Annotated in this window: 56 protein-coding genes and 1 rRNA gene (1 of these 57 running past the window's edge); 22 read left to right on the top strand and 35 right to left on the bottom strand. The window is 59.9% G+C overall.

Annotated elements, in window-relative coordinates; translation table 11 throughout:
• The 4 genes in view from VNV36_RS18785 to VNV36_RS18770 are tightly spaced (at most 37 nt apart) and all read left to right on the top strand, a layout consistent with a single transcriptional unit that may run on beyond the window.
• Nucleotides 1-362, top strand: partial view of a Fur family transcriptional regulator gene (locus VNV36_RS18785; protein WP_042608298.1) — the 3' portion only. Its footprint begins 121 nt before the window's first position; 362 of the gene's 483 nt are visible here — the last part of the coding sequence; its start codon lies beyond the left edge, outside the window; its stop codon occupies nt 360-362.
• Nucleotides 362-1,147 carry a zinc ABC transporter ATP-binding protein ZnuC gene (gene znuC, locus VNV36_RS18780; protein ID WP_325719325.1) on the top strand — a complete coding sequence of 262 codons (786 nt, stop codon included), beginning with the start codon at nt 362-364 and terminating at the stop codon, nt 1,145-1,147. The genes VNV36_RS18785 and znuC overlap by 1 nt, the downstream gene beginning before the upstream one ends.
• Complete coding sequence (znuB, locus tag VNV36_RS18775; RefSeq protein ID WP_325719323.1) at nt 1,140-1,928, top strand: zinc ABC transporter permease subunit ZnuB; 789 nt, start codon at nt 1,140-1,142, stop codon at nt 1,926-1,928. The genes znuC and znuB overlap by 8 nt, the downstream gene beginning before the upstream one ends.
• A gap of 37 nt (nt 1,929-1,965) precedes the next feature.
• Nucleotides 1,966-2,679 carry a PA5502 family lipoprotein gene (locus VNV36_RS18770; RefSeq protein WP_325719321.1) on the top strand — a complete coding sequence of 238 codons (714 nt, stop codon included), beginning with the start codon at nt 1,966-1,968 and terminating at the stop codon, nt 2,677-2,679.
• 80 nt (nt 2,680-2,759) lie between these two features.
• On the opposite strand, the gene katE is transcribed toward VNV36_RS18770, so the two are convergent.
• Nucleotides 2,760-4,901, bottom strand: coding sequence for a catalase HPII (gene katE / locus VNV36_RS18765; RefSeq protein WP_325719319.1), 2,142 nt, complete (start codon nt 4,899-4,901; stop codon nt 2,760-2,762).
• Between the two features lie 261 nt (nt 4,902-5,162).
• Here katE and VNV36_RS18760 point away from each other — a divergent pair, with 261 nt between their 5' ends.
• From VNV36_RS18760 to VNV36_RS18750, 3 genes are all read left to right on the top strand, one after another.
• Nucleotides 5,163-6,170, top strand: coding sequence for a methionine ABC transporter ATP-binding protein (locus VNV36_RS18760; RefSeq protein WP_325719317.1), 1,008 nt, complete (start codon nt 5,163-5,165; stop codon nt 6,168-6,170).
• The gene (locus VNV36_RS18755) at nt 6,170-6,844 is read left to right on the top strand and encodes a methionine ABC transporter permease (protein ID WP_325719315.1); all 675 of its coding nucleotides are present in this window, start codon (nt 6,170-6,172) and stop codon (nt 6,842-6,844) included. The genes VNV36_RS18760 and VNV36_RS18755 overlap by 1 nt, the downstream gene beginning before the upstream one ends.
• Nucleotides 6,845-6,906: 62 nt before the next feature.
• Entirely contained in the window at nt 6,907-7,677 is a 771-nt protein-coding gene (locus VNV36_RS18750) for a MetQ/NlpA family ABC transporter substrate-binding protein (protein ID WP_325719313.1), read from the top strand.
• Nucleotides 7,678-7,852: 175 nt separating this feature from the next.
• On the opposite strand, the gene VNV36_RS18745 is transcribed toward VNV36_RS18750, so the two are convergent.
• From VNV36_RS18745 to VNV36_RS18725, 5 genes are read right to left on the bottom strand one after another with little or no spacing between them, the layout of a single operon-like run.
• The gene (locus tag VNV36_RS18745) at nt 7,853-8,488 is read right to left on the bottom strand and encodes an SCO family protein (protein ID WP_325719311.1); all 636 of its coding nucleotides are present in this window, start codon (nt 8,486-8,488) and stop codon (nt 7,853-7,855) included.
• The gene (gene cyoE / locus VNV36_RS18740) at nt 8,485-9,384 is read right to left on the bottom strand and encodes a heme o synthase (RefSeq protein ID WP_325719309.1); all 900 of its coding nucleotides are present in this window, start codon (nt 9,382-9,384) and stop codon (nt 8,485-8,487) included. The genes VNV36_RS18745 and cyoE overlap by 4 nt, the downstream gene beginning before the upstream one ends.
• Complete coding sequence (locus VNV36_RS18735) at nt 9,372-10,451, bottom strand: COX15/CtaA family protein (RefSeq protein WP_325719307.1); 1,080 nt, start codon at nt 10,449-10,451, stop codon at nt 9,372-9,374. The genes cyoE and VNV36_RS18735 overlap by 13 nt, the downstream gene beginning before the upstream one ends.
• 10 nt (nt 10,452-10,461) lie before the next feature.
• Complete coding sequence (locus VNV36_RS18730; RefSeq protein ID WP_325719305.1) at nt 10,462-11,055, bottom strand: PA_0111/PP_0108 family redox-active disulfide protein; 594 nt, start codon at nt 11,053-11,055, stop codon at nt 10,462-10,464.
• Entirely contained in the window at nt 11,021-11,761 is a 741-nt protein-coding gene (locus tag VNV36_RS18725; RefSeq protein ID WP_325719303.1) for an SURF1 family protein, read from the bottom strand. Before VNV36_RS18725 ends, VNV36_RS18730 begins: the two co-directional genes overlap by 35 nt.
• Before the next feature lie 70 nt (nt 11,762-11,831).
• Here VNV36_RS18725 and VNV36_RS18720 point away from each other — a divergent pair, with 70 nt between their 5' ends.
• Complete coding sequence (locus VNV36_RS18720) at nt 11,832-12,035, top strand: twin transmembrane helix small protein (RefSeq protein WP_325719301.1); 204 nt, start codon at nt 11,832-11,834, stop codon at nt 12,033-12,035.
• A 76-nt stretch (nt 12,036-12,111) separates the two neighbouring features.
• Here the strand turns inward: VNV36_RS18720 and VNV36_RS18715 are convergent, their stop codons facing one another.
• The 4 genes from VNV36_RS18715 to coxB all read right to left on the bottom strand — a co-directional run bounded on the left by VNV36_RS18715 (nt 12,112) and on the right by coxB (nt 16,528).
• Complete coding sequence (locus tag VNV36_RS18715; RefSeq protein WP_325719299.1) at nt 12,112-12,999, bottom strand: cytochrome c oxidase subunit 3; 888 nt, start codon at nt 12,997-12,999, stop codon at nt 12,112-12,114.
• A gap of 25 nt (nt 13,000-13,024) precedes the next feature.
• Nucleotides 13,025-13,576: a cytochrome c oxidase assembly protein gene (locus VNV36_RS18710; RefSeq protein ID WP_039757111.1), complete on the bottom strand. Its 552-nt coding sequence runs from the start codon at nt 13,574-13,576 to the stop codon at nt 13,025-13,027.
• A gap of 155 nt (nt 13,577-13,731) precedes the next feature.
• The gene (gene ctaD / locus VNV36_RS18705; protein WP_016772327.1) at nt 13,732-15,318 is read right to left on the bottom strand and encodes a cytochrome c oxidase subunit I; all 1,587 of its coding nucleotides are present in this window, start codon (nt 15,316-15,318) and stop codon (nt 13,732-13,734) included.
• A gap of 82 nt (nt 15,319-15,400) precedes the next feature.
• Entirely contained in the window at nt 15,401-16,528 is a 1,128-nt protein-coding gene (gene coxB / locus VNV36_RS18700) for a cytochrome c oxidase subunit II (RefSeq protein WP_325719296.1), read from the bottom strand.
• Between the two features lie 369 nt (nt 16,529-16,897).
• On the opposite strand from coxB, the gene VNV36_RS18695 reads away from it, so the two are divergent.
• Entirely contained in the window at nt 16,898-17,548 is a 651-nt protein-coding gene (locus VNV36_RS18695; RefSeq protein WP_325719294.1) for a hypothetical protein, read from the top strand.
• 136 nt (nt 17,549-17,684) lie between these two features.
• Here VNV36_RS18695 and VNV36_RS18690 read toward each other — a convergent pair whose 3' ends face one another.
• The 3 genes from VNV36_RS18690 to VNV36_RS18680 all read right to left on the bottom strand — a co-directional run bounded on the left by VNV36_RS18690 (nt 17,685) and on the right by VNV36_RS18680 (nt 21,325).
• Entirely contained in the window at nt 17,685-19,211 is a 1,527-nt protein-coding gene (locus VNV36_RS18690; RefSeq protein WP_325719292.1) for a SulP family inorganic anion transporter, read from the bottom strand.
• Nucleotides 19,212-19,301: 90 nt separating this feature from the next.
• Nucleotides 19,302-20,030 (bottom strand): carbonic anhydrase, encoded by a 729-nt coding sequence (locus VNV36_RS18685; RefSeq protein WP_258451014.1) that lies wholly within the window; start codon nt 20,028-20,030, stop codon nt 19,302-19,304.
• A 236-nt stretch (nt 20,031-20,266) separates the two neighbouring features.
• Nucleotides 20,267-21,325 (bottom strand): PA0069 family radical SAM protein, encoded by a 1,059-nt coding sequence (locus tag VNV36_RS18680; RefSeq protein WP_325719288.1) that lies wholly within the window; start codon nt 21,323-21,325, stop codon nt 20,267-20,269.
• A 234-nt stretch (nt 21,326-21,559) separates the two neighbouring features.
• Between VNV36_RS18680 and VNV36_RS18675 the strand changes: the two genes are divergently transcribed.
• Nucleotides 21,560-21,862, top strand: a complete 303-nt coding sequence (locus VNV36_RS18675; protein WP_227973394.1) for a hypothetical protein — start codon at nt 21,560-21,562, stop codon at nt 21,860-21,862.
• 66 nt (nt 21,863-21,928) lie between these two features.
• Here the strand turns inward: VNV36_RS18675 and VNV36_RS18670 are convergent, their stop codons facing one another.
• Genes VNV36_RS18670 through VNV36_RS18660 form a run of 3 tightly spaced genes read right to left on the bottom strand, consistent with a single transcriptional unit; the run spans nt 21,929 to nt 25,776 of the window.
• Nucleotides 21,929-23,230: a c-type cytochrome gene (locus VNV36_RS18670; protein WP_325719284.1), complete on the bottom strand. Its 1,302-nt coding sequence runs from the start codon at nt 23,228-23,230 to the stop codon at nt 21,929-21,931.
• Nucleotides 23,231-23,242: 12 nt separating this feature from the next.
• Complete coding sequence (locus tag VNV36_RS18665) at nt 23,243-25,027, bottom strand: GMC family oxidoreductase (protein WP_325719282.1); 1,785 nt, start codon at nt 25,025-25,027, stop codon at nt 23,243-23,245.
• A gap of 2 nt (nt 25,028-25,029) precedes the next feature.
• Nucleotides 25,030-25,776 carry a gluconate 2-dehydrogenase subunit 3 family protein gene (locus tag VNV36_RS18660; RefSeq protein WP_325719280.1) on the bottom strand — a complete coding sequence of 249 codons (747 nt, stop codon included), beginning with the start codon at nt 25,774-25,776 and terminating at the stop codon, nt 25,030-25,032.
• A 277-nt stretch (nt 25,777-26,053) separates the two neighbouring features.
• On the opposite strand from VNV36_RS18660, the gene VNV36_RS18655 reads away from it, so the two are divergent.
• Nucleotides 26,054-26,698, top strand: a complete 645-nt coding sequence (locus VNV36_RS18655; protein WP_325719278.1) for a phosphatase domain-containing protein — start codon at nt 26,054-26,056, stop codon at nt 26,696-26,698.
• Here VNV36_RS18655 and VNV36_RS18650 read toward each other — a convergent pair.
• The 3 genes from VNV36_RS18650 to prlC form a co-directional block, all read right to left on the bottom strand.
• Nucleotides 26,691-28,742, bottom strand: a complete 2,052-nt coding sequence (locus VNV36_RS18650) for a M3 family metallopeptidase (RefSeq protein WP_325719276.1) — start codon at nt 28,740-28,742, stop codon at nt 26,691-26,693. The genes VNV36_RS18655 and VNV36_RS18650 overlap by 8 nt on opposite strands.
• A 111-nt stretch (nt 28,743-28,853) precedes the next feature.
• Nucleotides 28,854-29,144: a YheV family putative zinc ribbon protein gene (locus VNV36_RS18645; protein ID WP_325719274.1), complete on the bottom strand. Its 291-nt coding sequence runs from the start codon at nt 29,142-29,144 to the stop codon at nt 28,854-28,856.
• On the bottom strand, nt 29,141-31,219 hold the full coding sequence (gene prlC / locus VNV36_RS18640) for an oligopeptidase A (protein WP_325719271.1): 2,079 nt from the start codon (nt 31,217-31,219) through the stop codon (nt 29,141-29,143). The genes VNV36_RS18645 and prlC overlap by 4 nt, the downstream gene beginning before the upstream one ends.
• A gap of 62 nt (nt 31,220-31,281) precedes the next feature.
• Here prlC and VNV36_RS18635 point away from each other — a divergent pair, with 62 nt between their 5' ends.
• Nucleotides 31,282-31,827, top strand: a complete 546-nt coding sequence (locus VNV36_RS18635) for a gamma carbonic anhydrase family protein (protein ID WP_325719269.1) — start codon at nt 31,282-31,284, stop codon at nt 31,825-31,827.
• A 28-nt stretch (nt 31,828-31,855) separates the two neighbouring features.
• On the top strand, nt 31,856-32,506 hold the full coding sequence (locus tag VNV36_RS18630; protein WP_325719267.1) for an HAD family hydrolase: 651 nt from the start codon (nt 31,856-31,858) through the stop codon (nt 32,504-32,506).
• Between the two features lie 99 nt (nt 32,507-32,605).
• Here the strand turns inward: VNV36_RS18630 and VNV36_RS18625 are convergent, their stop codons facing one another.
• Entirely contained in the window at nt 32,606-33,619 is a 1,014-nt protein-coding gene (locus tag VNV36_RS18625; protein WP_325719265.1) for an aminopeptidase, read from the bottom strand.
• A gap of 122 nt (nt 33,620-33,741) precedes the next feature.
• On the opposite strand from VNV36_RS18625, the gene VNV36_RS18620 reads away from it, so the two are divergent.
• Nucleotides 33,742-34,164 (top strand): PA0061/PA0062 family lipoprotein, encoded by a 423-nt coding sequence (locus VNV36_RS18620; RefSeq protein WP_325719263.1) that lies wholly within the window; start codon nt 33,742-33,744, stop codon nt 34,162-34,164.
• A gap of 40 nt (nt 34,165-34,204) precedes the next feature.
• Entirely contained in the window at nt 34,205-34,624 is a 420-nt protein-coding gene (locus VNV36_RS18615) for a PA0061/PA0062 family lipoprotein (protein WP_325719261.1), read from the top strand.
• 4 nt (nt 34,625-34,628) lie between these two features.
• On the opposite strand, the gene VNV36_RS18610 is transcribed toward VNV36_RS18615, so the two are convergent.
• Together VNV36_RS18610 and VNV36_RS18605 are read right to left on the bottom strand one after the other, a co-directional pair.
• Nucleotides 34,629-34,868 (bottom strand): DUF1161 domain-containing protein, encoded by a 240-nt coding sequence (locus VNV36_RS18610; protein ID WP_325719259.1) that lies wholly within the window; start codon nt 34,866-34,868, stop codon nt 34,629-34,631.
• Between the two features lie 240 nt (nt 34,869-35,108).
• Nucleotides 35,109-35,540, bottom strand: coding sequence for an OsmC family protein (locus tag VNV36_RS18605; RefSeq protein ID WP_325719257.1), 432 nt, complete (start codon nt 35,538-35,540; stop codon nt 35,109-35,111).
• 239 nt (nt 35,541-35,779) lie between these two features.
• On the opposite strand from VNV36_RS18605, the gene VNV36_RS18600 reads away from it, so the two are divergent.
• Nucleotides 35,780-36,781 carry an LLM class flavin-dependent oxidoreductase gene (locus tag VNV36_RS18600; RefSeq protein WP_325719255.1) on the top strand — a complete coding sequence of 334 codons (1,002 nt, stop codon included), beginning with the start codon at nt 35,780-35,782 and terminating at the stop codon, nt 36,779-36,781.
• Nucleotides 36,782-36,945: 164 nt separating this feature from the next.
• Here the strand turns inward: VNV36_RS18600 and VNV36_RS18595 are convergent, their stop codons facing one another.
• Together VNV36_RS18595 and VNV36_RS18590 are read right to left on the bottom strand one after the other, a co-directional pair.
• A complete protein-coding gene (locus VNV36_RS18595; protein ID WP_325719253.1) occupies nt 36,946-37,170 on the bottom strand; it encodes a DUF1161 domain-containing protein in 225 nt (74 codons plus the stop codon).
• Between the two features lie 127 nt (nt 37,171-37,297).
• Nucleotides 37,298-37,513, bottom strand: a complete 216-nt coding sequence (locus VNV36_RS18590; protein WP_325719251.1) for a dodecin — start codon at nt 37,511-37,513, stop codon at nt 37,298-37,300.
• Nucleotides 37,514-37,678: 165 nt separating this feature from the next.
• Between VNV36_RS18590 and VNV36_RS18585 the strand changes: the two genes are divergently transcribed.
• The gene (locus VNV36_RS18585) at nt 37,679-38,005 is read left to right on the top strand and encodes an ElaB/YgaM/YqjD family protein (protein WP_325719249.1); all 327 of its coding nucleotides are present in this window, start codon (nt 37,679-37,681) and stop codon (nt 38,003-38,005) included.
• Here the strand turns inward: VNV36_RS18585 and VNV36_RS18580 are convergent.
• Nucleotides 37,978-38,895 carry a LysR family transcriptional regulator gene (locus tag VNV36_RS18580; protein WP_325719247.1) on the bottom strand — a complete coding sequence of 306 codons (918 nt, stop codon included), beginning with the start codon at nt 38,893-38,895 and terminating at the stop codon, nt 37,978-37,980. The genes VNV36_RS18585 and VNV36_RS18580 overlap by 28 nt on opposite strands.
• A 113-nt stretch (nt 38,896-39,008) precedes the next feature.
• Here VNV36_RS18580 and trpB point away from each other — a divergent pair, with 113 nt between their 5' ends.
• Complete coding sequence (gene trpB / locus VNV36_RS18575; protein WP_016772302.1) at nt 39,009-40,241, top strand: tryptophan synthase subunit beta; 1,233 nt, start codon at nt 39,009-39,011, stop codon at nt 40,239-40,241.
• Nucleotides 40,241-41,050 (top strand): tryptophan synthase subunit alpha, encoded by an 810-nt coding sequence (trpA, locus tag VNV36_RS18570; RefSeq protein WP_325719245.1) that lies wholly within the window; start codon nt 40,241-40,243, stop codon nt 41,048-41,050. Before trpB ends, trpA begins: the two co-directional genes overlap by 1 nt.
• Before the next feature lie 59 nt (nt 41,051-41,109).
• Here trpA and VNV36_RS18565 read toward each other — a convergent pair whose 3' ends face one another.
• From VNV36_RS18565 to VNV36_RS18520, 10 genes are all read right to left on the bottom strand, one after another.
• Entirely contained in the window at nt 41,110-43,071 is a 1,962-nt protein-coding gene (locus VNV36_RS18565; RefSeq protein ID WP_325719243.1) for a DUF7844 domain-containing protein, read from the bottom strand.
• Nucleotides 43,068-43,388 (bottom strand): DUF2388 domain-containing protein, encoded by a 321-nt coding sequence (locus VNV36_RS18560; RefSeq protein ID WP_039757071.1) that lies wholly within the window; start codon nt 43,386-43,388, stop codon nt 43,068-43,070. The genes VNV36_RS18565 and VNV36_RS18560 overlap by 4 nt, the downstream gene beginning before the upstream one ends.
• Nucleotides 43,389-43,415: 27 nt before the next feature.
• The gene (locus VNV36_RS18555; protein ID WP_325719239.1) at nt 43,416-43,733 is read right to left on the bottom strand and encodes a DUF2388 domain-containing protein; all 318 of its coding nucleotides are present in this window, start codon (nt 43,731-43,733) and stop codon (nt 43,416-43,418) included.
• 108 nt (nt 43,734-43,841) lie between these two features.
• Nucleotides 43,842-44,159, bottom strand: a complete 318-nt coding sequence (locus VNV36_RS18550) for a DUF2388 domain-containing protein (protein WP_325719237.1) — start codon at nt 44,157-44,159, stop codon at nt 43,842-43,844.
• Between the two features lie 332 nt (nt 44,160-44,491).
• Nucleotides 44,492-44,707 (bottom strand): DUF1127 domain-containing protein, encoded by a 216-nt coding sequence (locus VNV36_RS18545; protein ID WP_325719236.1) that lies wholly within the window; start codon nt 44,705-44,707, stop codon nt 44,492-44,494.
• Between the two features lie 321 nt (nt 44,708-45,028).
• The gene (scpC, locus tag VNV36_RS18540) at nt 45,029-46,522 is read right to left on the bottom strand and encodes a succinyl-CoA:acetate CoA-transferase ScpC (protein WP_325719234.1); all 1,494 of its coding nucleotides are present in this window, start codon (nt 46,520-46,522) and stop codon (nt 45,029-45,031) included.
• Nucleotides 46,523-46,735: 213 nt separating this feature from the next.
• The gene (locus VNV36_RS18535) at nt 46,736-48,169 is read right to left on the bottom strand and encodes an NAD(P)(+) transhydrogenase (Re/Si-specific) subunit beta (RefSeq protein WP_325719232.1); all 1,434 of its coding nucleotides are present in this window, start codon (nt 48,167-48,169) and stop codon (nt 46,736-46,738) included.
• Complete coding sequence (locus VNV36_RS18530) at nt 48,166-48,489, bottom strand: NAD(P) transhydrogenase subunit alpha part 2 (RefSeq protein WP_325719230.1); 324 nt, start codon at nt 48,487-48,489, stop codon at nt 48,166-48,168. Before VNV36_RS18530 ends, VNV36_RS18535 begins: the two co-directional genes overlap by 4 nt.
• A gap of 15 nt (nt 48,490-48,504) precedes the next feature.
• Complete coding sequence (locus tag VNV36_RS18525) at nt 48,505-49,626, bottom strand: Re/Si-specific NAD(P)(+) transhydrogenase subunit alpha (protein ID WP_325719228.1); 1,122 nt, start codon at nt 49,624-49,626, stop codon at nt 48,505-48,507.
• 434 nt (nt 49,627-50,060) lie between these two features.
• Complete coding sequence (locus VNV36_RS18520; protein WP_325719226.1) at nt 50,061-50,960, bottom strand: LysR family transcriptional regulator; 900 nt, start codon at nt 50,958-50,960, stop codon at nt 50,061-50,063.
• A gap of 158 nt (nt 50,961-51,118) precedes the next feature.
• Between VNV36_RS18520 and VNV36_RS18515 the strand changes: the two genes are divergently transcribed.
• The 3 genes from VNV36_RS18515 to VNV36_RS18505 form a co-directional block, all read left to right on the top strand.
• Nucleotides 51,119-52,300, top strand: coding sequence for an acyl-CoA dehydrogenase (locus VNV36_RS18515; protein ID WP_325719224.1), 1,182 nt, complete (start codon nt 51,119-51,121; stop codon nt 52,298-52,300).
• A gap of 14 nt (nt 52,301-52,314) precedes the next feature.
• Entirely contained in the window at nt 52,315-53,535 is a 1,221-nt protein-coding gene (locus VNV36_RS18510; protein ID WP_325719222.1) for a CaiB/BaiF CoA transferase family protein, read from the top strand.
• A 634-nt stretch (nt 53,536-54,169) separates the two neighbouring features.
• Nucleotides 54,170-54,467, top strand: a 16S ribosomal RNA gene (locus tag VNV36_RS18505); the annotation flags it as partial.

Here is a 54,467-nt window from a genome sequence, read left to right as displayed (position 1 = left end):
GGGTGCTGGAACTGGTCTGGCAGAGTCACAAGCCGCTGGGCGCGTACGACATCCTCGCCGTGCTCAGCGAGCAGGATGGTCGTCGCGCCGCGCCGCCAACGGTGTACCGCGCGCTGGATTTCCTGCTGGAAAACGGCCTGGTTCATCGCATCTCTTCGCTCAACGCCTTCGTCGGCTGCGTACATCCCGAGCACGCGCATCAGGGCCAGTTCCTGATCTGCCGCGACTGCCACGCCGCCATCGAGCTTGAACAAAAAGTGATCAGCGACGCGATCATCAGCAGCGCCAAAGACGTCGGCTTTATCGTCGAAGCGCAGACTGTCGAAGTGGTTGGTCTGTGCGCCGGTTGCCAGGGGGCTTGATGAGCAACGCGCTGATCCGTCTGGAACAGGTCGCCGTCACGATTGGCGCGCAAACTGTGCTGGACAACATCGAGCTGAGCGTCGAGCCGGGGCAGATCGTGACCCTCATCGGCCCCAACGGCGCCGGCAAGACCACCCTGGTGCGCGCCGTGCTTGGGCTGTTGAAACCCAACAGCGGCAGTGTCTGGCGCAAGCCGAAGCTGCGCGTCGGCTATATGCCGCAGAAACTGCACGTCGATCCGACCTTGCCGTTATCAGTGCTGCGCTTTCTGCGCCTGGTTCCGGGCGTCGACCGCCCTCGTGCGCTGGCCGCGTTAAAGGAAGTCGGTGCCGAACACGTAATCGACAGCCCGGTGCAACGCGTTTCCGGCGGCGAAATGCAGCGTGTGCTGCTTGCGCGGGCCTTGTTGCGTGAACCGGAACTGCTGGTGCTCGACGAGCCGGTACAAGGCGTCGACGTTGCCGGCCAAGCCGAGCTGTACAGCCTGATCACCCGTCTGCGTGACCGCCACGGTTGCGGCGTGCTGATGGTCTCCCACGATTTGCATCTGGTGATGAGCACCACCGACCAGGTCGTCTGCCTCAACCGTCACGTCTGCTGTTCCGGGCATCCCGAGCAGGTCAGCGGTGACCCGGCATTCGTTGAGCTGTTCGGCCAGAACGCGCCGAGTCTGGCGATCTATCACCACCATCACGACCACGCCCACGACCTGCACGGTTCGGTGGTCAAAGGCCCGCTCGGCGGGCAACCTCACGTTCATGGAGACGGCTGCAAGCATGGCTGATTTTCTGTTGTATGCCCTGCTCGCAGGTCTGGCGCTGGCGCTGGTGGCCGGGCCGCTCGGCTCATTTGTGGTGTGGCGGCGCATGGCCTATTTCGGCGACACCTTGTCCCACGCCGCGCTGCTGGGTGTGGCGCTGGGTTTTCTGCTGGATGTCAGCCCCACCGTGGCGGTGACGGTCGGCTGCCTGTTGCTGGCGGTTCTGCTGGTGACTCTGCAACAGCGCCAGCCACTGGCGTCTGACACGCTGTTGGGAATTCTTGCGCCGAGCACGCTCTCTCTCGGCCTGGTGGTACTAAGCTTCATGCATGAAGTGCGGATCGACCTGATGGCCTATCTGTTTGGCGATCTGCTGGCGATCAGTCCGGGCGATCTGGCGTGGATTCTTGGCGGCACCGCAGCGGTGCTGGTGTTGCTGGTGACGTTGTGGCGGCCGCTGCTGGCGGTCACCGTGCACGAAGAACTGGCCAGGGTCGAGGGTCTGCCGGTGGCCGGTCTGCGCCTGGCGCTGATGTTGTTGATCGCGGTGGTGATCGCGGTGGCGATGAAAATCGTCGGTGTGCTGCTGATCACTTCGTTATTGATCATTCCCGCAGCTGCGGCACAGCGTCACGCCCGTTCGCCGGAGCAGATGGCCCTCGGCGCAAGCCTGCTGGGCATGCTCGCGGTGTGCGGCGGGCTGGCGCTGTCGTGGTTCAAGGACACCCCGGCGGGGCCGTCTATCGTTGTGACGGCGGCCGCACTGTTTCTGCTGAGTTTTGTTCTGCCCCGTCGAGGGGTGTAGACTTGCTCGCTTTTTGCGCAATTAGAGAGTCGCAGGAATGAAGCCGTTCGCCTCCCGTTATCTGCTCCTTGTCGCATTTTCCGTGCTACTGGGCGCCTGCCAAAGCACGCCGCCGGTGGCCGAAGTCCCCGATGCGCGGGCTACGGCCATCGCACAGCTGGAGCAAAGCCTGGCCAGCAGCGAACTGGCCACTGCCGAAGACCAGTTGGCCGCGTTGCAGGCCGCATCTCCCAACGATCAGTCCCTTGAGCAATACCAGCGGCAACTGGCGGAGGCGTACCTGCGTCGCAGCCAGATCGTCCTGCAGAAAGGCGACGTGAACGCTGCCGCCACCGCATTGAGCCGTGCCCGCGCCTTGATGCCCAAGGCGCCAGCGCTGACCGGTGGGGTGAACGGTGCGATCACCGAAGCGCGCAAGGCCGAGCTGGAAAAGGCTGAAGCGGCGCTGTTGGCCGCCGAGGCCCGGCCGAAAGCCAGGGTCATCGACCCGACTGCTGAAAGCACCACGGTTGCGTTGAACATCGGCGATATTCACAAGCTGCAGCGACAGCTCGATGCGATCGCCGCCGATGTGGTGAATTATGAGTGCGCCGTCAGCATCCAGGCGCCGCGCACCGCGGATTATCCGTGGCTGGCGACGTTGCTGAGCAAACGTGTGAAGAAACTTGATGCGGGTTTTGACCTGCAGATTGAAAAGCAGATCTTGCGCACGGTGCCGGCGCAGATGGTTTTGAGTCCACGTAAACCCTGAAAAGATTGCAGCCTCCGCCAGCTCCTACAGGATGTACTCGATCCTATGTAGGAGCTGGCGGAGGCTGGGATCTTTTACTTTTACGCTGGAATCGCCTTGGCCTTAGGCTCCCGCGCCCAGACCCGATGCTCGCCAATCGCGGCAAAGAACGGCTGGGTCAGCGCGCCAACATCCGTGCCCTGCAACAACCCCGCATCCGCGTCCAGCTTAAGCAGATCCTGCAGTTGCTTCGCTTCACCGTGCAGCGCGATTGCTTTCAGGTGCTTATAAGCCTCGAGCAGATAATGCAGCGCCACACCGTCACCGCTCAGCGCCGTGATCGACGCCGCGCCACCCGGCACAAACACCGCATCGAAGGCAATTGATGGCATACCTTCCATCGATGCATCCACTGGCAAGGCCTGGCCATCTGCGGTTTTTACCGGCGCCGAAGTCGGGCCGAGCAGTTTTGCGTGGGCACCTTCCGCTTCCAGGGCTTTCTTCATCGCATCGATAGCCGCAGCGTCAACACCGTTGGCCGCGAGGATCGCCACTTTGCGCGTCTTGATATTGCCCGGCAGCAGATTGGCCTGGCTCAGCGCTGGCGAGCGCTCCAGCGAGGTCTTGCGCACCTCGACCGTGCCTTGGGTCGGCGCTGGCAAACCGAGATTTTCCGCGACGCGTTTGGCCAGCGTCAGGTCGATGTTGGCGAGGATTTCGTTTACTTCACGGGCGCGAATGAATTCACGCTCGACCTTGCCCAGTTCAAAGCTGTAGGCGGCAATGATGTGCTCTTTCTCGTGTTCGCTCATGCTGTTGAAGAACAGCCGGGCCTGGGAGAAGTGGTCGCTGAACGACTCGCTGCGTTGACGAATCTTCGCTGCGTCGATGCGCTCCGGATAACTCTCGAAACCACCGTCCTGTGGCGCCGGCGGAGCTTCTTTCGGCCAGCCGCCGTCGATCGAATTAGGCTCGTAAGAGGCGCGGCCCTTGTCGATCGTGGTGCGGTGTTGCGCATCGCGCTGGCCGTTGTGGAACGGCGCTACCGGGCGATTGATCGGCAGCTCATGAAAGTTCGGCCCACCGAGTCGGCTGATTTGCGTGTCGGTGTAGGAAAACAGCCGGCCTTGCAGCAGCGGGTCGTTGGAGAAGTCGATGCCCGGCACGATATGGCCCGGGCAAAAGGCGACCTGCTCGGTTTCGGCGAAGAAATTGTCCGGGTTGCGGTTCAGGGTCATTTTGCCCAGCGGCGTGATCGGCACGATTTCTTCGGGGATGATCTTGGTCGGGTCCAGGATGTCGAAGTCGAAATCGTGTTCGTTCTCTTCTTCGACGATCTGCACGCCCAGCTCCCATTCCGGATAGTCGCCCATCTCGATCGCTTCCCAGAGGTCGCGACGATGGTAGTCGGTATCCTTACCGGCGAGTTTCTGCGCCTCGTCCCACACCAGCGAGCAAGTGCCGGCAGTCGGGCGCCAGTGGAATTTGACGAAGCGCGATTTGCCCTCGGCGTTGATCAGGCGGAAGGTGTGCACGCCGAAGCCCTGCATGCTGCGCAGGCTTTTCGGGATGGCCCGGTCGGACATTGCCCAGATCACCATGTGCGCCGATTCCGGCACCAGCGAGACGAAGTCCCAAAAGGTATCGTGAGCCGAACCGCCGGTAGGGATTTCGTTGTGCGGCTCGGGTTTCACCGCGTGCACGAAGTCGGGAAACTTGATCGCGTCCTGAATGAAAAATACCGGCATGTTGTTGCCGACCAGGTCGAAGTTGCCCTCGTCGGTGAAGAACTTCACCGCAAAGCCGCGCACGTCACGCACGGTATCACCGGAGCCGCGTGGCCCCTGCACCGTGGAAAAGCGTACGAATACCGGAGTTTTCTTGCCCGGATCCTGTAGGAAACCGGCCTTGGTCAGCGCTGCGTGATTCTCGTAAGTCTGAAAGAAGCCATGCGCGCCGGTGCCACGCGCGTGGACGATGCGCTCTGGAATGCGTTCGTGGTCAAAGTGCGTGATCTTTTCACGCATGATGAAATCTTCCAGCAGCGAAGGCCCGCGCGGCCCGGCTTTGAGGGTGTTCTGGTTGTCCGCGATCTTCACGCCTTGATTGGTGCGCAAGGCCTGACCAGTGGCGTCGGAACGGAACTCTTCCAGGCTGTCCAGCTTGGCGTTGGTGTTGGCGCGATCCTGGGTATCGGTCCCGGCCATCTCGCTTTTGTCAGGTGCAGGCTTGTTGATGCTCATCAGACATAAACTCCTCGTTTGGCCCCGGATGCCTTCCAAGGCCCATGAGTGATTCCCGGGCACGGCACCCAGGGTTTCAAGTCGCTCTAGTAGTGACTGATGAGAGGTTTAGCCGTTCCTTTTTTATGACCTTTGATCGCGTTATTGCCAAATCGAAGGTTAATTGCGAAATAAATGCTAAGAACCTCTATACGGACAGGCTAAAATGCGCGCCCGGCTAACCGCTGATCCTTTTCCAACGCGCCCCACAAGGTTCGCTACGTGATCGAGTTTCAAAACGTCCACAAGACTTACCGCGTCGCCGGTAAGGATATTCCCGCGCTGCACCCGACCAGTCTCGCCATCGAGAACGGCCAGGTGTTCGGCCTGATTGGCCATTCCGGTGCGGGAAAAAGTACCCTGCTGCGTCTGATCAATCGCCTGGAAGATTCCAGTGGCGGCAAGATCATCGTCGACGGCGAAGAAGTCACCGCGCTGGACGCCAACGGCCTGCGCCGTTTCCGCCAGCAGGTCGGGATGATCTTCCAGCACTTCAACCTGCTCGCCTCCAAGACCGTGGCCGACAACGTCGCCTTGCCGCTGACCCTGGCCGGTGAGTTGTCGAGCAGTGAAATCAGCCAACGGGTTGCCGAGTTGCTGGCGCGGGTCGGTCTGTCCGACCACGCGAAGAAATACCCGGCGCAATTGTCCGGCGGACAAAAGCAGCGCGTCGGCATCGCCCGTGCCTTGGCGACCAAACCGAAAATTCTGCTGTGCGACGAGGCCACCAGTGCCCTCGACCCGCAGACCACCGCTTCGGTTCTGCAACTGCTGGCCGAAATCAACCGCGAACTTAAACTGACCATCGTCCTGATCACCCACGAGATGGACGTGATCCGGCGCGTTTGCGATCAGGTTGCGGTGATGGACGCTGGCGTGATCGTCGAGCAGGGCCCGGTGGCCGATGTGTTCCTGCATCCGCGGCACCCGACCACCAAGCGTTTCGTCCAGGAAAGCGAGCAGATCGACGAGAGCGAGCAGCGTGACGATTTCGCGCATGTGCCTGGCCGTATCGTACGTCTGACCTTCCAGGGCGAAGCGACCTACGCGCCGTTGCTGGGCACCGTCGCCCGGGAAACCGGCGTCGACTACAGCATCCTCGCCGGTCGCATCGATCGCATCAAAGACATTCCGTACGGGCAACTGACCCTCGCCGTCACCGGTGGTGACATGGAGGCGGCGTTCGCCCGCTTCACCGCCGCTGACGTTCACATGGAGGTGTTGCGCTAATGGCAGACCTGATGAGTTTCTTCGCCAATATCGACTGGTACGAAATCTGGCTGGCCACCGGCGACACGATGCTGATGCTCGGTGGTTCGCTGCTGTTTACCGTGCTCCTCGGGCTGCCGTTGGGTGTGCTGCTGTTTCTCTGCAGCCCGCGGCAGTTGCTGGAAAACCGCGCGCTCTACGCGATCCTGTCACTGGTGGTGAACATTTTGCGCTCGCTGCCATTCATCATTCTGCTGATCGTGATGATCCCGTTCACCGTGCTGATCACCGGCACCTCGCTGGGCGTGGCCGGGGCGATCCCGCCACTGGTGGTCGGCGCCACGCCGTTCTTCGCGCGTCTGGTGGAAACCGCGCTGCGTGAAGTCGATCGCGGCATCATCGAAGCGACCCAGTCGATGGGCGCGACGACGCGGCAGATCATCCTGAACGCCTTGCTGCCGGAAGCGCGTCCGGGCATCTTCGCCGCGATTACGGTGACGGCGATTACACTGGTGTCCTACACGGCGATGGCCGGTGTGGTCGGCGCCGGCGGGCTGGGTGACCTGGCGATCCGTTTCGGCTACCAGCGTTTCCAGACCGACGTCATGATCGTCACCGTGGTGCTGTTGTTGATTCTGGTGCAGGTGCTGCAAATGGTTGGCGACCGTCTGGTCGTGCATTTCTCGCGCAAATAATCGGTTCTGGTCAAAAGGCGTTGGCCACCCGCTGGCGGGCGCCCTGAAAAGGAGTTAGCTGAATGAAAAAACTGATCGCTGCTTTTGCTGCCGTTGCGGCATTCTCGGCTCACGCCGAAACCCTCACCGTTGCCGCCACCCCGGTGCCGCACGCGGAAATCCTCGAGTTCGTCAAACCGGCCCTGGCCAAGGAAGGCGTGGATCTGAAGGTCAAGGTCTTCACCGACTACATTCAGCCGAACGTACAGGTCGCTGAAAAGCGTCTGGACGCCAACTTCTTCCAGCACCAGCCGTATCTGGATGAGTTCAACAAGGCCAAAGGTACTGATCTGGTCGCCGTGACCGGCGTGCACCTGGAGCCGCTGGGCGCTTACTCGAGCAAGCTCAAGAAAATCGAAGAGCTGCCAAGCGGCGCCAACGTGGTGATCCCGAACGACGCCACTAACGGCGGCCGTGCGCTGTTGCTGCTGGCCAAGGCCGGTGTGATCACTTTGAAGGACCCGACCAATATCCTGTCGACCATCAAGGACATCGCGCAAAACCCCAAGGATCTGAAATTCCGTGAGCTGGAAGCCGCGACCATCCCGCGCGTGCTGACCCAGGTCGACCTGGCGCTGATCAACACCAACTACGCGCTGGAAGCCAAGCTCGACCCGTCCAAGGATGCACTGGTGATCGAGGGTAACGACTCGCCATACGTCAACATCCTCGTGTCCCGCGCGGACAACAAGGACAGCGATGCGATGAAGAAGCTGGCGACCGCGCTGCACAGCCCGGAGGTAAAGCAATTCATTACCGAGAAGTACAAAGGCGCGGTGTTGCCGGCGTTCTGATTCGGGTTGCTGCAATGAAAAAAGGGGCGCATCTGATGCGCCCCTTTTTTTGCCTGGAAGATGATCTGTGTGGGAGCGAGCCTGCTCGCGAATGCGGTGTGTCAGTCAAAACAGATGTTGAATGTGCTGGCCTCTTCGCGAGCAGGCTCGCTCCCACATTTAACTGATGTTGATCCTATTTTCGCTCAAGCATCCCCGGCAACTGCGCAACCAGCTTGGCATTGTTCAACGGTGCCCGGATAAACCCGCGCTGGGTGCCATCCGGGCCGATCACCGCCAGGTTGCCGCTGTGATCCACGGTGTAATTGGGCTTGCTGGTATCGGCCGGGATGAACGGAATGCTCACCGCATTGGCGACTTTCTGCAGTTCTTCAATCGATGTCGGCGTCAGGCCAACGAACTGCGGATCGAAGTAGCCCAGATACTGCTTCAATTGCTTGGGCGTATCGCGGTTCGGGTCAACGCTGACCAGGACGATCTGCAACTTGTCCACAGCCTCTTTCGGTAGCTCGCTCTTGATCTGTCGCAGTTGCGCCAGGGTGGTCGGGCAGATGTCCGGGCAGAAGGTGTAGCCGAAGAACAACAGACTCCATTTGCCTTTCAATTCGTCGATGGCCACCGGTTTGCCGTCCTGATCGGTCATGGTCACGTCCGGCAGGTTGCGGCTCTGCGGCAACAGGATGATGCCGGCATCGATCAGCGCCGTGGGGTCGCCCTGGCCTTTGCCGCTCAGCACTTTATTGACGGTAAGCCCGAGGATCAACGCGATCACGGCGACGAGGATGAAGACGGTTTTCTGGGTTCGGGTCATAGGTTCAACAGTAAGTAGTGGTCTACGAGCAGGGCGATGAACAACAGGAACAAGTAATAAATAGAGTACTTGAAGGTGTTGATCGCCGCGTGCGGCCGACTGCCACGGTACAGCACCACGGCCCATTGCAGAAACCTCGCGCCCAGGGCGAGCGCGCAGATCAGGTAGAGCGCGCCGCTCATGTGAATAACGTACGGCAACAGGCTGACCGCGAGCAGCGCACAGGTGTACAGCAGAATATGCACTTTGGTGTAGTGCTCGCCGTGGGTCACCGGCAGCATCGGAATATCGGCCTTGGCATATTCCTCCTTGCGATGTATCGCCAGTGCCCAGAAGTGCGGCGGGGTCCAGGCGAAGATGATCAGCACCAGCAACAGCGGTTCGGCGCTGACATGACCGGTGGCGGCGGTCCAGCCGAGCAGCGGCGGGGCAGCTCCGGCGAGGCCGCCGATGACGATGTTCTGTGGCGTCGCGCGTTTGAGGAAACCGGTGTAGATCACCGCGTAACCGAGCAGCGAGGCGAGGGTCAGCCATGCCGTCAGTTGATTGGTGAAGGTCAGCAGCAACGCCTGGCCAAGCAACGCCAGCACCAAGGCAAAGGTCAGCGCCGCCGCAGGCGACACCCGGCCTTGCGCCAGCGGCCGTTTGTGGGTGCGCGCCATCAGCGTATCGATGCGCCGGTCGACCACATGATTGACCGCCGCCGCGCCGCCTGCACACAGGGCAATGCCCAGATTGCCGAACACCAGCACTGTCCACGGCACCCCGGCGCGGGTGGCGAGGAACATGCCGACCAGCGAGGTGATCAGCATCAGCACCACGACTTTCGGTTTGGTCAGCTCCAGATAATCGCGCCACAGCGCTTGCGCCGGGCGCTCGCCGATCAGACTCGCCATGGTGTTTCTCCTTTCAATGCGATGGGCGCGACGGCGGGTTTGTGCGCACTGAGGCGCCAGCGCGCCAGCACCGGTTGGGTCACCTGCAGCAGGCTGGTGCGCGCGTGATAATTGACCAGCACCAAGGTCAGCAACAGCGTCGCCCCGCCGGCGTTATGGGCGACGGCCACCGGCAGCGGCAGATGGAACAGCACGTTGCTGATGCCGAGGGTGATCTGCGCGGCGAGGGCGATCAGCAGCAACCCGGCCAGGCGCGTCATGCCCACCGCTTTCAACTGCCAGGCCAGACCCAGCAGCACGACCGTCACCAGCAGAGCGCCGATACGGTGGGTCAGGTGAATCGCCGTGCGCGCATCGCTATCCAGTTGTCCGCCGAGATAATTCGGGCCGATGTGCTGGGTCAGATGAAAACCATTGGCGAAGTCCGCTGGCGGCAGCCATTGGCCGTGGCAGGTGGGGAAGTCGATGCAGGCCACCGCCGCGTAATTGGAGCTGACCCAGCCGCCCAAAGCGATCTGACCGATCACCAGCAGCAGGCCCGCCGTCGCCCAATATTGCAGGCGCCTGGGCACGGTCAGCGCCGGCAGCACCCCGGACAACCTCAGCGTCAACAGAAACAGCAGACTCAACGTGGCAAAGCCGCCGAGCAAATGCCCGGTGACTACTTGCGGCCAGAGCTTGAGCGTTACCGTCCACATGCCGAACGCCGCCTGGGCAATGACCACCGCCAGCAGAAACAGCGGCAGTTTCACCGGCTGGCCCGGATGGCGCCGATTGACCCAGGCGCGCCCGGCCAATACTGAAATCAACAAACCCAGCGTGCCGGCAAAGTAGCGGTGGATCATCTCGCTCCAGCCCTTGTGCGCCTCCACCGGTGCGTCAGGAAAATGCAATTCGGCATGAGCCAGTTGTGCCTCGCTGTTCGGCACGCTGATAAACCCGTAGCAGCCCGGCCAGTCCGGGCAGCCAAGGCCGGCGTGGGTCAGGCGCGTATATGCGCCTAGCAGCACGACAATCAGCGCCAGCAGGGTGGCAAACAGCGCGAGGCGAAATCCAGGTTTGGCCATGACGATGCCCTTATCCGATGTTCGACAGTTTCAGCAGATGGCGCAGGTCGTTGAGCAGATCCTTGCCCTTCACATTCGGCTCGTAGCGCAGCACGAGATTGCCGTGCGGGTCGACGATCCACAGCTGCGGCACGGCTTTGTCGCCGGTGATTCTGCCGAACGCGTCGGCATCCAGCGGATAACGTTGCAACTGCGGGTATTCACGGTCGAGTCTGGCGGCGTAGTCGGCGTCCAACGGTTGCGCGGCGGCGAGGGCGTGGCTGGCGCGTCCGGCTTCGCGGCCGAGGCTGATCTGAATCTGCCGCGCCAGATAAACCAGTTGCTGGCAATCCACCGCGCAGTCTTTCGGCGCCGTGACGAGGATTTGCCAGCGCTGTTCATCGGCCTGTACACCGAGGTCGGCGCGGGTCTGGCCGTTGCCGATCAGTTCGCCGTGATAGCTGCGTCCTTCCGGCACCCAGAACTGCAATTTGTACATGCCGGTGGCGAGCAGCATCGGGCCGACCACACCGAGCACGATCAGCAGCAATTGAATGCGCCCGCGCCGGCGGCTCGCGGCCGGTTTGGCTTCAGACATGCTGGGTGGATTCATGGCGCTTCCCATGGCGTTTCTCCTTTGCGTTGTGCCAGCCCAAATACAGATAGAGACCGAGCAGGGCCGTGGCCATGGCGAACCATTGCACGGCGTAGCCGAGGTGTTTTTCCGGACCCATCGCGACCACTGGCCAATCGGCCTGATAGCTGGCCGGGCCGGGTTCGGCGCGCAATTCGTAGGCGAAGCCGTCGCGCTCCAGGGTTTGCCACAATTTGGCCGGTTCGACGGCGGTGATGATTTGCGGCCAGACATGGCTGACCGGATCGGCGTGCAACTGGAACGTCGCACCGGGGGCGACGTAAACCCAGGCGTCGATGCTCAGCGCATCGGCAGGTGTAGTGAATTGCGGCGGCACGCGTCGGTCGGGCCATGGCAGCCAGCCGCGGTTGACCAACAGCCAGAGGCCGCTGCGTTGATCCTGAAACGGTTGCAGCAACTCGACGCCGACCTTGCCGTCACGCTGGCGGTTGTCGAGCAACAGAGTGTGGGCAGGGTCGAATTGGCCGTGCAGGTGCAGGCGGCGCCAGGCCGGGTCGGCACTGGTGAGTAATTCACTGCTGGCCATCGGTTCGGCCACGCGACGTTCGGCATAACTGGCCAGCAGCGCGGATTTCTCCGCGCCCCGGCCCAGTTGCCAGAAGCCCAGCGCGACCATCAGCGGCAGCAACAGTGCGACCAGCACGGTGGGGATCACGCCCGGACGAAAGCGCTTCATGGCCGCGCCATAAAGTCAGTCGTCGCGATCGCTATACTCAATTGCATCGCCTGTCCCCCGGAGTCTTGCCATGTTCAAAGCAGCCATCGTGCTGATGCTGATTGCCACGGTGATCAGCCTGTTCAGCGGCCTGTTTTTCCTGGTCAAGGACGACAGCAGCTCCAATCGCCTGGTCATCGCCCTGAGTGTTCGGGTGGCACTGGCTGTCGGCACCGTCGGCCTGATGGCCTGGGGTTTCTACAGCGGCCAGCTGGTGTCCCACGTGCCGTGGTAGCTGCAAGCGGCAAGCTACAAGTTAGAGGCCATCCCGCTTTGACTTGAAGCTTGCAGCTCGCCACTTGCAGCTGCGGTCAAAGCACATAAACGAAGAAGAACAAACCGATCCACACCACGTCGACGAAGTGCCAATACCAGCTCGCTGCTTCGAAGCCGAACTGGTGCTCGTTGTCGAAGTGGCCCTTCATGATCCGCATCAGCATCACGAACAGGATGATCGTGCCGATGGTCACGTGGGCACCGTGGAACCCGGTGAGCATGAAGAACGTCGCGCCGTAGATGCCCGAGCCGAGGGTCAAGCCCAGCTCTTTGTAGGCGTGGATGTACTCCTCGGCCTGGAATCCCAGGAACGCAATGCCCAGCAGCACGGTGATCGCCAGCCACAGTTTCAACGCGCCGCGATGGCCTTTTTTCAGGGCGTGGTGGGCGATGGTGATGGTCACGCTGGAGCTGACCAGCAGGATCGTGTTGAGCAGCGGCAGGCCCCACGGGCTGATGACGTCCTTGGGTGGGGGGAACAGTTTAGGATCGGGGTTGTTGAGCAGAGGCCAGACATATTCGAAGTTCGGCCAGAGCATTTCCGACAGGCCCTTGGGGCCTTCACCGGCCAGCCCGGGCGCAGAAACCACGCGGATATAGAACAGCGCGCCGAAGAAGGCGACGAAGAACATCACCTCGGAAAAGATGAACCAGCTCATGCCCCAGCGGAACGAGCGGTCCAGTTGCGGGCTGTACAGCCCGGCGCGACTTTCCTTGATCACCGCCCCGAACCAGCCGAACAGCATGTACGCCAGCAACAGGCCGCCGACGAAAAAGATCAGCGGGCCGTGGGATTCCGGGCGCGCTGCCTTCAGATCGTTGAACCAGGTGGCGAGGCCGTACACGGTGACGAACATCCCGACCGTGGCGACGATCGGCCATTTGCTCTGGGCCGGGACGTAATAGTGCTCATGAGTTGCCATTTATTGTTCTCCTTATCGGGCACGCTCAACCGCCAGTGTTAACAGCTACCGGAGGATGTCGGGCGGTGATATCGAACAGCGTGTAGGACAGCGTCAGATGCTTCACTTCCTTGGGCATGTCGCGGTCAACGATGAAACGCACGGGCATCTCGATCTGTTCGCCGGGCTGCAGCACCTGCTGGGTAAAACAAAAGCATTCGGTCTTGTGGAAAAACGCCGCGGCGTTGCTCGGCGCGATGCTCGGCACGGCCTGCGCACTCATCGGTTTGTCGGTGGGATTGCGCGCAATGAACACCATTTCGTTGACCGCGCCGGGGTTGGCGGTCAGTTCGTCGTGCTTGGGGTAGAAATCCCACGGCATGTCGGCAGTGTTGGTTGAGAGGAACTGCACGCGCACCTGGCGCGAGGTGTCGACGACTTGCTCGCCCTCGTACTGGCCGCCGGTCTTGCCATTGATGCCGAAGGCTTTGCACATCACGTCGTAGATCGGCACCAGCGCGAAACCGAAGACGAACATCGCCACTACCACCAGCAGCAGGCGGGTGACGAGTTTTTTCAGCGAGATCGAGTCAGCCATGATTCATGCCTCCCCCGAAACTGCGAGCAAGCTTTTGTGGCGAGGGAGCTTGCTCCCGCTGGGTTGCGCAGCAGCCCCCGGGATTTTGTGGGCACTGCGCACCCAAGCGGGAGCAAGCTCCCTCGCCACAGGGGGTGTGTTAGCAGAAGAGCGTTTCATTTCACTTCCGGCGGCGTGGTGAAGGTGTGATACGGCGCCGGCGACGGCACGCTCCACTCCAGCCCTTCGGCGCCATCCCACGGTTTGGCCGGAGCCGGTGCGCCGCCGCGGATGGTCTTGATGACGATGAACAGGAAGAAGATCTGCGTCGCGCCGAACATGAAGGCGCCGATCGACGAGACCATGTTGAAGTCGGCGAACTGCAGGTTGTAGTCCGGAATCCGTCGTGGCATGCCCGCCAGCCCGACGAAATGCATCGGGAAAAAGGTCAGGTTCATGCCGACGAACGACAGCCAGAAATGCAGCTTGCCGAGGGTTTCGTCGTACATGTGCCCGGTCCACTTCGGCAGCCAGTAGTAGGCCGAGGCAAAGATGCCGAAGATCGCTCCCGGCACCAGCACGTAGTGGAAGTGCGCGACTACAAAGTAAGTGTCCTGGTACTGGAAGTCCGCCGGGGCGATCGCCAGCATCAGTCCGGAGAAACCGCCTATCGAAAACAGGATGACGAAGGCCACGGCAAACAGCATCGGCGTCTCGAAGGTCATCGAGCCCTGCCACATGGTGCTGGCCCAGTTAAAGACTTTCACCCCGGTCGGCACGGCGATCAGCATGGTGGCGTACATGAAGAACAATTCGCCCACCAGCGGGATGCCGACGACGAACATGTGGTGTGCCCAAACGATGAACGAGAGGAACGCGATGCTCGCCGTGGCGTAGACCATCGAGGTGTAGCCGAACAGCGGCTTGCGCGCGAAGGTCGGGATGATCTGGCTGACCGCGCCGAACGCCGGCAGGATCATGATGTACACCTCGGGATGCCCGAAGAACCAGAACACATGCTGGAACAGCACCGGATCACCACCGCCGGCGGCGCTGAAGAAACTGGTGCCGAAGTGGATGTCCATCAACATCATCGTCACGCACCCGGCGAGTACCGGCATTACCGCGATCAGCAGGAATGCGGTGATCAACCAGGTCCAGACGAACAGCGGCATTTTCATCAGGGTCATGCCGGGGGCGCGCAGGTTGAGGATGGTCGCGACCACGTTGATCGCGCCCATGATCGAACTGATGCCCATCAAGTGAATGGCAAAGATAAAGAACGTCACGCTTTCCGGCGCATAGGTCGTCGACAGCGGCGCGTAAAAGGTCCAGCCGAAGTTCGGCCCGCCACCTGGCGTGAACAGGGTCGACACCAGCAGCAGAAACGCTGCCGGCAGCAGCCAGAAACTGAAGTTGTTCATCCGTGGCAGGGCCATGTCCGGCGCGCCGACCATCAACGGAATCATCCAGTTGGCGAGGCCGACGAAGGCTGGCATCACCGCGCCGAAGACCATCACCAGACCGTGCATGGTGGTCATCTGGTTGAAGAATTCCGGCTGGACGATTTGCAGACCGGGCTGGAACAGTTCGGCGCGAATCACCATGGCGAACGAGCCACCGAGCAGGAACATGCAGAACGCAAACCACAGGTACAGCGTGCCGATGTCCTTGTGGTTGGTGGTCAGCACCCAGCGCATCAGGCCTTTGGCCGGGCCGTGGGCGTGGTCGGCGTGACCGTGGTCATCGATGACAGCGCTCATGGCCGGTCTCCTTCACGAAAGTGGACGGGGCAGGTCGGGGCGCGCTGCCCCGACCTGTTCACGAAGTACGCAATTGACCGGCTCATTTGCTTTCCGCCTGTTTCAGCTCCAGCACTTCTTTTGGCGTGACCATGTCGCCCTTGTTGTTGCCCCAGGCGTTCCGCTCGTAGGTCACGACTGCGGCGATATCGACTTCCGACAGCTGCTTGCCGAACGCCGCCATGGCGGTGCCGGGCTTGCCGTGGAAGACAATGCTCAGGTGATCCTTGATCGGCCCGGTGGCGATTTTCGAGCCCTTGAGGGCCGGGAACATCGGTGGCAGGCCTTGACCCTCGGCCTGGTGACAGGCCACGCAGGTGGTGTGATAGACCTTGTCGCCGCGCTCCTTGAGTTCGTCGAGGGTCCATTCCTTGCTGGTCAGCTCTTTGAGCTGCGCCGCTTCGGCCTTGCGCTCGGCGAGCCAGGTTTCGTACTCGGCCTTCTCCTTGACCTCGACCACGATCGGCATGAAGCCGTGGTCCTTGCCGCATAATTCGGCGCACTGGCCCCGGTAGAGGCCGGGCTTGTCGATGCGCGTCCAGGCTTCGTTGACGAACCCGGGAATCGCGTCGCGCTTGACTGCAAAGGCTGGCACCCACCAGGAGTGGATGACGTCGGCCGAGGTCACCAGAAAGCGCACCTTGGCGCCGGTCGGCAGCACCAGTGGCTTGTCGACTTCGAGCAGGTAATGCTCGCCCTTGGCTTCCTTGTTGTGAATCTGCTCGGCGGGAGTGGCCAGGTTGCTGAAGAACTCGACGTCCTGGCCCAGGTATTTGTAGTGCCACTTCCACTGATAACCGGTGATCTGGATATCGATGTCCGGCTCGGTGGTGTCGTACATCTTGATCAGCGTTGCGGTGGCGGGGACGGCCATGGCCACCAGAATCAGCAGCGGCACGATGGTCCACATGATCTCGACGGTGGTGCTTTCGTGGAATTTTGCCGCGACCTGCCCGGTGGAACGGCGGTGCACCATCATCGACCAGAACATGGCGCCGAAGACGATGACCCCGATGACCACACAGATCCAGAAAATGGTCATGTGCAGGTCGAATACTGCGTGACTGATTTCAGTCGCTCCAGGCGCCATATTCACAGTCCAGGCCGCGTTGGCCTGACTGAAAATCGACCACAACAGGAGGCCCATCCAGACGTGTGGATGTCGCATCATTGCGGGTTCCCCTTATCGTTCTTGTTATCCCCCAGGCTTTCGCCTGCGGCAAGGGAGCGGCTCTATCAGACTACGAACTTGAATCGCCGGGCCTTGCTGCGGGTGCAGTCGGGCGTCATCAGCTAACTCCATTCATTGGCGAGTATAGACAGCGGCTGGAAATTGCAACCCGCGCTCGTAAATCAGCTGAAACAGCCAAGGCTTGCGTTCAAGGGCCCGATTGGAGAAGGATGCAGACGAGTGGTGGCGAATGGATATAACGCAGCTGCATCAAGGATGAAATAATTATGACAAATGCGTCTTAGCGTTTTTCGTAAGCCAGCTAAGTTATGTCTTCCCTATTTCATTGCCTTGTTTCCTGGAGTTTTCATGAACACCGCCGCATTGCGCGAGCAGATCCAAAAAGCCCAACAACACGAAAAAGACACTGGCCTGCTGACCCGTCAGCTGGAAAGCAAGCTGCCTCACCTGCACCCGGCGATCCAGTTGCCGGAAGCCGACGCCCAGGGCGTGCTGGCGCGTTTTGTCGCCGCCTATATCGAAGAAGTACCCGACCTGCTGGATGCAGCCAATGAAGTTGCCAGGGAAGCCGGCATCGAATCACAGATCAAACCGGTGCTGAAAATCGCCGAGCAGTATTTCCTCCAGCCGCCGGCGATCATGGCCGGGCACATTGGCCTGGACGGTCTGCTCGACGAAGCCTATCTGGCACACCGTTTTGTCGAAGAGGTCAACGACCTGTACATCAAGCATTTCGGCCAGCCACTGATCCCTCTGGACATGACAGTCGCCAACCTGATTGCTCACCAATTGATCGGTGAGGGATTTGCCAATCAACTGGACGAAGCGGTGCATCACGCGATCGACGAGATGCTCAATGACGAGAGTTTTGCTCTTGAATCGGTAGAAGCCTACCGCGAAAAGCTCAGCAGCCCGGACACCGGCGCCGCGTGGAAACGCTGGCCGTGCATGAGCCGCCGCTTGGGTGTGGAGCTTGAGCTGGATCAGCCTGCTGCGTAATTTTCATGTGTCATAAATTCACTGTGGGAACGAGCCTGCTCGCGAATGCGGTCGATCATTCAACCTGTCTGTTGGCTGATGTATCGCTTTCGCGAGCAGGCTCGCTCCCACAGGGTTTGTGTTTTCGGGCGACTATCTAACCCGCCGCACCAATCCCGGTATTGGTCCGCACTCTGCCTTCCAGCCTGCGCTTCAACCCGCGCGACTCGATCAACAGCCTGGAACCCTTGGCCGCATTCGCCCGGCCCCATTCTTCCAGCAACTCCAGACACGAATGGTCGATGTAGCTCAGATTATTGAGTGGCACATGCACCGTCGTTCCGTGAGGGATGGTGTTCAGCACTTGCGTCAGCGCCGGCACTTTCAGGAATGTCGCGGCACCGACCAGGCGCAATTCCATTTCGCCGTCCTGCGGCAGGTCGATCAGGCTGATTTTCAGGCGCGAGGCCTTGAACGCCAGTTTCAACAAGGTCAGGCCGAAGCCGACCAGCACGCCTGTCAGCAAGTCAGTGAAGATGATCGCCAGCGCCGTGGCTGCGTAGGTGAACATCGGCATCCGCCCGTAGCGACCCAGACCACGGAAGGCTTTCAGATTGACCAGTTTGAACCCGGTATACACCAGCACACCCGCCAGGCTCGCCACCGGTATGCTTTGCAGCACGCTCGACAGCAACAGCACGAACGCCAGCAGCCACAGGCCATGGAAGATCGTCGAATACCGTGTGGTTGCACCGGCCTGAACGTTGGCCGAACTGCGCACGATCACCCCGGTCATCGGCAGCGCGCCGACCAGACCACAAAGCATATTACCGACACCTTGCGCCGACAGTTCACGGTCGAAATCCGAACGCACTCCGCTGTGCATGCGATCCACCGCCGCAGCGGACAACAGGGTTTCGGCGCTGGCGATGAACGCCACGGCAAACGCTGCGATCAGCAACGTGGGATCAGCGAGGCTGAGCAAATCCGCCGGTTTCAGCCAGTCGATCGCTTCGGCGAGATTCGCCGGCACTTCAACGCGTTTGACCTGCAATGCCAGCATCAGACTCGCCACTGTCGCCAGCCCCACACCCAGCAATGCGCCAGGAATGAAGCGCAGCGAATGCGGACGGAATTTTTCCCACAACCACATCACCGCAATCGTCGACAGCCCGAGCAGACCGGCCTGCCAGCCGAGCGACGGCAAGGCTTGCGCCACCGCGCTTGGGAAGGCCGTCAGGTTATCCAGCCCGGAAGGCTTGGGCGAAGCGTCGAGCATCACATGAATTTGCGAGAGCACGATCAACACGCCGATCCCCGCCAGCATGCCGTAGACCACCGCTGGCGCGGTGACGCGGAACCAGCAACCGAGCTTCAGGCGCCCGGCAACCAGTTGCAGAAAGCCGGCGAGCAGCAGGATCGGTCCGAGCATCTCGATGCCGTGCTGGCGCACCAGTTCGAACACCAGCACCGCCAGCCCCGCCGCCGGGCCGCTGACCTGCAATGGCGAACCCGCCAGCCAGCCGACCACCAGACCGCCGATGATGCCGGTGATCAGGCCCTTGGCCGGCGGCAGCCCTGAGGCAATCGCGATGCCCATGCACAGCGGCAGGGCAACCAGAAACACAACCACGGAAGCGAGCAGCTCCCGTGGCAACACAGCTTTCAATTGAGCCGCACGCATGGCGATTCTCCCGAAGTTTTCTTCAGGCGTGGCGAGGCCGGGCCGCTGAATCAGCGGCCGGCGTCATGCCACACAGATTGTTGGGAAGATTTAGAAGCGCGCTTTGGGCGTCGCCACGGGAATCGGATGACTGCCGTCGAGTGGCAGGAAACGACCCTGATCCGCGTCGTAAGCTTTGATTTCGCTGGTTTCGATGTTGTAGACCCAGCCATGGATGAACAGATGACCGTTCGCCATGCGCGAGGCTACCGAAGGATGGGTACGCAAGTGCTGCAATTGAGCAATGACGTTTTCCTCGGTGAGGATCGGCATGCTTTCTTTTTCGTCGGTGCAGTTGCAGTTGTCGTGCACCATGGTCTTGGCGACTTCGGCGTGGCGCAGCCAGGCTTTGACCGTGGGCATTTTTTCCAGGCTGTCCGGGTTGAGTACCGCACGCATGGCGCCGCAATCGGAGTGGCCGCAAATGATGATGTGCTGTACGCCCAGCGCCAGCACCGCGTACTCGATGGCGGTAGAGACGCCGCCGTTCATCTGACCGTAGGGCGGCACCACGTTGCCGACGTTACGAGTGACGAACAGATCGCCCGGCGAGCTCTGGGTGATCAGCTCGGGAACGATGCGCGAGTCGGCGCAGGTGATGAACATCGCCTTGGGCGCCTGGGCGGTGGCAAGTTTCTTGAACAGTTCTTCCTGCTGCGGAAAAACCTCATGATGAAAGCGTAAAAAGCCATCAACGATCTGTCGCAGTGCTGCATCGGCGGATTCCGCTTCAGGGCTTTGCGCCGAGGCAGCCAACGACTGTTTATCCTTGTCACTCATGATTCATCCTCTTGGGCGGATTCAGGGAGTCTTCCCCGGTATTCCGGTATGAAGCCAGTGGCTGTTTGAACCATCCGGGTCATCCCGACCCGTCAGTCACTCGATGAACAAGGTAGCCGCCGAAACTTAACTGAAACTGAATCAAACGCTCTAGACCGTGTGTTCCAGATCACAAAAAACATGACCGGCTGTTTCGGCGGAAGGATTCCAACCCGTCAACCCAAAGCCAATTGTCGCTAAATCAACGACATCTGGCGACCCGGCGGACAGAAGGCACTGCAATCGAGATTGTAGCCCTCACGTTTATTCAGCCCGACCTTCCTGATGGCCTTGGCGAAACGCTGCGCGAGCAGGTCGGCAAACGGTCCCTCACCGCGCATCCGCACACCGAAGCGGCTGTCGTAGAGCTCGCCGCCACGACTCTGGCGGATCAGGCTCAGCACATGCGCGGCACGCTGCGGATAGTGTGCCTGCAACCACTCCTCGAACAGCGGCGCGACTTCCAGTGGCAGGCGCAACATCATGTAGGCGGCGCTTTGCGCGCCCGCCGCGTGGGCCTCGGTGAGCAGGCTTTCGATCTCGCTGTCGTTGATCATCGGAATCATCGGCGAACACAGCACGCCGACCGGGATGCCGGCGTCGCGCATCACCCGGATCGCGCGCAGGCGTGCCTTGGGCGCAGCGGCGCGCGGTTCGAGGATGCGTTTGAGTTCATCGTCCAGCGTGGTCAGGCTGATCATCACCGACACCAACCGTTGCTGCGCCAGTTCGGTCAGCAGATCGAGATCACGCAAAATCAGCGAACCTTTGGTGACGATGGTCACCGGGTGTCGGTAACGCAGCAGCACTTGCAGCGTCTGGCGGGTGATTTTGTGCTCGCGCTCGATCGGCTGATACGGATCGGTGTTGGAGCCCAGATTGATCGGCGCGCATTGATAACCAGGTTTGCTCAGCTGTTCTTCGAGGACCTGGGCGGCGTTGGTCTTGGCGATCAGCCTGGTTTCGAAATCCAGCCCCGGTGACATGTCCCAGTACGCATGGCTGGGACGCGCGTAGCAGTAGATGCAGCCGTGTTCGCAGCCGCGATAGGGATTGATCGAACGGTCGAAGGGCAGGTCCGGCGAGGTATTGCGGCTGATGATCGATTTGGCTTTTTCGAAAATCACTTCGGTGTTCTGTGTCTCCGGCACTTCCTGATACCAGCCGTCGTCCTCGGCCACCGAGCGACTGGGGGCAAAGCGGTTGTGCGGGTTGGTAGCGGTGCCGCGACCGCGGGGCGGAACTGGGGTGATCATCGAACGAGCCTCGCTTCTGTATATGCATACAGTATCCGAGCGAGCGCGTGCTGATCCAGTACCGTTCGGCGATGCTTGCGCATTATTGATCCGCACGGAATCTCACTAATCAGTTTTTATCAGGGCGGGACAATTCAGGATACAGGTGCCTAATTGCTGAACTGAGGTTCGCTATATAGGATCTGGAACTACCGGCAACAGACTCCGGCCAACTAATTAAAAGGATTTGATTGAATGTCTTATTTGAATCAACGTGGTGTTTTCTTGCAAATGATGCAGCCGAATATCACTGACTCCAACACTATTGTTTCGCTGCAACTGGCGCGCAAGGAACTGGGCTGGGACGCAGAGCAACAGCTATCGACCGAAGCGCTGGTCGATTCGATTTACGTTGTGGCGGTATCGGCCGACAAAGGCAAAACTTTCACCATTCGCACCGATAAGAAAGATGTCGACGGGGATGGCGATATTGATAGCGATGACAAGGCAAAGTTGATCGCCCTGGCCAAAGCTTATGTGGCCATCATTAATCCGTGAGCTGAAGTTATCGTCACAAATCAAATAAAACCCCCTGTGTGAGTACATCATGCAGGGGGTTTGTTTTTAGTTATGTTGGGTGACCTGGCCGAGATCATCACCGGAGGTATTTTGCATATCTTCGCTGCGCAGATGCGCAACGTCCTTGGCGCTGACCGGCGCGCCCTTGTTACCCCAGCTACCACGAATGAAGCTCACCACATCCGCTACTTTCTGATCCGACAAACGCCAGGCAAAACCGGGCATGGTGAAGGTTGAAGGGGCGGCGTGCGTCGCAGGCAAGGTCCCGCCTTTGAGCACGATGTGGATCAGCGAAGTCGGATCGTCCGTCTGCAACACCGGATTGCCCGCCAGCGCCGGGAACACCCGGGTGTAGCCATGGCCGTCGGTACGATGGCAGGCCGCGCAATTGTCGATGTACACCGACGCGCCACGTTGGCTGTCATCGCCGTTCCACAAGGCTTTCGCTACTTTTTCTTCGTACTGGTGCGGCTGATCCGCGGGGTCAGTCGCCGGCAGTGATTTGAGATAGCGGGCAATCGCGGTGAGGTCGGCGTCGCTCATGTACTGCATGCTGTGAGTAACCACATCGCTCATGCCGCCGAACACCGCACTGCGATCACTGCGCCCGGTCTTGAGGAACTGCACCAGTTGCTCTTCGCTCCAGCTGCCCAGGCCATCCTTGTGATCGCCGCGCAGGCTCTTGGCGATCCAGCCTTCGAGCGGCGCACTGCCGGCAAGGAACTCGCTGCCGTCCGCCGCGCTCAGGGCTTTTTCCTGCATGGTCAGCGCGCGCGGCGTGTGGCAGGCGCCGCAATGGCCGAGGCCTTCGACCAGATATGCCCCGCGATCAATCACCGGATCGGCCGACGTGGTCTTGTAATCCTCGACCTTCGGCGCGAACAGCCAGCGCCAGCCCATCAGCGGCCAGCGCATGCTCAACGGCCACGGAATGTCGCTGGCCTGGTTTTCCTGCGCTACCGGTTCGACACCGTGCATGAAGTACGCGTACAGCGCTTTCATGTCGTTTTGCGTGATCCTGGCGTAGGACGGATAGGGCATCGCCGGGTACAGCGTGCTGCCGTTTTTGGCGACACCATGACGCACGGCCTGATCGAAGTCCTCGAAGCTGTATTCGCCGAGACCGGTCTTGTCCGGGGTGATGTTGGTCGAGTAGATCGTACCGATCGGCGTTTCCATCGGCAGGCCGCCGGCGAACGGCTTGCCGTCCTTGGCGGTGTGGCAGGCCACGCAGTCGCCGGCACGGGCCAGGTATTCACCCTGCTTGATCAGATGCTGATCAATTTCGTCTGCGTAAACGGAGGCGCTGCCGAGCAGGGCCAGGGTGGCGATAACGAGAGTCTTCATGGTCATCGCTCCTTAAGCCTGAACCAGCGGGCCGGGGTTTTTCAGGTATTGCTCGCGGATCGCTTTCGCCGACCAGTAGGTCAGTGCCGCGACCAGGCCGGTCGGGTTGTAGCCCAGGCCCTGCGGGAACGCCGAAGCACCCGGCACGAACACGTTGTGCACGTCCCAGCTCTGCAAATAGCGGTTCAGCGCGCTGGTCTTCGGATCAGTGCCCATGATCGCGCCACCGTTGAGGTGGGTGGTCTGGTACGAGGCGGTGTTGAAGTGGTCGCCAACCTGCTTGCCGATCACCGCGATGGCTTTCGGACCCATGGCTTGGGCGATCTTGCCCATTTTCTCGACCATGAAGCGGTTCATCCTGATGTCGTTTTCCTGCCAATCGAAAGTCATCCGCAGCAGGGGCAGGCCGTAGGCATCGCGGTACACCGGATCGAGATCGAGGTAGTTGCCCCTGTAGGACTGATGCGCGCCGTGGGCGTCCATCGACACCTGATGGGTGTAGTAATCGGCGGTCGCGCGTTTCCAGGCGCTGCCCCAGGCCGGGGTACCCGGTGGGTTCGAGGTGCCGGCAATCGGCCGGCTGCCGGCCTGGTTGACCCACATCGGCGAGCCGCCGACGAAGCCGTGCGGGCCGTGGTCGAAATTGTCGGCGTTGAAATCGTCCACTGCTACGCCGTTGCCGCCGGCGCCGATGAAGTTGTTGGTGTGGGTGTCCTTGTCGAAGAACGCCTTGATGGTCGCCATGTTCTGATAGGCGAAGTTACGCCCGACCACGCCTTCACCACTGATCGGGTCGTAGGGTTTGCCGATGCCGGACAGCAGCATCAGACGCACGTTGTGCAACTGGAACGCGCCGAGAATCACCAGATCTGCCGGCTGCTCGATCTCGCGGCCCTGGCCGTCGATATAGGTCACGCCGGTGGCTTTGGTCTTGCTGCTGTCGAGGTTGATCCGCAGCACATGGGAATTGGGTCGCAGTTCGAAGTTCGGCAGCGGCTTGAGGGCCGGCAGAATGTTCACGTTCGGCGACGCCTTAGAATACATGTAGCAGACGTAGCCGCTGCAGAAACCGCAAAAGTTGCACGGGCCCATTTGTGCGCCGTAGGGATTGGTGTATGGCCCCGAGGTATTGGCCGAAGGCAGGTTGTAGGGTTTGTAACCGACCTCTGTAGCCGCTTTGCCGAACAACTGTGCGGACACGGTATTTTTCTGCGCCTGCAGCGGGAACGGATTCGAGCGATCCGCCGCATAGGGGTTACCGCCCTTGCCCTGACCGACCAATTGCCCCTTCACCGTCCACGCCTGGCCGGAGGTGCCGAAGACTTTTTCCGCGAAGTCGAAAAACGGCTCCAGTTCTTCATAGCTGACGCCGAAGTCCTGGATGGTCATGTCCTTGGGAATGAAGCTTTTGCCGTAGCGCTCTTCGTAATGGCTGCGCATGCGCAGCTCGATCGGATCGACGCGAAAGTGCACGCCCGACCAGTGCAGACCCGCGCCGCCGACGCCATTGCCCGGCAGGAACGCGCCCAACTGGCGGTTCGGCAGGGCGATATCGTTGACGCTGTGGCGAATGGTCACCGTCTCTTTGGAGATGTCCTGAAAGAGTTTTTTGCGCACGCTGTAGGTGAGTTCGTCGATCACCTGCGGATAATTGCCGTCCGGGTAGGTGTCCTGCATCGGGCCGCGCTCCAGCGCCAGCACGTTGAGGCCGGCCTCGGTGAGTTCCTTGGCCATGATCGCGCCGGTCCAGCCGAAGCCGACGATGACTGCATCAACCTTCTTCATTAACGTTGCCATGCTTACGCCCTCTCGCCGCGAATCGACACTGCCGGGAAGGGGTACTGTTCGTTGCGTTCCACCCAATCCATGAAATCGGCGCGGGCGCCGGGGAAACCGATCATGGTCCAGCCGACCATGCCTTTATTGCCACCGTGGATCGGGTCGCAGAAGAAACCTTCCTTGGTGTTTTGCAGCAGCAGGTTGAAGAAAATCTTCGCCGGTACGGCATCAAACTGTGGTTTGCCGGCTTCGAGTTGCTTAAGCAAATCGTCTCGGGTAGCGCTGTCTTGCTCGGCAAAAGTTCTACCGTTGAGCGATTTTGCCCACTGATCCGTGGCGGCGATGCCCAGGCGATAGATCTCTTTGGGTACGAGCCTGCTCTGCCAGCCCATCTCCGGTGCGGCGTCGGCGTCGAACGGGCCTTGCATGTACCAAAGCGCACCCGCGGCGTAGGGCGTGTTCATTTGCCGGTCGATGTATTCCGGCACGCCTGCTTCGACGGCACCCGGGCCTTGTGCATCGTTGGGGATCAACTGCGCGACGGCGGCGTTGATGAACGCCCATTCTTCAGCCGTGAAGTAGCTCGGCTGGTAAACGCTCGCATCAGTGCGCACAGGCTGTGCGGAAGGTGCAGCAGGCGCGGTTTCGGGGGCCGCTTGCAACACGCTGCTGCCCAGGCCGGTGCCGGCTAGGGTGACTACCGGAATCAGGGTCAGGGATTTGCGCAAGAACTCACGCCGCGGATTGTCTCGATCTTGCTCGGACATGGGGGCACCTCATCAGGCATAAAAGTCAGCCGCTTCTGCGAGCAGCTCGAGGAATTTGGCGTCGCGGTGACGAGGTCTGACCCGGTCAAGGGTGCCACGTCTGCAACATCATGTGACAAATGGTAGCAGGCTAAGCATCAAGAAAAACCGCTTGAGCGGAAAAAAGCCCTGCAGGACATCGATTCACGATTCTTTGACGGCCGGCTCACGACGCCTTGACCGGTGAACGACGAAGCTGCGATTCCTTCAACGAGATTGCCGACACGGTCAGCCCAGCATGCATCGAGTGCGCTTTTTCCCTGCTTTGTGTTTATCGCTTGTAGCGCAGTTGCATGGCATTGCTGCGCAGGCAGCCGACGCGGCGCAGCCCCGCCCGGCCGAGTGGGCGCAACCGGTCGAGGCGAAATTCAATCTGTTCCGGATGTCGCCGACCCTGTATCGCAGTGCCTTGCCGATTGGTGGCGCGGTGCCGACGCTGAACGATCTGCACATCGTAACGGTGATCAACTTTCTGCCCGAAGCCGACAGTGATTGGCTGTCCGATCCCGGCATCCGTCAGGTACAACTGCCTTACCGCACCAATCACGTTGACGACGCCGATGTGCTCAAAAGCTTGCGCGCCATTCAGGCCGCCGAGGCCAATGGCCCGGTGCTCATGCATTGCAAACACGGTTCTGACCGTACCGGGCTGATGGCGGCGATGTACCGCCTGGTGGTGCAGGGCTGGAGCAAAGAGGACGCCCTGAACGAGATGACCCAGGGCGGTTTTGGTGAAAGCGGGCACTTTCGCGACAGCGTGCGTTATGTCATGCAGGCCGATGTCGACAGGCTTCGGGCCGCGCTGGCCAACGGCGATTGCAGCACCAGCGCGTTCGCCACCTGCTCGATGAAGAGCTGGCTGCAGACGGTCAACCTCAAGTGAGCAACGTCGGCTCGGCTGCAAAAAGCTGTGGATTGAACGGCTCGCCGAGAAACGCCTGTGCGGCGCGCAGCAATGAACGACTATCGCCGGGAGCGAAGAATGCCTCGCGAAAATCACGTCCTGCCTGCGGGTTGAACACGCCATCGCGCTGGAATCGCCGGAACACCCGGGTCGCCAGCACACCCGACCATTTGTAGGCATAGACCGATGCGTCGTAACCGGTCACCAGATAGTCAAAACTGCAGGCGAAACGGTGATAACCGGACAGCCGCAGGTGCGCGACATCACGTTGCACATCCTCGAAGACCTGCTCGATGCTGCGGCCTTCACCTTCACTTTTAACCTGATTGCCGTGCAATTGCAGATCAAACATTGCCCACATCAGCAACAGAGCGGTGGCTCGACTGGTATGGGCCTTCAGCGCCGCCAGCGCGGTGTCGATGCGCGCTGGCGTCAAGCGCTCGCCGCTCTGGTAATGGGCGCCCAGCCACCGCAGAAATTCAGGCGCCAGGCACCAGTGTTCGAACAGTTGTCCGGCGAACTCAGCGGTATCGCGGGTCAATTGGGAAATGCCCGCGATATTACGATGGGGCGAGCGTGTCAGAACATGATGCAGACAGTGGCCGAATTCGTGAAAGAGCATCCGCAGATCCTCGTGAGAGAGCAGGCAGGGTTGCTTTTCAGTGGCAGGCCGCAAGTTGCCGTACAAGCGAACGATCGGCAGTGACGGCCGTCCTTCGGCATTGATATGACGGATTCGCAGAACCGAGGTGAACGGATAGTCGACGTCGTCTTCGCGGTGATAAGGGTCGATGTAGATATGCCCGATCACTTGCCCGTGTTCGCTGACTTGCAGTAGCCGAACGTGTTCATGCCAGTGGGCGACCTCCGATAGCTCAATGATGTCGATCCCGAACATGTACTCGCAGAACCGACAGAGCCGGTGCAAAGTGCCTTCGAACGGGAAGTACTCACGCAGCCCCTTGAGTGCGCCATTGAGTTGCTGAAGGCGTAACTGCTCGGCGAGGAAATCCTCATCCCATGGCTGAACCGACGCGATCCCCTGTGAGAGTGCGAATGCTTTCAGCTCTTGCTCGTCACGCGCCAGGGCGGGCGCATTCAATGCCAATTGCTGGCGCAAAAAACCGTCGACCTGCGCAGCAGAGGTGGCCATCCGGTTTTCCAGGCGTAACCGGGCGTAGTTCTCGAAGCCCAACAGATCGGCTTTCTCGTGGCGCAAAGCGATCAGCACTGTCAGGACCGGCTCGTTATCGAGTTTATCCGCCTGCGGGCCTTGATCGGACGCCCGGCTCATCCAGGCAGTGAAGTACTCCTCACGCAGCGCGCGGTTTTGCGCATACGTCAATATTTGCCGGTGAGTGTCTTGATCCAGTTTGAGCAGCCACCCGCCGTGCCCTGCCTGTCGAGCGTTCAGGGCCAGACGCGCCTGCACTTGAGCAGACAGCCCTTCCAGCTGCGTGATGTCATCGATACGTTTGCTCCACGCGGCATTGGCCAGCTCCAGATTGCTCTGGAACAGCTCTTCCATGCATTGGATATCGTGATTCAGGCGGGCAAGCTTGCGCTGTTGATCTGGCTGCAGTTCGATTCCGGACTGGCGAAATGTGCGCAGGATTTTCGCCAGCGAGGCTTTGCGCGGATCATCGAAATTCGCGGCGATGGGGCTTTGTTCGAGTTTTTGAAAAGTGCGGTACAGCGGCAGATTGGCAGCCTGGTCTGCGCTATGCCGTGCGGCGGTGAGCCTGCACAGAGCGCGCTCCCTGAGCCAGTCGCTATCGCCGGATCTCACTGTCGAGAGGGTTTCGATCACGGCCATGGCTTCAGCCAGGCGCGCATCGGCGGCAGCAATGGCCACCACCACATCGTCCCAGCCGGGATGTTCGGTCTGAGTGGCAACCACATGAGCAATGACCTGGCGATTGTCGGCAACGATCCTGTCGATCGCCGGCACCAAATGCTCGGCGCGTATCGCCGACCACGGGGGCAGTGACCAGTTTTGTAACAGCGGATTGGTGTCAGGCATGGTGTCTTCCTTTAGGCGTGGCTGAAAGTGCCAGCCTGAACCGGAAGCGCAGGGGAGGAGCGGTAGATGGTTACCACCTTCCACCGCAAACCGGCGGAAGGTGGGACAGACTCAGTGTTGCTCGTCGGGCTTTTTCTTCAGCTTCGGGTTGGGGAAGAACTGCACGGCCTGAACCTTTTTGTCAGGCGCAGGCTTGAGCGCGCTGGTGTTGACCCGCGTGCCCAGCTCTTTAGGCACCGACAGGCCTTGTTCATTGAGTGTGTCGGAATAACCGCAAGCGACGCATTCGCGGTGCGGCACGCCGTCCTCATTCCACATCATCAACTTGTCCGGCTCGCTGCACGCCGGGCAGACCGCCCCGGCGATAAAGCGTTTTTTGGTGATCACGGGGCCGTCAGTCATGCTGCCGCATCCTCACTCAGGCCACTGTGGCGCAGCAGCGCATCGATCGACGGCTCGCGACCACGGAAGTCGACGAAAAGCACCATCGGTGCTTGCGAACCGCCGCGCGCCAGAATTGCTTCGCGGAATGCGCGACCGGTTTCAGCGTTGAGCACGCCGTCTTCTTCGAATTTCGAGAAAGCATCCGCCGACAGCACTTCAGCCCACTTGTAACTGTAATACCCCGCCGCGTAGCCACCGGCGAAGATATGCGCAAAGCTGTTGGGGAAGCGGTTATAGGCCGGCGGACGCATCACCGAGACTTCATCTCGCACGCCTTCAAGCAGTTGCAACACACTGCGACCGTCGCCGTGGGTGGCGTGCAGTTCGAAGTCGAACAGCGAGAATTCCAGCTGTCGCACCATCATCAGGCCGGACTGGAAATTCTTCGCCGCGAGCATTTTTTCCAGCAGATCCTGCGGCAGTGGCTCGCCGGTTTCGTAGTGGCCAGAAATCAACGCGAGGCCTTCGGGTTCCCAGCACCAGTTTTCCATGAACTGGCTTGGCAGCTCGACCGCATCCCAGGCCACGCCGTTGATGCCGGAAACACCGGCGTGTTCGACGCGGGTCAGCAGGTGATGCAGGCCATGACCGAATTCGTGGAACAGCGTGGTCACTTCATCGTGGGTCAGCAACGCCGGTTTGCCGCTGTCGGCGGGAGTGAAGTTGCACACCAGATTGGCCACCGGGCTTTGCAGCACGCCGTCGACGGTGCGACGCCGGTCGCGCGCGCCGTCCATCCACGCACCGCCGCGCTTGTTGGCGCGCGCATACAGGTCGAAGAAGAAACGGCCGACGTGCTGGCCATTTTCCTTGATCTCGAACAGGCGTACGTCCGGGTGCCAGGTGTCGAAGCCTTTCTGCTCGGCGATCTCGATGCCGTACAGACGCTGGACGATGGCAAACAGACCGCTCAGCACTTTATCGATCGGAAAATAAGCGCGCAGAGCTTCCTGAGCGACGCTGTAGCGCTGTTCGCGCAGCTTTTCGCCGTAGAAACCGCTGTCCCAGCTTTGCAGATCGGCGCAGCCCTGCTCGGCGGCGTACTCGCGCAGCTGTTGCAGATCCTGCGCGGCGAACGGCTTGCTGCGCTGGGCCAGATCACGCAGGAAACTCAGTACCTGATCGCTGGATTCGGCCATTTTCGTCGCCAGGCTCAGTTCGGCGAAACTGGCGAAGCCCAGCAGTCGGGCGAGTTCCTGGCGCAGGTCGAGGATCTCTTCCATCACCGGGCCGTTGTCGTTCTGCCCGGCATTCGGGCCTTGATCCGAGGCACGTGTGCAGTAGGCGGCGTAGACTTCCTCACGCAGTGCGCGATCCTGCGCGTAGGTCATCACCGCGTAATAGCTGGGGAATTCCAGAGTGATCAGCCAGCCATCCAGGCCTTTGGCCTGGGCCGCAGCAGCCATTTGCGCCTTGGCCGAATCGGTCAGGCCGGCGAGGGCGGCTTCGTCGGTGATGTGTTTGGTCCACGCCTGGGTGGCATCGAGCAATTGGTTGGAGAAACGGCTGCCCAGTTCGGACAGTTTGCTCTGCACTTCGGCGTAGCGCTTCTGTTGCGCTTGCGGCAGATCAATACCCGACAGGCGGAAATCGCGCAGGGCGTGTTCCAGAATGGTTTTTTGCGCGACATCGAAACCGGCAGCCTCCGGGCTGTTGGCCAGCGCTTCGTACGCCTGGAACAGTTCGCGGTTCTGACCCATCTCGGTGGAGTAGGCGCTCAGGGCCGGCAGGCACGACTCATAGGCTTCACGCAATTCTGCACTGTTGCACACAGCGTTAAGATGGCTGACCGGGCTCCACGCTGCGCCGAGACGGTCGTTGAGTTCGTCCATCGCCAACACCAGGCCGGCCCAGGTAGGATTTTTGCCCTGGGTCTTGAGGATTTCGGCGATGGCGGCGCGGTTGTCCGCGAGGATGGTTTCGATGGCGGGCAGGACGTGTTCGGCACGGATCGTGGAGAACGGTGGCAGGTCGTAGGACTGCAAAAGAGGGTTGTTCACGCTCACGGTTGGCACCTTGGCTGGAAGAAACATGCGCCCATCTTAATTACAATCGCCACTCACCGCAGCTATCGGCGACAGAGAGAGAACTAATCGTGTCCCTTCGCACCTACCAGAATCACACCCCGCAGCTGAGCAAAGGCGCATTCGTCGACGGTTCGGCAGTGGTGATCGGCGACGTCGAAATCGGCGAAGACAGCTCGGTCTGGCCGCTGACAGTAATCCGTGGCGACATGCACCGCATCCGCATCGGTGCGCGCACCAGCGTGCAGGACGGCTGCGTGCTGCACATCACCCACGCCGGCCCGTTCAACCCGGACGGTTTCCCGTTGCTGATCGGCGATGACGTGACCATCGCCCACAAGGTCATGCTGCATGGCTGCACCGTCGGCAGCCGCGTGCTGATCGGCATGGGCAGCATCGTCATGGACGGCGCCGTCGTCGAAGACGATGTGATCATCGGCGCCGGCAGTCTGGTGCCGCCGGGCAAGCGCTTGCAAAGCGGCTTTCTGTATGTCGGCAGCCCGGTCAAGCAAGTGCGCCCGCTGACCGAGAAGGAAAACGCGTTCTTCACTTACAGCGCGGCGAATTACGTCAAGCTCAAGGACCTGCATCTGGCCGAAGGCTACGACCAGCTGTGAATCGCCTTATACCTGCCCAGGAATTTCCATGCATTACCAGACCGTACTGTTCGACCTCGATGGCACCCTGACCGATCCGCGCGAGGGCATTACTCGCTCAATTCAATTTGCGTTGGCCAGGCTCGGCATTGACGAACCGGATCTGAGCAAACTGGAACACTTCATCGGCCCGCCGCTGCTGCAAGCGTTCATGCAGTTCTACGATTTCGACGAGGCCAAGGCCTGGGAAGCGGTGAATTTCTATCGCGAGCGCTTCAAGGTCACTGGCCTCTACGAGAACCGCGTGTTCGACGGGGTGACGCCGCTGCTGGAAACCTTGAGCGGGCAGGGCCGGCAGTTGTACATCGCAACGTCCAAACCGTGGGTGTTTGCCCGCGAGATCGCCCGGCATTTCGACTTTGCCCGGCATTTCAAAGTGATCTACGGCAGCGAACTGGACGGCACGCGGACCAACAAGGTTGAGCTGATCGCGCATCTGCTCGCCGAAGAAGGCCTGGACCCGGCGCAGACCCTGATGATCGGTGATCGCAAACACGACCTGATCGGCGCGCGCAGCAATGGCCTGGATGCAGCGGCGGTGGGGTATGGGTTTGGCAGTTTCGAGGAGCTGAATGCCGAGGCGCCGGCTTATCACTTTGAAACTCTGGATGCGCTGCATCAGGCGTTTTTGCAGCGCTGATGAAATAGCCTTCGCGAGCAGGCTCGCTCCCACAGGGGCCTCGCTATCCAATGTGGGAGCGAGCCTGCTCGCGAAGGGGCCAGATCAGCCAATGCGAAGTCAGGATTCTGCCAATCCTTTCAAAGCCGCCTTGCGCTCATCAACCGGCAGCTTCCCCAACCGCTCAACCTCGGAATAAAACCTCAGCCAATCCCCACCAACCTGCCGGAACAACGCCGCGAACGCCGGCACCCACTGGTCATACAACCCGAACGGCAGCAACCGTGCATTGTTCAGCGGCGCGTTGACCCAATTGTCATAACGCTTGTCGCCGGCCCACTGACTGTCGCGCATTACCCGATAGTCCCTGCGCAAGCGCTCGAATTCCGCCGCTTTGCGTTCACGCATCTGCTCAGCCGCCAACGGCTGCGCATACAGCTGCTCCAGCCGTGAACGAGTGTCGAGCACCAGGCCGATGAACTGATCGCGTTGTTTAAGCTTCGCATCCGACTCCGCCGGCAAACCGCGAAACGCTCGCCATTGCCGCGTCCCTTCCTGCTCAACGAAAGTGGCAAATGACTCGTTGAACTCGGTGTCGTCCTTCACATAAAAACGCTGATGCGTCAGTTCATGAAAGATCAGCGTGGCCAAGCGTTCATCGCCCCAGCCCATCATCGAATTGAGGATCGGGTCATTGAACCAGCCAAGCGTCGAGTACGCTTCGACACCACCGATCGATACATCCATACCCTGCAGGCGCTGGACCGCTGCTTCGCCGCGGGCAGCGCTTTGGCTGTAGTAACCGCGATAGGCCACACAGCCAGCAATCGGGAAGCAATGGTTTTGCGGGGTCAGGGAAAACTCTGCGGTGGCGAACACATTCCACACTACAAACGGTCGACCGATATCGGCATACAGGCGATAGCTCTGGTTGTCCGGCAGGTGCAGATGCTCGCTGGCGAAAGTGCGGGCCTGTTGCGACTGAGCCAGGTGCGTACGCAATTTCGCGTCGCGGCTCGGGTCGGCAATGACTTTCTCTACCGGCTCCCGAGCCCGCAGCAATTGCCATTGTCCGCTGGCCAGCTGGCTGTAATAGCTGACGCTGGCGCAACCGTTGAGCAACAAAAACAGCACACCCGGAAACAAAATCCGAAAAACGCGATCAAGTAACCCAAGGCTTGAAAACGGCCTGATCGAAATAAGAAATTCCCCCGGAGAGTCTGCCGCAAGACTATCCCGCCTTAAGGAGCACCGCTATGCGCATGTTGATGCTGACAGGAGGCCTGCTGACGCTGGCCGGATGTGCCGGATTCGCACTGCCCGATCCTGACCCCTCGCAAGCCTGGATCGATCTCGACGTCCGCCAACACGACACGGCGCTGCAAGCCGTGCAAGTCGATGCCACACAGGCTGTCGACAAACGCTACTTTGAAGTGCAACCCGGCAGCCATGAGCTGAAGGTGCGCTATCAGTTTCCGGTCGAGGCCACCAACATCGGCCCGAATGCCGAGCCACTGTGGCGCGATTGCCAGTTGAGCGTGAAATTCAAGGACTTCAACGCCGGCCAGCGCTATCAGCTGCAGGCTGGCAGCATTGGTTTCCGCCCTTGGGCCAAGCTCTACGATGAGCAGCGCAAGGTCGTCGGCCAAGGCACGCCGGCGGGCTGTCAGAGCACCTGATCGGCGCTATGCTGCCAGTTCGGATCTGTGGATATCCCTCATGCGTACGTTGCTGCTGTTATTCGTTGCCAGTCTTGTCGCCGGTTGCCAGACGCCGTTACCCCCGGTCGATCCGCACATGGCCTGGGTCGATTTTTCGACACCAAGCCCCGGTGGCAAGCTGCTGATGGCGGAACGTCTCGACAACCAGCGCTTGAACGACGGGCGATTCTTCCAGGTGACCCCCGGCAGCCATGAGCTGCGGGTACGTTTCGACTTCGAAGTGTTTGGCGGCGGCGGCAGTCTGCTGACGGGGCCCGTGGAGCGCTTGTGTTATCTGACAATCCACTATGACCACTTCGAGGCCGGCCAGCGTTATCTGCTGGAAGGGCGCTCGTTGGCATTCACGCCGAGCGCGCGTTTGTACAATGCCAAGCGCGAAATTGTTGCTGAAGACCGCGAGTTCAACTGCATCATCTAGCGGTTCAGCTGTCGTTTTTCTGGTAGATGATCCGCTTGGTGCCGTTCTCGCAAGAACCGACGATCATGGCTGAGTCGTGCTGCTTCGCCTCTTCCGCCGTGATGATTTCCAGGGTGTACGAAGGGATGGCCTTCGCCTGAATCTTGATCTCGATTTCCTTTTTGAGCTTTTCGCAGTTCTTTGGGGTTGCGATAGCGGAGGTGGCCAGTGCACTGCAAAGGATCGCCAAGCCAATACGTTTCATCGATGAAGCTCCTTGGGGCAGCGCGCACGGGTGTGCGCTGAAGCTGCTGTCGATCATTCGACCACATTTCTGCGGAGCGGGTTCTGACTTTGCTCACACCTTGTATTAATCGCCAGCTGCCGAGTGGGTTTCGGGACTGCCTTCGCGAGCAGGCTCGCTCCCACACTGGATCTGCGTCGTGCACAAATCCCCCGTGGGAGCGAGCCTGCTCGCGAAAGCGTCAGTTCAACAAACGCCGAATCAGCTGACCAGCGAAGCCTCAAGGGTGATCTTCGCATTCAGTACCTTGGAGACCGGGCAACCTTCCTTGGCCTTGTTGCTCAATTCCTCAAACTGCTGCTGAGTGGCGCCCGGGATCTTCGCCTTGAGAATCAGCTTCACCGCAGTGATGGCGAAACCACCGTCAACCTGATCGAGGGTGACTTCAGCGTTGGTGTCGATGCTGTCGGCCTTCAGGCCGGCATCGCCGAGAATCATCGAAAACGCCATGGAGAAGCAGCCGGCGTGGGCCGCGCCGATCAGTTCTTCCGGGTTGGTGCCCTTGCCGCCTTCAAAGCGCGCCTTGAAACCGTACGGCGCTTCCCGGAGCACGCCGGTTTCGGTGGAGATCGAGCCGATACCGGATTTCAGATCGCCTTTCCAATGTGCCGATGCCTTTTTCACGATAGCCATGTCTGCCTCCTCAAAATGGCGCGGAACACCGCGCCGTCGTGGTTTTTGCTTGCAAGGCTTCTGAGGATAGACGCCGGAACAAAGTTCAGCCTGGCTGAATCGTTGACTTTTTTAGTAGGAAATTTCGGCGCTGCTATTGAATCTCGGGTATATGCCCTCATTCCATACAACACGCTTATGGATTTGGCAGGTTTTCGTTCGCAAGAAAAACCTGCCTCCCCACCCGGAGATGCAGGTTCATGAAACAACTGTCCGACGTAAAATTTTCCACCCTCGACCTGGTGCCGGTCCGCGAGAACGGCAGCCCGGCACAGTCACTGCGCAACTCGCTGGATCTGGCGCAGCATGCCGAGAAATTTGGCTACACGCGGTTCTGGGTCGCCGAACACCACAACATGGATGGCATCGCCAGTTCGGCCACATCTGTCTTGCTCGGTTATCTGGCGGGCGGCACTTCGACGATTCGTGTCGGTTCCGGCGGGGTGATGCTGCCCAACCATGCGCCGTTGGTGATTGCCGAACAGTTCGGCACCCTTGAAAGCCTGTATCCGGGACGTATCGATCTGGGGCTGGGCCGAGCGCCCGGCTCCGACCAGATGACTGCCCGCGCCCTGCGCCGCGAACGCTCCGGCAGCGCCGACGACTTCCCGGAAGACGTCGCCGAACTGATGCGCTACCTCGGCCCGCGCACGCCGGAACAACGCGTCATCGCCATGCCCGGCACCGGCACCAACGTGCCGATCTGGCTGCTCGGCTCGAGCCTGTTCAGTGCGCAACTGGCCGGTGAACGCGGTCTGCCTTACGCCTTCGCCTCGCACTTCGCCCCGCGCTTCATGCACGAGGCGATCCGCGTCTATCGCAATCACTTCAAGCCATCGGCGGTGCTCGACAAGCCGTACGTGATGCTTGGTGTGCCATTGGTGGCGGCGGATACCGATGAGCAGGCCGATTATCTGGCGACATCGGTGTACCAGCGCATCCTCGCGCTGATGCGTGGGCAAAGCCTGGTGCAGCGTCCGCCGGTAAAAACCATGGACGGCCTGTGGCTGCCCCATGAGCGCGAAGCGGTGGGTGATTTCCTCGGGCTGGCGATGGTCGGCGGCCCGCAGAAGATCCGCGCCAAGCTTGAGGTGCTGATCGAGCAGACTCAGGCGGATGAGCTGATTTTCACCAGCGATTTGTATGAGCACGCTGATCGCATCCATTCCTACGAATTGCTGGCCCAAGTAATGAAGGGGTAACGCGAACCCTTGGAGGAGCTGTCGAGTGAAACGAGGCTGCGATCTTTTGATCGTGATCTGAAATCCAGATCAGAAGATCGCAGCGTGCCGCAGCTCCTGCGCGGAAAATCATCGCCCACAAAAAAAGCCGACGCATCCACGTCGGCTTTGTATTTCAGGCGCAATCACCCACGCTTGTAGACGATCTCCTTGCTGCCGCCTTCACAGGTGCCGACGACTTCACCATCAGCCGCCGCACCCTTGTCGACAATTTCCAGCGAATAACCGGAAACGCCCTTGGCGTCGATTTTCGCCGCGATTTCGCTTTTCAGCTCTTCACATGGCTTGCCGGCTGCAAACGCACCACCCGCAAGGCTCAACAAACCTACTGCCAACATGAACTTCTTCATCGGTCGCACTCCCTGGTCGGATTGATAGAGGCGCGCACCGGGTCATCCACCCGATGCGCTCACCTTGTAGCGCTTTGCCATTCTATGGCACTCGGCCAGCGCGCAAGTTCAGAAGACTGGACCAGACTCAGCTGGAGACAATCTTGAAGCCGACTTTCAACGTGACTTGAAAGTGCGCCACCTGGCCGTTTTCGATGTGCCCACGGGTTTCCGTCACTTCGAACCATTCCAGATTGCGCAGGGTCTTGTTGGCTTCGGCCAGCGCGTTATTGATGGCGTCTTCGATACTCGTGGTGGACGAACCGACCAGTTCGACTTTTTTGTACGTGTGATGGTCACTCATGGCGAACTCCTTGGGTTGGAATGGCATGTGAAATTGACCTGGCAGGCAATTGCACTGTTGATTTCGGCGCCGCCGCGCGGGCGAAGTTCAGAATTTCTGCACTTTCTCGAAGTGCCGAAGTCCCAACCAACACACGCCACTCATCACCAATGCAGGAGAGCCACCATGGCCAACACCTCTTTACGTAAAGCCTCGTTGCAAAGCATGGAAGCCGAGATCGAGAGTCTGCTCAAATCGTTGGAAAGCCTCAAAGGCGATGCTTCGGACGAGTCGCGCAAGACCCTCAAGGCGCTGAAAAGCAATGCTGAAAGTGCACTGAAGCATTCGCGTCACCTGCTCAGCGACGCGTATGAAGAAGTCAAAGTGAAAACCCGCGAAACCGGCATCGCCACCCGCGATTATGCGCAGGAACACCCCTGGACTACCGCCGGCGTTGCGGTCGGTGCAATCGGCCTGCTCGCGGCCTACTTTTTGTTCAAGCGCGGCGAGTGATCGCCTTGGCGCAGCTCGTTCTTGAGCCACTGCGCCAGTTGCCGAGCGCGCCCGTCTGCGGCGCGCTTGGGTAGCCACAACGCCAGTTGCGCCGGGGTTTCGCAGAAGCCCCACGGCGCAACCAGGCGACCGGCCTTCAGATCTTCGGCCACCAGCGGCTCCGGCGCGATCGCCACGCCGAGACCGGCCACTGCTGCTTCCAGCAAATAATACAAATGCTCGAAACCCTGCCCGAGCTTCATTGCGTTCGCGTCGAGGTCGTTCTGCTGCGCCCAACTCGGCCAGGCTTGTGGGCGCGAGGTGGTATGCAGCAACGGCTCGTTCAGCAATCCCGCCGCCGCAGCGGTTTTCAGGCGTTGATAGCCGCTGAACAACGGGCTCAGCACCGGACCGATGCGTTCAGCTGCCAGCTCGTAGACCTGCATATCGGCCGGCCATGGTGGCTCGGCGAATAACAGCAGCGCATCCAGACCTGGACGACGGGGATCGAGATCGCCCTCGCCGGCGGAAAGGTGCAGACGCAAACCCGGCAGATCGGCATTCAACCGTCCCAGGCGCGGAATAAACCAGCGCGCCAGCAGGCTCCCCGAACAACCGAGCACGAACGGTGCATCGGCCGTGCTTTGCGTAAGCTCCGCGCAGACAGTGCGCAACCGATCGAATGCCTCGCCACTGGCATCACGCAGGCGCACCCCGGCATCTGTGAGTTTCAAGCCGCGTCCATCCTTGCTGAACAGACTTACGCCAAGGTGTTCTTCCAGCACTTTGAGCTGGCGGCTGACCGCACCATGGGTGACATGCAGCTGCTCGGCAGCCTGACTGACGCTGTTCAGACGGGCGGTGGCCTCAAAGGCGCGCAAGGCGTTGAGCGGGGGAAGGTCGTGGCTCATGGTATCTGTGAGTTTTCCTGACAGGTTGTGGCGATCTTATCGGTTTTCAGCATAGAAGGTCAGAGTTAGAGTGGTCGTCATTGTCTTCTGACCGAATTCACCTAGAGCGACCCATGACCCAGACTTCGAACACCTCCGATCTGCGTAACGGCCCTGACGCCAACGGCCTGTTCGGCGCGTTCGGTGGCCGTTATGTAGCGGAAACCCTGATGCCACTGATTCTTGACCTGGCCCGCGAATACGAAGCGGCCAAGGAAGATCCGGCGTTCAAGGAAGAATTGGCCTACTTCCAGCGAGACTACGTCGGACGTCCGAGCCCGCTGTATTTCGCCGAACGCCTGACCGAGTTCTGCGGCGGCGCCAAGATCTACCTCAAGCGTGAAGAGCTGAATCACACCGGCGCGCACAAGATCAACAACTGCATAGGCCAGATCCTGCTGGCGCGGCGCATGGGCAAGAAGCGCATCATCGCCGAGACCGGTGCCGGCATGCACGGCGTGGCCACTGCCACCGTTGCCGCGCGTTTCGGCCTCGATTGCGTGATTTACATGGGCACCACCGACATCGAGCGTCAGCAGGCCAACGTCTTTCGCATGAAGCTGCTGGGCGCCGAAGTGATTCCGGTTGTTGCCGGCACCGGCACCCTGAAGGACGCGATGAACGAAGCCCTGCGTGACTGGGTAACCAACGTCGACAACACTTTCTACCTGATTGGCACCGTGGCCGGCCCGCACCCGTACCCGGCGATGGTGCGCGACTTCCAGGCCGTGATCGGCAAGGAAACCCGCGATCAGTTGCAAGCGCAGGAAGGTCGTCTGCCGGACAGCCTGGTGGCATGCATCGGCGGTGGTTCCAACGCCATGGGTCTGTTCCACCCGTTCCTCGATGACAAGAGCGTGGAGATCATCGGCGTCGAAGCCGCAGGTTACGGCATCGAAACCGGCAAGCACGCGGCCAGCCTCAACGGCGGCGTTCCGGGTGTGCTGCACGGTAACCGCACCTTCCTGCTGCAGGACGACGATGGCCAGATCATCGACGCTCACTCGATTTCCGCCGGCCTCGACTATCCGGGTATCGGCCCTGAGCACGCCTGGTTGCATGACATCGGCCGCGTCCAGTACACCTCGGTGACCGACGACGAAGCCCTTGAAGCGTTCCATAAGTGCTGCCGTCTGGAAGGTATCATTCCTGCCCTGGAAAGCGCCCACGCCTTGGCCGAAGTTTTCAAACGCGCACCGAAGCTGCCCAAGGATCACTTGATGGTGGTCAACCTCTCGGGCCGTGGCGACAAGGACATGCAAACCGTAATGCACCATATGCAACAGTCGCAGCAGGAGAAACACTGATGAGCCGCCTGCAAAGCCGTTTTGCCGACCTCAAGCAACAGAATCGCGCAGCGCTGGTGACTTTCGTGACCGCCGGCGATCCTGACTACGACACTTCGCTGGCGATCCTCAAAGGCCTGCCGGCTGCTGGCGCCGACGTGATCGAACTGGGCATGCCGTTCACCGATCCTATGGCCGATGGCCCGGCGATCCAGTTGGCCAACATCCGTGCGCTGGCTGCCAAACAGAATCTGGCGAAAACCCTGCAAATGGTTCGCGAATTCCGTAAAGGCAACAGCGACACGCCTTTAGTGCTCATGGGCTACTTCAACCCGATCCACAAATTTGGTGTCGAGCGCTTTATCGCCGAAGCCAAGGAGGCCGGCGTCGACGGCCTGATCGTGGTCGACATGCCGCCGGAGCACAACGAAGAGCTGTGCGACCCGGCGCAGGCTGCCGGTCTGGATTTCATTCGCCTGACCACACCGACGACCGACGACGCGCGTCTGCCGCGCGTACTCAACGGCAGTTCCGGGTTCGTGTATTACGTGTCGGTGGCCGGTGTGACCGGTGCCGGTGCGGCGACACTGGAACATGTGGAAGAGGCGGTGGCGCGTCTGCGTCGGCATACCGATCTGCCGATCAGCATCGGTTTCGGTATTCGTACGCCGGAGCAGGCCGCGGCAATCGCGCGGCTGGCTGACGGTGTGGTGGTGGGCTCGGCGTTGATCGATCACATCGCCAGTGCCAATACGCCTGAGCAGGCAATCGATGGCGTGTTGAGTCTGTGTTCAGCGCTGTCGCAGGGCGTGCGCAAGGCTCGCGGTTAAGGCCCGAAGGGAAAATAAAAAAGGCTTCAGAACAGAGGTTCTGAAGCCTTTTTTTGTGGTCAGGGCAGTTGCAGTCCGCCCGAGGCCTTGTGCAGTTTGCGCAGATGCTCGCCAATCTGCTTCACATTGGCCTCGCTGGCAGCAATCTCGGCTGCGCGCTCGGGTTCGAGCAGCTTGCGCACTTCAGTATCGAGGTCGCCGGACAGGGCCAGCAGCTTCTTCTGCCGCTGACTGCTCTCCGCTTCCAGCCGGCCGAATTCGCTCGGCTGTGGCAATCCGTAGCCTCTGGAATCGAGCAGTTCCGCCGGCCGGCTGAGGAAGCCGCTGTTGGCGAGAATTTCCTGCAACGTCGCGTTGGCTTTGTCCATGCCGCCATTTTCCAGTTCGCGGGCGCCGAGGTAGCGCTGTTTGACCTCGTCCTGCGCCAGCAGCAACTGACGACGGAAACTGGCTTGCTCCAGCAGCAACAGCGCCGCACTGGTGCGCAGGTCAGCGCGATCGAACCACTCGCGGCGCTCTTGCGCAGTGAGTGACAGCCACTCTTCGACCGTGGTCTGTTTGATTGGCAACTGCTTTTTCAGCACATCGAACATCGCTTGATAGCGGTCGCGGAACGAGTCGAAACGATAACCCAGGCGCAACGCTTCTTTCGGATCATCGAGCACGCTGGTGTCGGCCAGACCGCGGCCCTTGAGCACTTCCAGCAAACCGTTGGGCATGATGCTGTCGAGGCCGACCAACTGGCTGTTGTTGCTGCCGCTGCGCAACAGTTTCAGGCCTTCCACCGCGCAGTTGTTGGAGAGAAAGAAATAGTTGCCGTCATAGCTCCAGTGCATCTCGGCGGCATGTTCGACCACGCCTTCGATTTCCTCGCGCGACAGGTTCAGCGGCACTGAAGCAAGGCTGCGCAATTCGGTCTTGGTGTATTCGTCGATCACCTGCGCCAGCGGCAACACGAACAGCCGCGACGGGTATTTGCCAACCAGCCCGTCCCAGCTCGACAACTGAACGTCGCCGACAAAGGCGCGATAGGACAACACCAGATGTTGATCGAGATCGAGGCGGCAATCCGGGCCGCGCGGACGACCGGGAGCGCAGATCACCAGGCGCAACATGCTGTGGCCCCAGCGGCTGACCCAATTCTGATTCGCCTCGGCCAGCAGGTAATCGACGGCGTAGACACGTTCCGGATCAACGTGTCCCAACGGCTGTTTGGCAAAATCATTGCCTGCATTCAGAAAGGCGAAGCTCTTGCTGCAGGTGTCCTGCGCCGACGGCGTCCAGCCGAAGTGCTCCTTGAAATAGCGATACAGCGCCGGGCGGCGGCAGGCGTAGCTCGGGTCGAGGAGGAAGTACTCCATGTTGACCGCGACGAATTCCTTGGGGCTGGAGATCTCGTAAAGATCGGGGCTGCGCGCGATCTGGCGATTGTGTTGTTCACGTTCGCCACGGCGCCCGACGTATTGCTGCCAACCTGCCAGATCAAGCAGACGCGGGTCGTCGCTGATGGTGAAGCGCCGGCCGTTCTGCCCACGACACTCATCGGGAATGCCGATCAGCCCGGCGCTGTTGAAGCGTCGGGTGCAACGTTGGATCACTGTGCGCTCGGCGCTTGGCCACAAACGCGCGCGGTCGTAGATATGGGTGATTTCATGCAACACCGTGGCGAGCAGTTCCTGACGCCCAGTGCCGTGGGGGCGATTGGTTTTCTCTTTCGCTGCGCTGCCATCGGTGAGGCCGGGCAGCAACTTGCGGTTCAGATCAAGCTCGGCAACCAGTGTGGCCTGACCGTATGCGTTGCCGGGCATGTCGTCGGTCCAGCCGACATCGATGCGCCGATCCAGCCGCTCGATGAAGCTCGGCGGCAATTTCTGCATGGCCTCATCGATCAGCGCCTGACTGGCCTGTTGTTGAGCCGGGCTCAGGCCGTCGGTCTTGAGCCGCAATTGCAGGCCGGCGTGGGCGCTGTTGCCAAGCAGCAACAACGCCCCGGCCAGCAGCCAGGCGCCAATTGACCTCACAGTGCGAGGATGGCTTCGGCGAGTACCTGATCGCTGGCGTCGCGTGCTTCCGGCACGCGAGTGCGCAGGGTATTGAGGGCGGCTTCGAGGTGTGCGCCACGAATGTCGCCGTTGCTGGCGACGAAACTGGCGGCGTCGTCGTGGGCTTCGCGGATGATTTTCGAATCGCGAATCGACGTAGTGGTATCGGAGGTGAAATCGATGGTGCGCTGGGAGGCACGAACGATGATGTTACTGGTGGCTACCAGGGTGTGCGCCTGGGCCACATCGGCCAACACAAACAGGCCAAGGGCGGCAGCAATCAGCGGGCTACGCATGGAACGACTCCGGAAGGAAAAGGATAACTATTGGACGAGAATTGCCTCTGCCAGTTCAAGGTCGCTGGCATGATGTTTTGGCCTGGTTTTGCGCAGGTAATGCAGCGCCGATTCCAGCCGTGCGCCGCGCCATTCACCGTCGCTGGCAACGAAGGCGGCCGCGTCATCATGGGCGGCGAGCAGCAGTTTACGGTCGAACGGCGCAGAAGACACCATGCTGGTGGCGTAACCGCTGACAACCGTGCCTTGCGTCGACGCGTTGAAAGCGTCGAAGGCGTTGGCAGACATCGCCCAGCAGGCACTGAATAAAGTAGAACAGATGAGCAGATTTGGAAGAAAGCGCATGGGACTCGACAACTGTTAACCAGCCTGAAGGCTAGCGCAAATGCCCGGGCCAGAGCCAGCGTTGAAACATCGGGACACGGCTGGCGTGTCCCGCGATGCAGCAGACGATCAGAGCGTCAGAATGGCTTGAGCCAATTGGGCGTCCGTGGCATTGAGTTGTGGCGCCTGATGGCGGATGTGATCGAGCGCGCTTTCCAGTTTCACACCACGGATATCGCCTTTGCTGGCAACGAAGCTGGCGGCGTCATCGCGGGCGGCGAGCACGATTTTGTCGTCACGGAACGAGGAGGTCACATCGGAAGTGGCGTCGGAAGAAGCTTTCAGCGCGCCGACTATCGAGTCGGTTGTCACGATGAAGCTGGTAGCGCTGGCATTGGCAGCCACGGCCAGCAGGGCGGCGGCACTGAGCAGACGGAGACGGGTCATGATGTAACTCCTTTGGATAAACCGTAGTGAGAGGTGGCTCGGTATCTGAGGAGTCAGACGCCCGTTGCTTAACGTTCGCCACGTTCTTGATGGATATTAGGCTGCCCATTGCGGTTCGCCCAGTGGTGGCAACGGTTACTGAGCCTGATTTTCGTAACTGTATTGGTTGTCTGATGATAAATCTAAAACTGTACCCATTAGTGGTCAAAACCCCATTTCAGACGCTTGTATGGCCTCAAACGACAAGACCCGCCGTGGTTTCCCACGGCGGGTCTGGTTTATTCAATTCGGGTGCTGGCGGTGGGTCTAGCGACCGGAGCCAGCGACGCTGATTAGCGCCAGAATGGCTTGCTCAGCTCTTCGTAGCGTTGTGCTTCGCTGATACCGGCGTCAGCCAGCAGACGCGAATCCAGACGGGCCAGTTGATGGCGGCTGGAAATGCGGCGCTGCCACAACATCAGGTTGGCAATGACGCGCAGAGGCAGGGAAGCCTGGGTGTTTGCAGCTTTGTCTTCGAAGAACAGTTCGGAACTGAGTGTACGTTCCATGGTTGACATCCTTCCGCTTGTGGCGGGATCAGGTAGTGGTTTGACTGGTGCCCATGATCCTCTCGTTTGCCTAGCCTCTGTAGATACAGTTCAACTGTAATGTGAGTGACCAGTTAACTGTTTATGCGGGGTGTATGGGTCTAAATTGGGCAAACTGTACCTGTCTGCACCTAAGTAGTGCATTTTCGCTTGTTTCGAGGTGATGGGTAGGTAATTGCTGTAGGAAAAGACCAGTACAGCAGTACAGTTTTTGATGGTTAGTTGAATAGGCAAGCTCCGCTGGCGCAATCTGCATCTGCGCCAGCGGTTCATCTGTGCGAATCACACCGCCAGCATGCGCCCGGTTTCTTCCAGGTTCATATGCCAGCTCAGGGCGTCCCGCAGAATATGCGGGGTGTGACCGCCAACGGCGCAAGCGGCGTTGAAGTAATCATTCAGTGCCTGGCGAAAGTCCGGGTGCACACAGTTGTCGATAATCACCCGCGCGCGCTCCCGTGGCGCCAGGCCACGCAAATCGGCCAGTCCGACCTCGGTCACCAGAATGTCGACGTCATGTTCGGTGTGGTCAACGTGGCTGACCATCGGCACCACACTGGAAATCGCGCCGCCCTTGGCGATCGATTTGGTCACGAACACCGCCAGATGCGCATTGCGCGCAAAGTCGCCGGAGCCACCAATGCCATTCATCATTCGCGTACCGCAAACGTGAGTGGAATTGACGTTGCCGTAAATGTCGAATTCCAGCGCCGTGTTAATGCCGATGATGCCCAGACGCCGCACCACTTCCGGATGGTTGGAGATTTCCTGCGGGCGCAAAATCAGTTTGTCCTTGTACTTCTCCAGATTGCCGAACACATCGCTGTTACGCCGTTCGGACAGGGTGATCGAACTGCCAGAGGCGAAGCTGAGCTTGCCGGCATCGATCAGGTCGAAGGTCGAATCCTGCAGCACTTCGGAGTACATGGTCAGGTCTTCGAAGGGCGAATCGATCAAGCCGCACATCACCGCATTGGCAATATTGCCGATCCCGGCCTGCAGCGGGCCAAGTTTGTTGGTCATGCGCCCGGCAGCGACTTCCTGCTTGAAAAAGGTGATCAGGTGTTCAGCGATGGCGTTGGTATCGACGTCCGGCACCGATACCGTGGACGGCGAGTCCGACTGCTGGGTAATGACAATCGCAACGATCTTCTCTGGCGGAATCGGAATCGCCGTGCTGCCGATGCGATCGTCGACTTTCACCAGCGGGATTGGCGTACGCGTCGGGCGGTACGTCGGAATATAGATGTCGTGCAGGCCTTCGAGGTTGGCGTTGTGCGCCAGGTTGATCTCGACAATCACTTGCTTGGCGAAAATCGCGAAACTTGCCGAGTTGCCCACCGACGTGGTCGGCACGATATGGCCTTGTTCGGTAATGGCTACTGCCTCGATGACGGCGATGTCCGGCAGCTTCAACTGCTGGTTGCGCAGCTGCTCGACGGTCTCCGAGAGGTGCTGGTCGATGAACATCACTTCGCCAGCGTTGATCGCCTTGCGCAACGTACTGTCGACCTGAAACGGCATGCGCCGCGACAGCACGCCGGCCTCGGTCAATTGCTTGTCGAGGTCGTTGCCCAGGCTGGCGCCGGTCATCAGACTGATCTTCAGCGGTGTGACCTTGGCCCGCTCGGCCAGTGCGTGGGGAACTGCCTTGGCTTCGCCGGCGCGGGTGAAACCGCTCATGCCGACGGTCATGCCGTCCTCAATCAGGGCAGCGGCGTCGGCAGCGCTCATCACTTTGTCCAACAACGAAGGCAGGCGAATACGGTCACGGTACATGGATTATTATCTCGGGCAACGAGTAGCAGGATGCGCAGTCTAGTGAATTTGAACGACGCCTGTCCCGCTACCAAGGTCGCAAACGAGGCGTCTATTTCGCGGGTTTGAAGTAAAACACCGTTACCGGATCTGCAACAACGCGGCAAATTGTCCAGTGCCCTTGCAAACAAAAACGCCCCGACAAGTCGGGGCGTTCGTTGTGGCAGCGCTGAGTTACTCGACGGCTTTGACCATGTCTTCGATGACTTTCTTCGCGTCGCCGAAGACCATCATGGTCTTGTCCAGATAGAACAGTTCATTGTCCAGACCGGCATAGCCGCTGGCCATCGAGCGCTTGTTGACGATGATGGTCTTGGCCTTGAACGCCTCGAGAATCGGCATGCCGGCAATCGGCGATTTCGGATCGTTCTTCGCGGCCGGGTTGACTACGTCGTTCGCGCCGAGCACCAACACCACGTCGGCCTGACCGAATTCGGAGTTGATGTCTTCCATCTCGAATACCTGGTCGTAAGGCACCTCGGCCTCGGCCAGCAGAACGTTCATGTGCCCGGGCATCCGCCCCGCCACCGGGTGGATCGCGTACTTCACAGTCACACCACGGTGGGTCAGCTTCTCGGTCAGTTCCTTCAGCGCATGTTGAGCGCGGGCCACCGCCAGACCATAGCCCGGCACGATGATCACGGTGTCGGCGTTGGTCAGCAGGAAGGTCGCGTCGTCAGCCGAGCCGGATTTCACCGGGCGAGCTTCTTTCGCACCGGCCGGGCCAGCGTCGGCGGTGTTGCCGAAACCGCCGAGCAGTACATTAAAGAAGGAACGGTTCATCGCCTTGCACATGATGTACGAGAGGATCGCACCGCTCGAACCCACCAGGGAACCGGCAATGATCAGCATCGAGTTGTTCAGCGAGAAACCGATCCCCGCCGCCGCCCAGCCCGAGTAGCTGTTGAGCATCGACACCACCACCGGCATGTCGGCACCGCCGATCGGGATGATGATCAGCACGCCCAGGACGAACGCCAGCGCCAGCATCAGCGCGAACGCAGTGAGGTTGCCGGTGAACATGAAGGTCAGGCCGAGAACCAGCGTAGCCAGACCCAGAATCGCATTGAGCTTGTGCTGGCCGCCGAACTGTACCGGTGCGCCTTGGAACAGGCGGAACTTGTACTTGCCCGAAAGCTTGCCGAAGGCAATTACCGAACCGGAGAAAGTGATTGCACCGATGGCGGCACCGAGGAACAGCTCCAGGCGGTTGCCCGCCGGGATCGCATCGCCCAGCTGTTTAACGATACCCAGCGATTGCGGCTCGACCACTGCTGCGATGGCAATGAACACTGCCGCGAGGCCGATCATGCTGTGCATGAACGCCACCAGCTCCGGCATCTTGGTCATTTCAACGCGCTTGGCCATGATCGAGCCGGCAGTGCCGCCGACCAGCAAACCGACGATGACGTAACCGATACCGGCTGTAGCAAGCTCAGCCCCCAGTTTATAAATCAGGCCGACCGTGGTGATGATGGCCAGCGCCATGCCGAGCATGCCGAACAGATTGCCGCGCCGCGAAGTGGTCGGGTGCGACAGGCCTTTGAGGGCCTGGATAAAACAGACCGACGCGATCAGGTAGAGCGTCGTGACGAGATTCATGCTCATTGCTTCGGCGCCTCTTCTTTTGCTTTCGGGGCTTTCTTCTTGAACATCTCAAGCATGCGACGGGTGACCAGGAAGCCACCGAACACATTGACCGCCGCCAGTGCCACGGCCAGCGTGCCCATGGTCTTGCCCAGCGGTGTTACGGTCAGCGCGGCGGCGAGCATGGCGCCGACGATCACGATCGCGGAAATGGCGTTGGTCACCGCCATCAGCGGCGTGTGCAGCGCGGGTGTGACGTTCCAGACCACGTGGTAACCGACATAAATCGCCAGCACGAAGATGATCAGGTTGTAGATACCGGGGGAGATAAGCTCTTCCATCGTCTGAATCCCTGCTTAGGCGTTTTTGCGGATGACTTGGCCGTCGCGGCACATCAGGCACGCGGCGACGATGTCGTCTTCGAGGTTGACGTCGAACTGGCCTTCCTTGGTGAACACCAGCTTGAGGAAGTCCAGCAGATTGCGGGCGTACAGCGCCGACGCATCTGCTGCGACTTCACCGGCGAGGTTGGTCGGGCCGACAATGGTCACGCCGTTCTCGATCACGACCTGATCGGCGACGGTCAGCGGGCAGTTGCCACCCTGAGCGGCGGCGAGGTCGATGACCACCGAGCCCGGTTTCATCTGCGCCACGGTCTCGGCGCTGAGCAGCGTCGGCGCCTTGCGGCCCGGAATCAGCGCGGTGGTGATGACAATATCAGCCTGCTTGGCGCGCTCGTGCACTGCCTGGGCCTGACGCTGCATCCAGCTTGCCGGCATTGGTCGCGCGTAGCCACCGACGCCGACGGCGCATTCGCGTTCTTCATCGGTCTCGTAAGGCACGTCGACGAACTTCGCGCCGAGGGATTCGATCTGTTCCTTCACCGCTGGACGCACGTCGGACGCTTCGATGACCGCACCCAGACGTTTGGCCGTGGCGATCGCCTGCAGACCGGCCACCCCCGCACCGAGAATCAGCACGCGCGCCGCTTTTACGGTGCCCGCGGCGGTCATCAGCATCGGCATGAAGCGCGGATAGTAGTGAGCGGCCAGCAATACCGCTTTGTAGCCAGCGATGTTCGCCTGCGACGACAACACATCGAGACTCTGCGCGCGCGAGGTGCGCGGCGCCGCTTCGAGGGCGAACGCGGTAATGCCGCACTCGGCCATCTTTGCGATGGTCTCGTTGTTGAACGGGTTGAGCATGCCCACCAGCACCGTACCGCGCTTGATCAGCGTCAGTTCGGTATCGCTTGGTGCGACCACTTTGAGAATCAGCTCGGCGCCAAACGCGTCATTGGCGCTGCCAATGTTTGCGCCGGCCGCTTGGTAAGCGCTGTCAACGACACTGGCTTTGATGCCGGCGCCGCTTTGCACAGTGACCTTATGGCCTTGGCTGATCAGCTTCTTGATGGTTTCCGGGGTTGCAGCAACCCGTGTTTCACCGGTCTGGGTTTCGAGAGGAACACCAATGTGCACGTCAAATCTCCTGCGTGATCTTATTGAGTAAACCCATGCACTGCGGATGGTGCGACTGGGGCGGCCGATCAGCACGATCCCGCCGAATCAGGGCGGGGCGCGGCATTTTGCAGGCGAACTTTATGCCCTTCAAGGGATTATGACGGGTGACGGAAAATTAACTACAAGTCATGCCGTGACCGAATGTCGCAGATGGCCAGATGAATCCCTTGCAAGCCATGCCCTGCAAGGATTTTGGCTGAATTTGAAATAATTTCGCATCGGTGGCGTGAATAGGCAGTAATGAGTCGCCTGTAGCGGCTCAAAGCCACGTCGTTGGCAGCTTGTGGGACGTCTGTACAACTTTCGGATACAGTTGGTTGAAAAGCGACAAATAGTTATATCTGTAGGGCTTTGTTTTTTCTGACTACGAGGTTAAGTATTGATGGATGCCTTTATTCTTCTGGGCTGTAGCTGCGCGCCTGATTTACCAGCCAGTCACGAAATGCCTTCAGCGATGCCGATTCGACCTTTCGCTCCGGAATCATCAGGTAATAGGCCTTGATGCTGGAGAGCGCTTGAGGGTTGGCAACCACCAAACGTTTCTCGGCCAGCTCGCGCTGGATCAGAAACGGTGGAATCAGCGCGACGCCCATGTCGTGCATGGCTGCTTGAGCAAGCATGGAAAATAGCTCGTAGCGTGGGCCTGTCATGTCGCGGGGGATATTCAGCTGCTGCGAGTTGAACCACTGCCGCCAGGCGTATGGTCGCGTGGTTTGCTGCAGCAGCGGTAATTCAGCGATGGCTGCAGCTGGCAGCTGCTTGCGATTGCCAAGTAGGGCGGGGCTGCAAACCGGCATCGGATTTTCGCCCATCAACCTGTGGGATTCGGTACCCGACCAATCAGCATCGCCGAAATAGATCGCGGCATCGAATTCGGTGTCGGCAAACAGAAAGGGCCGCGTGCGGTTGGTCAGGTTGACGGTCACTTCCGGATGCTTGAGCTGGAAGTCCTTGAGTCGTGGCAGCAGCCATTGCGTGCCGAAGGTCGGGACGACGGCGAGCTCGATGACGTTGGTGCCTTGCTGGCCCATGACCGAGAGAGTGTCGCGCTCCACTGCATCGAGCTGAGTCGCGACCCGACGGCTGTAGGAAAGACCCGCCTCGGTCAGTTTCACCCCGCGTCGCGAGCGTCGGAACAGTTCCACGCTGAGGAAGTCTTCAAGGCTGGCGATCTGTCGGCAAATGGCCCCCTGGGTGAGGGAAAGTTCTTCGGCTGCGCGGGTAAAACTCTCGTGGCGGGCGGCGGCTTCGAAGCTGATCAGGGCGGTGGTACTGGGTATCTTCCTGCGCATGTACGTCAACCTCACTAATACGCCGCGTAAATGGCATTTCGCGACGTTTCGGAGTGAGAAATTAGCACAGCAGAATGCGAAATCCTCGTTTGCCCCGTTGGCGAGCTACGCCTAGGATCAATGCCACGTTAATTCAGCCGATTTGCGAGGACACACTCATGGGCGGTAAAGCTAGCTTCAACTGGATCGATCCCCTGCTGCTGGATCAACAGCTCACTGAGGAAGAGCGGATGATCCGCGACACCGCCGCACAATTCGCTCAGCAGAGCCTGGCGCCACGTGTGCTCGAGGCTTTCCGTCATGAAAAGACTGATCCGGCAATCTTCCGCGAGATGGGCGAAGTCGGCCTGCTCGGCGCGACCATTCCCGAGCAGTACGGTGGCAGCGGTCTGAACTATGTCAGTTACGGCCTGATTGCCCGTGAGGTGGAGCGCGTCGACTCTGGCTATCGCTCGATGATGAGTGTGCAGTCCTCGCTGGTGATGGTGCCGATCAACGAATTCGGTACCGAATCGCAGAAACAGAAGTACTTGCCGAAACTGGCTTCCGGCGAATGGATCGGTTGCTTCGGTCTGACCGAGCCGAACCACGGTTCCGACCCGGGTGCGATGATCACCCGGGCGCGTAAGGTCGATGGCGGCTACAGCCTGACCGGCGCGAAGATGTGGATCACCAACAGCCCGATCGCTGACGTATTTGTGGTCTGGGCCAAGGATGACGCCGGCGACATCCGTGGCTTCGTTCTGGAGAAAGGCTGGAAGGGTCTCAGCGCTCCGGCGATTCACGGCAAGGTTGGCTTGCGTGCTTCGATTACCGGCGAGATCGTCATGGACAACGTGTTCGTGCCGGAAGAAAACATCTTCCCGGACGTGCGTGGTCTGAAAGGTCCGTTCACCTGTCTCAACTCCGCACGCTACGGCATTTCCTGGGGCGCGCTGGGCGCCGCCGAGTTCTGCTGGCACACCGCGCGTCAATACACTCTGGACCGCCAGCAATTCGGTCGGCCGTTGGCTGCGACTCAACTGGTGCAGAAGAAACTCGCCGATATGCAGACCGAGATCACGCTCGCGCTGCAAGGCTGCCTGCGGCTGGGGCGCATGAAGGACGAAGGCACGGCTGCAGTCGAAATCACTTCGATCATGAAGCGCAACTCCTGCGGCAAGTCGTTGGACATCGCGCGGATGGCGCGCGACATGCTCGGTGGCAATGGCATCTCCGATGAGTTTGGCGTGGCTCGACACCTAGTCAACCTGGAAGTGGTGAACACCTACGAAGGTACCCACGACGTTCACGCGCTGATCCTGGGTCGTGCGCAAACCGGTCTGCAGGCGTTCTATTAACAGGGGAGCGGACCATGGGCGCGCTGTCGCATCTGCGGGTACTGGATTTATCACGAGTGCTGGCCGGGCCGTGGGCCGGACAGATCCTTGCCGACCTGGGCGCCGAGGTGATCAAAGTCGAGCGCCCGGGCAATGGTGACGACACCCGCGCCTGGGGGCCGCCCTTCCTTAAAGATGCTTATGGTGAAAATACCAGTGAAGCGGCTTATTACCTGTCGGCCAACCGTAACAAACAATCGGTGACCATCGACTTCACGCGACCGGCAGGGCAGAAGCTGGTTCGGGAACTGGCAGCGAAGTCGGATATTCTCATCGAGAACTTCAAGGTTGGCGGCCTGGCTGCCTATGGTTTGGACTATGAGTCGCTGAAAGCGCTCAACCCCAATCTCATCTATTGCTCCATCACCGGCTTCGGACAGACCGGGCCTTACGCCAAGCGCGCAGGCTATGACTTCATGATCCAGGGGCTGGGCGGTTTGATGAGTCTGACCGGCCGGCCCGAAGGAGATGAAGGTGCCGGTCCGGTGAAGGTAGGTGTGGCGCTGACGGATATTCTCACCGGCCTGTATTCCACGGTGGCGATTCTGGCTGCACTGGCTCATCGCGATCACGATGGTGGAGGCCAGCACATCGATATGGCGCTGCTGGATGTGCAAGTCGCTTGTCTGGCCAACCAGGCCATGAACTACCTGACTACGGGCAATGCTCCTAAACGTCTGGGTAATGCGCATCCCAACATTGTGCCTTATCAGGACTTTCCTACGGCGGATGGCGACTTCATCCTTACCGTGGGTAATGACGGGCAGTTCCGCAAGTTCGCCGAAGTCGCTGGGCAACCGCAGTGGGCGGATGATCCACGCTTCGTGACGAACAAGCAGCGGGTGGCGAATCGGGCATTGTTGATTCCGTTGATTCGTCAGGTGACGGTGTTCAAGACGACGGCCGAGTGGGTCGCTCAGCTGGAGCAGGCTGGCGTGCCCTGTGGGCCGATCAATGATCTGTCTCAGGTGTTTGAAGATCCGCAAGTGAAGGCGCGGGGTCTGGCTATAGAGCTACCGCATGCGTTGGCCGGGATCGTGCCTCAAGTGGCTAGTCCGATTCGTTTGTCGGAGACTCCTGTCGAGTATCACCGTGCACCTCCTTTATTGGGCGAGCACACGCTGGAGGTTTTGCAGCGGGTGTTGGGGCTGGGGGCAAGTGCGGTGGCTGTTCTTAAGGAAGAAGGGGTGCTTTGAGTTTTCCTTCTATATATAGAGGGCGTCTTTGATTTACAGATGATTTGGCTGTTTTTTGGCCAATCTGCAAGTTATTGAAAAAAAGGCGAAATTAACGGTTGACGGCAGATTCCAGAGGTCTATAATTCGCCCCACTTCCGGCGCAGTCGAAACGGAAAACTCTTTGAGATTCAAAGAGTTACGCAGTTTTCGACAGCGGCCTGCTTCAGATCATCGAAGCCTGGAGGGAGTTAAAAGAGCAGTGATGTGTAGCTCTTTTAACGGTTCGATCTTCTCGGTCGAAAGCGGAGAAAAAGAGGTGTTGACAGCAGCGATTAACGCTGTAGAATTCGCCTCCCGCTAACGAGAGATCGGAAGCGCAAGTGGTTGAAGTTGAAAAGGAAACTTGGAAAACTTCTGAAAATAACCGCTTGACAGATGCACGGGGCGCTGTAGAATGCGCGCCTCGGTTGAGACGAAAGCTCTTAACCAACCGCTCTTTAACAACTGAATCAAGCAATTCGTGTGGGTGCTTGTGGAGTCAGACTGCTAGTCAACAGATTATCAGCATCACAAGTTACTCCGCGAGAAATCAAAGATGTAACCAACGATTGCTGAGCCAAGTTTAGGGTTTTCTCAAAACCCAAAGATGTTTGAACTGAAGAGTTTGATCATGGCTCAGATTGAACGCTGGCGGCAGGCCTAACACATGCAAGTCGAGCGGTAGAGAGGTGCTTGCACCTCTTGAGAGCGGCGGACGGGTGAGTAATGCCTAGGAATCTGCCTGGTAGTGGGGGATAACGCTCGGAAACGGACGCTAATACCGCATACGTCCTACGGGAGAAAGCAGGGGACCTTCGGGCCTTGCGCTATCAGATGAGCCTAGGTCGGATTAGCTAGTTGGTGAGGTAATGGCTCACCAAGGCGACGATCCGTAACTGGTCTGAGAGGAT

Source organism: Pseudomonas sp. (assembly GCF_035554175.1).
Taxonomy (GTDB): Bacteria; Pseudomonadota; Gammaproteobacteria; order Pseudomonadales; family Pseudomonadaceae; genus Aquipseudomonas.
Note: the sequence above shows the minus strand (reverse complement) of the source record. Positions and strands in the feature narration are given on the sequence as shown.

What these genes read in the sequence shown, in the direction of transcription:
- VNV36_RS18710 (WP_039757111.1), bottom strand. Translation starts at nt 13,576, where the DNA reads ATGGCTGACTCGATCTCGCTGAAAAAACTCGTCACCCGCCTGCTGCTG.
- VNV36_RS18665 (WP_325719282.1), bottom strand. Translation starts at nt 25,027, where the DNA reads ATGGCAACGTTAATGAAGAAGGTTGATGCAGTCATCGTCGGCTTCGGC.
- ctaD (WP_016772327.1), bottom strand. Translation starts at nt 15,318, where the DNA reads ATGAGCGCTGTCATCGATGACCACGGTCACGCCGACCACGCCCACGGC.
- VNV36_RS18530 (WP_325719230.1), bottom strand. Translation starts at nt 48,489, where the DNA reads ATGGAAGAGCTTATCTCCCCCGGTATCTACAACCTGATCATCTTCGTG.
- cyoE (WP_325719309.1), bottom strand. Translation starts at nt 9,384, where the DNA reads ATGGCGAGTCTGATCGGCGAGCGCCCGGCGCAAGCGCTGTGGCGCGAT.
- VNV36_RS18535 (WP_325719232.1), bottom strand. Translation starts at nt 48,169, where the DNA reads ATGAGCATGAATCTCGTCACGACGCTCTACCTGATCGCGTCGGTCTGT.
- VNV36_RS18520 (WP_325719226.1), bottom strand. Translation starts at nt 50,960, where the DNA reads ATGCGCAGGAAGATACCCAGTACCACCGCCCTGATCAGCTTCGAAGCC.
- trpA (WP_325719245.1), top strand. Translation starts at nt 40,241, where the DNA reads ATGAGCCGCCTGCAAAGCCGTTTTGCCGACCTCAAGCAACAGAATCGC.
- VNV36_RS18770 (WP_325719321.1), top strand. Translation starts at nt 1,966, where the DNA reads ATGAAGCCGTTCGCCTCCCGTTATCTGCTCCTTGTCGCATTTTCCGTG.
- VNV36_RS18745 (WP_325719311.1), bottom strand. Translation starts at nt 8,488, where the DNA reads ATGACCCGAACCCAGAAAACCGTCTTCATCCTCGTCGCCGTGATCGCG.
- VNV36_RS18715 (WP_325719299.1), bottom strand. Translation starts at nt 12,999, where the DNA reads ATGGCAACTCATGAGCACTATTACGTCCCGGCCCAGAGCAAATGGCCG.
- VNV36_RS18685 (WP_258451014.1), bottom strand. Translation starts at nt 20,030, where the DNA reads ATGAGTGACAAGGATAAACAGTCGTTGGCTGCCTCGGCGCAAAGCCCT.
- VNV36_RS18550 (WP_325719237.1), bottom strand. Translation starts at nt 44,159, where the DNA reads ATGACCCGTCTCCGTCTGCTCAGTGCCGCCGCCCTGCTGGCCGTGGCT.
- VNV36_RS18670 (WP_325719284.1), bottom strand. Translation starts at nt 23,230, where the DNA reads ATGAAGACTCTCGTTATCGCCACCCTGGCCCTGCTCGGCAGCGCCTCC.
- VNV36_RS18755 (WP_325719315.1), top strand. Translation starts at nt 6,170, where the DNA reads ATGGCAGACCTGATGAGTTTCTTCGCCAATATCGACTGGTACGAAATC.
- prlC (WP_325719271.1), bottom strand. Translation starts at nt 31,219, where the DNA reads ATGTTTCTTCCAGCCAAGGTGCCAACCGTGAGCGTGAACAACCCTCTT.
- coxB (WP_325719296.1), bottom strand. Translation starts at nt 16,528, where the DNA reads ATGATGCGACATCCACACGTCTGGATGGGCCTCCTGTTGTGGTCGATT.
- trpB (WP_016772302.1), top strand. Translation starts at nt 39,009, where the DNA reads ATGACCCAGACTTCGAACACCTCCGATCTGCGTAACGGCCCTGACGCC.
- VNV36_RS18690 (WP_325719292.1), bottom strand. Translation starts at nt 19,211, where the DNA reads ATGCGTGCGGCTCAATTGAAAGCTGTGTTGCCACGGGAGCTGCTCGCT.
- scpC (WP_325719234.1), bottom strand. Translation starts at nt 46,522, where the DNA reads ATGTACCGTGACCGTATTCGCCTGCCTTCGTTGTTGGACAAAGTGATG.
- VNV36_RS18695 (WP_325719294.1), top strand. Translation starts at nt 16,898, where the DNA reads ATGAACACCGCCGCATTGCGCGAGCAGATCCAAAAAGCCCAACAACAC.
- VNV36_RS18645 (WP_325719274.1), bottom strand. Translation starts at nt 29,144, where the DNA reads ATGACTGACGGCCCCGTGATCACCAAAAAACGCTTTATCGCCGGGGCG.
- VNV36_RS18730 (WP_325719305.1), bottom strand. Translation starts at nt 11,055, where the DNA reads ATGGGAAGCGCCATGAATCCACCCAGCATGTCTGAAGCCAAACCGGCC.
- VNV36_RS18510 (WP_325719222.1), top strand. Translation starts at nt 52,315, where the DNA reads ATGGGCGCGCTGTCGCATCTGCGGGTACTGGATTTATCACGAGTGCTG.
- VNV36_RS18545 (WP_325719236.1), bottom strand. Translation starts at nt 44,707, where the DNA reads ATGGAACGTACACTCAGTTCCGAACTGTTCTTCGAAGACAAAGCTGCA.
- VNV36_RS18555 (WP_325719239.1), bottom strand. Translation starts at nt 43,733, where the DNA reads ATGCGCTTTCTTCCAAATCTGCTCATCTGTTCTACTTTATTCAGTGCC.
- VNV36_RS18610 (WP_325719259.1), bottom strand. Translation starts at nt 34,868, where the DNA reads ATGAAACGTATTGGCTTGGCGATCCTTTGCAGTGCACTGGCCACCTCC.
- VNV36_RS18620 (WP_325719263.1), top strand. Translation starts at nt 33,742, where the DNA reads ATGCGCATGTTGATGCTGACAGGAGGCCTGCTGACGCTGGCCGGATGT.
- VNV36_RS18680 (WP_325719288.1), bottom strand. Translation starts at nt 21,325, where the DNA reads ATGATCACCCCAGTTCCGCCCCGCGGTCGCGGCACCGCTACCAACCCG.
- VNV36_RS18650 (WP_325719276.1), bottom strand. Translation starts at nt 28,742, where the DNA reads ATGCCTGACACCAATCCGCTGTTACAAAACTGGTCACTGCCCCCGTGG.
- znuC (WP_325719325.1), top strand. Translation starts at nt 362, where the DNA reads ATGAGCAACGCGCTGATCCGTCTGGAACAGGTCGCCGTCACGATTGGC.
- VNV36_RS18630 (WP_325719267.1), top strand. Translation starts at nt 31,856, where the DNA reads ATGCATTACCAGACCGTACTGTTCGACCTCGATGGCACCCTGACCGAT.
- VNV36_RS18660 (WP_325719280.1), bottom strand. Translation starts at nt 25,776, where the DNA reads ATGTCCGAGCAAGATCGAGACAATCCGCGGCGTGAGTTCTTGCGCAAA.
- znuB (WP_325719323.1), top strand. Translation starts at nt 1,140, where the DNA reads ATGGCTGATTTTCTGTTGTATGCCCTGCTCGCAGGTCTGGCGCTGGCG.
- katE (WP_325719319.1), bottom strand. Translation starts at nt 4,901, where the DNA reads ATGAGCATCAACAAGCCTGCACCTGACAAAAGCGAGATGGCCGGGACC.
- VNV36_RS18560 (WP_039757071.1), bottom strand. Translation starts at nt 43,388, where the DNA reads ATGCGTAGCCCGCTGATTGCTGCCGCCCTTGGCCTGTTTGTGTTGGCC.
- VNV36_RS18675 (WP_227973394.1), top strand. Translation starts at nt 21,560, where the DNA reads ATGTCTTATTTGAATCAACGTGGTGTTTTCTTGCAAATGATGCAGCCG.
- VNV36_RS18615 (WP_325719261.1), top strand. Translation starts at nt 34,205, where the DNA reads ATGCGTACGTTGCTGCTGTTATTCGTTGCCAGTCTTGTCGCCGGTTGC.
- VNV36_RS18655 (WP_325719278.1), top strand. Translation starts at nt 26,054, where the DNA reads ATGCATCGAGTGCGCTTTTTCCCTGCTTTGTGTTTATCGCTTGTAGCG.
- VNV36_RS18515 (WP_325719224.1), top strand. Translation starts at nt 51,119, where the DNA reads ATGGGCGGTAAAGCTAGCTTCAACTGGATCGATCCCCTGCTGCTGGAT.
- VNV36_RS18735 (WP_325719307.1), bottom strand. Translation starts at nt 10,451, where the DNA reads ATGGCCAAACCTGGATTTCGCCTCGCGCTGTTTGCCACCCTGCTGGCG.
- VNV36_RS18720 (WP_325719301.1), top strand. Translation starts at nt 11,832, where the DNA reads ATGTTCAAAGCAGCCATCGTGCTGATGCTGATTGCCACGGTGATCAGC.
- VNV36_RS18600 (WP_325719255.1), top strand. Translation starts at nt 35,780, where the DNA reads ATGAAACAACTGTCCGACGTAAAATTTTCCACCCTCGACCTGGTGCCG.
- VNV36_RS18580 (WP_325719247.1), bottom strand. Translation starts at nt 38,895, where the DNA reads ATGAGCCACGACCTTCCCCCGCTCAACGCCTTGCGCGCCTTTGAGGCC.
- VNV36_RS18590 (WP_325719251.1), bottom strand. Translation starts at nt 37,513, where the DNA reads ATGAGTGACCATCACACGTACAAAAAAGTCGAACTGGTCGGTTCGTCC.
- VNV36_RS18595 (WP_325719253.1), bottom strand. Translation starts at nt 37,170, where the DNA reads ATGAAGAAGTTCATGTTGGCAGTAGGTTTGTTGAGCCTTGCGGGTGGT.
- VNV36_RS18750 (WP_325719313.1), top strand. Translation starts at nt 6,907, where the DNA reads ATGAAAAAACTGATCGCTGCTTTTGCTGCCGTTGCGGCATTCTCGGCT.
- VNV36_RS18725 (WP_325719303.1), bottom strand. Translation starts at nt 11,761, where the DNA reads ATGAAGCGCTTTCGTCCGGGCGTGATCCCCACCGTGCTGGTCGCACTG.
- VNV36_RS18605 (WP_325719257.1), bottom strand. Translation starts at nt 35,540, where the DNA reads ATGGCTATCGTGAAAAAGGCATCGGCACATTGGAAAGGCGATCTGAAA.
- VNV36_RS18585 (WP_325719249.1), top strand. Translation starts at nt 37,679, where the DNA reads ATGGCCAACACCTCTTTACGTAAAGCCTCGTTGCAAAGCATGGAAGCC.